The following is a 55289-nucleotide window of genomic DNA, read 5'->3' as shown; positions in this document are numbered from 1 at the left end:
ATGAACTGGGGGCTCGAGGCGCTGCTGACCGTGCTGCTGCGCGGCGGCGGCGTGGCCGATGCCTTGCCGCAGATCGGCCGGCTGGTTGTGTTCGCGGCGCTGATGTTTCTTCTGGCCGTTTTCCTGTTTCGCAGGCGCGCACCGTGAGCACCACCGTCACCCCTGAATTCATTGCCAGCCTCAAGGCGATGGTGCTCGAAGCCGTCGAGAAAGATGCGCCCCCGGGCGGCCTCGGCGACGACGAGCCGCTGTTCGGCCCCGAGGCCCGGCTCGACCTCGATTCGCTCGACGCCCTGCAGGTGTCGATGACGATCCAGCAGCGCTTTGGCGTGCGCATGCCCGACAGCAAGGAAACGCGCCGGGCGATGACTTCCATCGCCCATCTCGCGGAGCATCTGGCGCAAGCGGGCAAGGCATGAACGATGTCTACCTGGCCGGCATGGGCCTGGCCTGTGTGCTGGGTGACGACATGCCGTCCGTGCTGGCCTCATTGCGACATGGTGGCGTGCCCCCGACGCCGGTGGCCGTGGCGGACGGAATCAGCTGGCCGGTCTACGCGCTGGCGTCGAGAGAAGGCGACTGGACGCAGCGCCTGTGCAGCACCGTGCGCAGCGTGGTTGCGCAGACTGACAAGACCGGTGATTTGGGACCACGCACCGCGCCGCTGTTCGTGGCCTCGTCGTCGCTCGACATCGGCTTCATGGAATACGAGAAACAGGATCTGCGGCTAGGCGGTGATCTGCAGGACTTTGCCGGTGTCGTGGCCCGCGCGCTGGACTGGCAGGGGCCGGTGTTCACCGTCTCGACCGCCTGCACCTCGGCGCTGAACGCCGTGCTGGCCGCCGCCGACCTGATCCGAAGCGCGGAGGCCGACGAAGCGCTTGTGCTCGGCGTCGAGATGGACAACCGCTTCACCGTGGCCGGCTTCGGCGCAATGCAACTGCTGGCGCCAGACAGCGCGCAGCCCTTCGGTGCGCAGCGCAAGGGGCTGGTGCTCGGCGAAGCGGTGGCTGCATTGCGCCTGACATCGCAGCCCGCGCGATGGCAGATCACGGGCGGCGCCAATGTGGTCGATGGGCGCAACCCCTCTGGCACCGAAGCCTCGGCCGTGCTCGCGATGTGTCGCGGCGCGCTGATGCAGAGCGGCCTGCAGCCCAGCGACATTGACCTGATCAAGGTGCAGGCGGCTGGCAGCCCCGTCAACGACGCCATCGAGGTGAAAGCGCTGAAGCAGGTGTTCGATCCGCTGCCGCCGCTGGTGTCGCTCAAGTCGGCGATCGGCCACACGCTGGGCGCGGCGGGGGCTGCGGAATTGGCCCTGCTGGTTGGCTGCATCGAAGGTGGCGTCTGGCCCACCGTGGACTATCCGCTCGACGCCTCGCTCGGCATTGCGCTGAGCGAGCGGGCGCCGCAGAAGCTGCGCAACATCCTGCTCAACGTGGTCGGCTTCGGCGGCGGGCATGCCTCGCTGGTGTTGAAGGATGTCGGCTCATGAGCACCTGGCGCACCGCAGCTCATTTCGTCGCGCACCCGCCGCCCGTCGACTGGCGCGACGACCTGGCCCGCCGCATCGGCCGCCGGCCGCGCCGCGTCGGCCTGTGGACCGAACTGGCGATGTACGGCGCGCGCTGCTGCCTCGACACCGCTGGCGAGGCAGCGCTGCCGGCCGGCGCGCGCATCCGCGTTGCCAGCATGCGCGGTGCATGGGGCGCCACGCATGCGGGGCTGACCCAGCTCGATGCGGGCCTGCCGATGCCCTTCACCTTCATGCAGAGCCAGCCTGCGCTGATGCTGGCCGAAGTCGGTCGGTGCCTTGAATGGCAGGGCGATGCCAGCTTCGCGCTGTGCCGCGATGCGGCGCGCACGCTGCAGCTGGCGAAGCTGGGTGCGTCGCGTGATGGACTGCTGTTCGGCATCGTTGAAGAGGAGCGCAACGGCGAACTGCCGCGCTCCGAGTGGTGGCGGCTGATGCCCGACTGACGGGCAAGGCCAGTCAGCCGGCGATGGAGCGTTGCAGGTTGGCGCGCGCCTGTGCTTCGAGCTGCGCGTGCATCCGCGGTGTTGCGTAGATCGCCTGGCGGTCGAGAAAGCGCTGAAGGATCGCGCGGCGGCGCGGCAGGCGCACTTCATCCGGAACGAAGGCGTACTCGGCATGCACCTGGCGCTCGTACTCGTCGAAGCGTGTGCGTTCGGCGCCGAGGATCGACAGGTCGATGTCGATCAGCAGTTCGGCATCGCGGCCCTCGGGCACAGCGTCGTGGCGCGTGGCCATGACGAGCGCGTGAACCCGTTCGGCTGCTGCTTCGTCCACGCCGGCTTCAAGCAGGGCCTGGCGCGCCCAGTCGGCGCTGCGAGCTTCGTTGTCGTGGGCGTGCACGTCGTAGACCGCGTCATGGAACCACAGCGCAAGCGCCACTTCGCCAGGGCGCTCGGCCGATGTCTTCTCGCGCTCGAACCACGCGAGGCATTCGCCCAGGTGCTGCATCGTGTGGTAGTGGCGCTGCGGCTCGCCGTAGCGGCGATGCAGCTCGGTGCACAGCGCTTCGCCGGGCGATTCGACGCCCAGCGCACGCCATGCGTCGGTCCAGTTCGCGTGCAGCGCCTCGGGTGTCATGGTGCCTATTGCTCCATCGCCGCCTTGACCTCTTGCCCGAGGTCGAGCACGGACATGGCGTAGTAGCTGCTCCAGTTGTAGCGCGTGATCACGTAGAAGTTGCGCGTGCCCGCCACGTAGGTTGGCGGTGCGTCGGCACCGTTCTGCAGTTCGATCAATGCGAGCAGGCCCTTGTGCTTGATGCCTTCACCTTCGGGCACCGCACCGGCGGCCACGAAGCTGTCGGCGCTGAAGGTCGGCAGGATGTCGGGCGCCAGCAGCAGCGCCTTCTGCAGCCGCGCTTCCTCGAAATGCACGGGGTAGATGGCCGGCATGCCGGGTGTCCAGCCGAAGGACTTGAAGTAGTTGGCGACCGAGCCGATCACGTCGGCGGGGTTGTTGACGAGGTCGATGCGGCTGTCGCCGTCGAAGTCGACCGCGTACTTGGCCATGCTGCTGGGCATGAACTGCGGCATGCCCATGGCGCCGGCATAGCTGCCCAGGGGCGTGAGCGGATCGTCGGCGGTGCGGCTCTCGGTGCTCAGGAAGCTTTCGAGTTCGCCGCGGAAGAAGGCCTGGCGCTCGGCGGCGCGTGGGTGGCCGTCGGGGAAGTCGAATGAGAGCGTGGCCAGCGCGTCGATCACGCGGAAGTTGCCCATGTTGCGGCCGTAGATGGTTTCCACGCCGATGATGCCGACGATGATTTCAGGCGGCACGCCGTACACCTGCTCGGCGCGCACCAGCGTGTCGGCGTTGGCGCGCCAGAAGCGCACGCCGGCCGCGATGCGCACCGGGTCGATGAAGCGGCTGCGGTACGTTTGCCAGTTCTTCACGGTGCCGACCGGGCCCGGCAGCATCAGGCGCGGCACGTTGGGCAGGAAACGCGCGCTGCCGATGGTGGCGCGCACCCAGTCGCGGTCGAGTCCTCGGCGCTCGGCCACGTCGTCGGCGAATTGCATCGCGTCGTCGCGCGTGGCGTAGGGCGTGCTGCCGCGCACCGGGTTGGCGGCTGCATTCCGGCCATTGGAAGGGCCGTTGGAAGATTTCTGGGCCATGGCCCCCGTGGACCAGGCGCAGCATGCGGCGAGAAGAGCGGCTGCCGCAGCGGCGCGAGAAGGCGTAGGGAGAAAAAATCGCATCGGCCGATTGTGCCGTCCGCCCGCGCCGCCCCTCTTCAGGGACACATGTGGTTTCAGCCGCGTGCGTTGGCGCTGGGCCAGGCGAGGTGGCGGAACTCCGAGCGCAGGGTGGAGAGCGAGTCCGGCGTGGCCGGCGCGTAGCGCTGCGCTTCGAGCTTCAGCAGCCAGTCGCGCACGGCCTGCGCGGCAGGGCCGAAACGCGCGTCGGCTGCCTGGGCCATCTGGCGGGGCGGGGCGGTGTCGGGCAGCTGCAGGCCGGCCTTGGCGAGCCGTACGCGCGCCTGGCCCAGCAGGCGCAGCCACGGATCGTGCCGGCTGCGCTCCCACAGCGTCCAGGCGGCACCGGCCAGGCTCGCGCCCACCAGCAGGTAGAGCAGCACGTAGGCCAGGTCTTCGAGGCTCGGCGCTTCGAAGCCGATGTTCTTCAGCAGGTTGAGCTGGCGGCTCTGCGTGTAGTTGAGCACCCACTGGTTCCAGCCGTTGTTCACGGCCTCCCAGGCGGCGCGGATGTTCTGGGCGAGCGTGGGGCTCATCGAGCCGATGGCGCCCGCGAACAGACCCGGTTGCGGCACGAGCCGTTGCGTCTGGCCGATGCGCCCCGGGGCGACGGAGCCTGTCGGGTCCACGCGCGTCCAGCCGGTGCCTTCCTGCCAGATCTCGGCCCACGCGTGGGCATCGCTCTGTCGCACGATCCAGTAGTTGTCGACGCCGTTGAGTTCTCCGCCCTGATAGCCCGTCACGATGCGTGCCGGAATGCCGAGGTTGCGCATCAGCACCACGAAGGCCGAGGCGATGTGCTCGCAGAAGCCCTCCTTGCGGTCGAACCAGAACTCGTCGGCGGTGTTGTCGCCATAGACGCCCGGCTCCAGCGTGTAGGTGTAGCCACCGGTGCGAAGGCGCCGCAGGGCGGCCTGCACGAATGCCTGTGCATTGGCGTTGGCCAGTGCGGGATCGGCGCGCATCTCGGCGGCGAGGGCGGCGGTGCGCGGGTTGGTGCCAGGCGGCAGCGCCAGGTAGGCCTGGAGCTGGCCGCCCGTACGCTTCACTGGGCCGCTCTGGAACTGCGTGTAGCTCTCGGCGCGGTAGCGCACCAGATCGGTGACGGGGCGGTTAGCGAACCATTGCAGGTCGGGCGTGCCGGTGACTTCGAATCCGGGAGCCTCGGGAGGGCGCTGCGAGGCGTCGAGGGTCAGCAGCCAGGGGCGGTTGTTGGCTTCGAGCGTGATTTCGTAGCGCACGGGCTCGCCGCTCACGCGCAGGTTGGCGGACCACTGCGCGCCGCGCGCCCATGACGGGAGCGCGGTCCATTCGCGGCCGTCGAACTGCGCCAGCACCGGCCCGCGAAAGTAGAGCTGGCTTTGCGGCGGCGCGCGGTCGCCATCGAACTTGATGCGCGCGGCGATGCTGTCGTCGAGCGCCAGTTCGGCGATGGTGCCCACGCGCATGGTGTTCGACAGGCCGGTGCGGCCCGCCATGGCGTCGCTGGGGGTGCCCCACAGCGGTGCGAAGCGCGGGAACAGCAGGAACAGCGCGAGCATGATCGGTGCGCCGGCAAGCGCCATCCATCCCGCGGTGCGCGCGGCCTGCATCAGCGGAGGCCGGCCCACGGGCATGTGCGCGTTGACCAGTGCCGTCAGCAGGCCCAGCAGCGCCAGCAGCATGGTGAAGGCGGTCAGCAGCGATTGCGAATAGAAGAAGTTCGTGAGCATCGTGAAGAAGCCCAGGAAGAAGACGACGAAGGCGTCTCGCCGCGCGCGCAGTTCCAGCGTCTTGAGTGCAAGCAGGCTGACGATCAGCGTGACGCCCGCGTCCCGGCCCAGCAGCGTGCGGTGGGTGGCGTAGGTGGCGCCGATCGTCAGCATCAGCAGCGCAAGGCGCCACCACTTGCTGGGAAGGGGGCGTGCCTGCACGGCCAGCGAGGCGCGCCAGAGCAGCACCATTGCCGTGATGGCCGTGCACCACCAGGGCAGGTTCTCGACCTGCGGCAAGAGGATCAGGCCGATGACGCAGAGAAGGAAAAGGGTGTCCCTGGCATCGCGGGGAAGCGAGGCGAGTTCGCGTGCAACTCTGTTCATTCGACGGTCTCGTTCAGCACAGGGCCAATGCCTCCAGGCAGGCCCGCCGGTGGGCTTCGCCCTGGGACGGCTTCACGACCCGGCCCGCCACCCGCACGCCGTAGTCCACGCCCAGCCGGTCTGACATCAGCACCCAGGCGCACAAGCGCGAGATGCGGGCCTCGGTGTCCGCGAGGCCGGTGGCCTGCGCATCGAGCCAGAGTTCTTCGCGCTGGGTCTGCTGCGTGTCTCGGCTGACGAGGTCTTCCGACCCGGCTGCCTGCGCCCGCGCGGCCTTCTTCCAGACCACGAGCTTCAGCGGATCGCCGCGCCGGTAGGCCCGCACGCCGTCGTATTCGCCGGCGTTGTGTGCCCGCAGCGCGGCGGACACTGCCGCCGGGCCGGACAGGGGCTCGCCCGGCGGGAGCGGCGGCGGATGCGCTTCGGGCGTGGGGTACACCAGCATCTGCGCGGCCGGCCGCCAGACCGTCCACACGCGGAACGTGCCGAGCGGGAAGCGTGTTTCCGCCGTCAGCGGCGGCACCGGATGCAGCCCGCGCCGCTCGGGCTTGAATGCGATCTCGACGGTCGACGTGCCCTCGGCCGGCACGTCGGTCCAGGCCCATTGCCCGCTGCCGCGCACGGCCATGCCGATGCCGTAGCGCACGCTGCGGCGCGTGTTGTGCAGCACCACCCGGAAGACGGCGGCGGCGCCTGCGTAGTGGGCGTCGGGCGCCACCATGTGCATGGCCAGTCCGCGCAGCGTGCCGTGGCAAACGTGCATGCCCACGGCCACGCTGCCGGCGAGCAGGAAGGTCAGCAGGTAGCCCAGGTTGAGCTGGTAGTTGATCGAGGCGATCAGCAGCACCAGCAGCGTTGCCGCCAGCGTCCATCCGGCGCGCGTGGGCACGATGTAGACATTGCGCTGCGTCAGCTCCAGCGTGTCCGACGGCGGACGGCGCGACAGGAACCAGCCGTCGATGCGCGAGCGGAGGGCGCCTGCAGGGCTCACGGCAGCGGCACTGCGGCGATCATGGCGCGCACCTGCTCGACGGCGCCGCGGCCTGCGTCGCCAACCGGCGTGAGGCGGTGCGCGATCGTCTGCGGCAGCACGGCCTGCACGTCATCGGGAGCGACGTAGTTGCGGTTGGCCAGCAGCGCCTGCGCCTTGGCCGCACGCAGCACCGCGATGCCGGCGCGCGGCGACAGTCCCTGCAAAAACCAGCGGCCAGAGCGCGTGGCCGCGATAAGGTCTTGCACGTAGTTGAGCAGCGGATCGGCCGCATGCACCTGCTGCACACGCTGCTGCAGGGCGGTCAGCTCGCCGGCGGTCAGCATCGCGGGCAGGGAGGCCAGCATTTCTCGGCGGTCGACGCCCGAGAGCAGCTGGCGCTCGGCGGCGCGGTCGGGGTAGCCGAGCGAGATGCGCATCAGGAAACGGTCGAGCTGCGACTCGGGCAGCGCGAAGGTGCCGAGCTGGTCCTGCGGGTTCTGTGTGGCGATCACGAAGAAGGGCGTGGGCAGGGGGCGGGTCTCGCCTTCGACGGTGACCTGCTTTTCTTCCATCGCCTCGAGCAGCGCGCTCTGGGTCTTGGGGCTGGCGCGGTTGATTTCGTCGGCCAGCAGCACCTGCGCGAAGATCGGTCCGGGGTGGAACACGAAGGCCTGCTGGCCCCGGTCGTAGATTGCCACGCCCGACAGGTCGCCCGGCATCAGGTCGGCGGTGAACTGCACCCGGGAGAACTGCAGCCCGAAGGTGTGCGACAGCGCGTGGGCGAGGGTGGTCTTGCCGACCCCCGGCACGTCCTCGATCAGCAGGTGCCCGCCCGCCAGCAGACAGGCAACGCAGTCGCGCACTTGGGCCTCTTTGCCCACGATCACCGTGTTAAGCTGAGTTAACAAAGTGGCTAGCTTTGCAGCAACGTCCATATTTGTATCCATATGCAAACGATACCGTAAGACCTGCCGGCCCCATGCCGCGTGAGGTCTAGACGTGGCGACAGAGACACATGGGCAAGACAGGCTACTTCACACATCGCGACTTCTGGAAGCACGACATGGGCGGGGGGCATCCCGAATGTCCCGGGCGCCTGGATGCCATCGAAGACCGCCTGCTGCTTACCGGCGTGGGTGACGCACTGGAGCACTGCGAGGTGCCGCTGGCCACCCTGGAGCAGCTCACCCGGGCGCACAGCACGGAGCACGTCGAGTACCTCGAGGAACTGCATCAGCGCCTGGTGGCCGACGAGCCCGCCGGCGGCCCCGACCACGCGCAGGTCGATCCCGACACGATGCTCACCCGCTTCACTCTGCTGGCCGCGCGCCGCGCCGCCGGCGCCGCGATTGCCGCGACCGACGCGGTGATTGCCGGCGATCTGGAAAACGCCTTCTGCTCGGTGCGCCCGCCCGGCCACCATGCCTGCCGCGAGCAGGCGATGGGTTTCTGCTTCTTCAACAACATTGCCATTGCCGCGCGGCACGCCATCGACGTGCACGGCCTGGAGCGCGTGGCCATCGTCGACTTCGACGTGCACCACGGCAACGGCACCGAGAACATCCTGTCGAACGACCCGAACGTGCTGATGGTCGGCTTCTTCCAGCATCCGTTCTATCCGTACAGCGGCACGGTGCACCCGGCGTCGAACATGCTGAACCTGCCGATCCCGGCCTACACCCGGGGCATGGACGTGCGTGAGCTGATCGAGGCGATCTGGATGCCGCGGCTGGAAGAATTCAAGCCGCAGATGATCTTCATCAGCGCCGGCTTCGACGCCCACCGCGAGGACGACCTGGGCCAGCTTGGCCTCAACGAGAACGACTTCGCCTGGATCACGGGCCGCATACAGGATGTTGCCAGGCGCCATGCGAAGGGCCGTATCGTCTCGATGCTCGAAGGCGGCTACAACCTCGATGCGCTGGCGCGCAGCGTGGAAGCCCACATCCGCGTTCTCGCGGACCTGTAACGCAGCCGGCGCGAATGGCGCCCACGCTTCCGTTTTCTTTCAATAGATGAATTTCAACGATTTCACCCAACGCCTCGCCCAGGTCGATGCGCGCGGCCTCGGCATCGAGCTGGTTGCGCTGGTGGCCTGCGTGGCGCTGGCCTGGGCCGTGAGCAAATGGTTCGGCCGCGACCAGCCCAAGGACTCGATCTGGTTCGGCGAAAGCACCTTCGACGGACTGCTGTTCCCGCTGCTGGCGCTGGTGCTCACCGATCTCGCCCGGCGCGTGGTGATCGATTTCCAGACCGTGCTGGTGCTGCGCATCGCGGTGCCAGTGTTTCTGTCGCTGGCGGTCATTCGGCTGTTTGCGCGAGTGCTGCGGGCGGTGTTTCCGGCGTCCAACGTCGTGCGGCTGATCGAGCGCACAGTCTCCTGGCTGGCCTGGATCGCGGCGGTGCTCTGGATCGTCGGGCTGCTGCCGCCAGTGCTGGCCGAACTCGACCAGATCACCCTGGCCTTCGGCAAGACGCGCGTGAGCCTGCAGACGATCTTCCAGGGCGTGCTGTCGGCGGGGCTGGTGCTGGTGATCTCGCTGTGGATCTCGAGCACCATCGAAAAACGCATCCTGCGCGAGGCCGTCACTGACCTGTCGATGCGCAAGGTGGCTTCGAACGCGGTGCGAGCCTTCCTGCTGCTGGTCGGCCTGCTGTTCGCGTTGTCGGCGGTGGGGGTGGACCTGACGGCGCTGTCCGTGCTGGGTGGCGCGCTCGGCGTGGGCCTTGGCTTCGGGTTGCAGAAGCTGGCGGCCAATTACGTGAGCGGCTTCGTGATCCTGCTCGAGCGCTCGATCCGCATCGGCGACAACGTGAAGGTCGACACCTTCGAGGGCCGCATCACGGATATCAAGACCCGCTACACCCTCATTCGCGCGGGCAACGGACGCGAGGCCATCGTGCCGAACGAATCGCTCATCACCAGCCGGGTGGAAAACCTGTCGTTGGCCGACCGCAAGTTCAACATCACGACCACCATCGTGGTCGGCTACGAGAGCAACGTGGCGCAGGTGCAGACCATCCTGTGCGATGCGGCCAAGGCCCAGCCGCGCGTGATGACCGACCCGGAGCCCGTGGCCTTCCTCATGAACTTCGCGCCCGACGGCCTGGAGTTCACGCTGAACTTCTGGGTGGCCGACCCCGACAAGGGCAAGGACAACCTGCGCTCGGCCATCAACATCGCCATCCTCGACGGGCTGCGCGGCGCTGGCATCGACATTCCCTATCCGCAGCGGGTGGTGCGTGTGGAGTCTTTACCGGATGGACTCGCCCAGCCGCCCAACGCTGTTTTATAATCACGGAAAAGCACGATCGTTCTTTTTTCTTGGCGCCTGCGCCGATGAGAAGAACGGAGAGGCCGCAAAGGTCGCGTCCTAGAATGACCGGCTGCCCTCGAAGCCCCCTTTTTGCAATCCAATGGAGTCAAGTCAATGAAGGTTCTTGTACCTGTCAAACGGGTCGTCGACTACAACGTGAAAGTGCGCGTCAAGAGCGACGGCACCGGAGTGGACATTGCCAACGTCAAGATGAGCATGAACCCCTTCGACGAGATCGCCGTTGAAGAAGCAGTTCGCCTGAAGGAAAAGGGCGTGGTCACCGAAGTCATCGCCGTCTCTTGCGGTGACGCCAAGTGCCAGGAAACCCTGCGCACAGCGATGGCCATCGGCGCCGATCGCGGCATCCTGGTCGAGACCACCGAGGAACTGCAGCCCCTGGCTGTCGCCAAGCTGCTCAAGGCGCTGGTGGACAAGGAACAGCCGTCGCTCATCATCCTGGGCAAGCAAGCCATCGACGACGACGCCAACCAGACCGGCCAGATGCTGGCGGCTCTTGCTGACCTGCCCCAGGCCACCTTCGCCTCCAAGGTCGAAGTCGCTGGTGACAAAGCCACCGTCACCCGCGAAGTCGACGGCGGCCTGGAAACCATCTCCCTCACGCTGCCGGCCGTCATCACCACCGACCTGCGCCTGAACGAGCCGCGCTACGTCACGCTGCCCAACATCATGAAGGCCAAGAAGAAGACGCTCGACGTCTTCAAGCCCGAAGACCTGGGTGTGGACGTCAAGCCGCGCCTGAAGACCCTGAAGGTCTCGGAACCTCCGAAGCGCGGCGCCGGCATCAAGGTGCCCGATGTTGCAACGCTGGTGGACAAACTGAAGAACGAAGCGAAGGTGATCTGAACATGACCGCACTTGTTATTGCCGAACACGACCACGCGACCGTCAAGCCCGCGACCCTGAACACCGTGACCGCTGCGCTGGCTTGCGGTGGCGATGTCCATGTGCTGGTGGCTGGCGCCAATGCCGCTGAAGCCGGCAAGGCTGCCGCACAAATCGCCGGAGTCTCCAAAGTCATCGTGGCCGACAGCCCCAGCCTTGCGGAAAACCTGGCAGAGAACGTCGCAGCCCAGGTGCTGGCGATTGCTACCAACTACAGCCACATCCTGTTCCCCTCGACCGCCAACGGCAAGAACGTCGCTCCGCGCGTGGCTGCCAAGCTCGATGTGGCCCAGATCAGCGACATCACCAAGGTCGACAGCCCCGACACCTTCGAGCGCCCGATCTATGCCGGCAACGCCATTGCCACCGTGCAGAGCAGTGATGCGACCAAGGTGATCACTGTGCGCACGACCGGCTTCGATGCTGCAGCCGCCACGGGTGGCAGTGCAACCGTCGAAACGGCCGAAGGCGTTGCAGACAGCGGCAAGAGCAGCTTCGTGGGCCGTGAAGTCACCAAGAGCGAACGCCCCGAGTTGACCGCAGCCAAGATCATCGTCTCGGGTGGCCGTGCCTTGGGCAGCGCCGAGAAGTTCACCGAAGTGATGGCCCCTCTGGCCGACAAGCTGAACGCGGGCCTGGGCGCCAGCCGCGCAGCAGTCGATGCAGGCTACGCCCCGAACGACTGGCAAGTGGGCCAGACCGGCAAGATCGTCGCACCGCAGCTGTACATCGCAGCAGGCATCTCGGGTGCGATCCAGCACTTGGCCGGCATGAAGGACTCCAAGGTGATCGTGGCGATCAACAAGGACGAAGAAGCCCCGATCTTCTCGGTGGCCGACTACGGCCTCGTGGCCGACCTGTTCACGGCCGTGCCGGAACTGGTGAAGGCGCTCTGATCGCATTGCTGCACTGAGCCAGAGGGCATCGTTCGCGATGCCCTTTTCGTATCCGCTGTATCTGGAGACAAGACATGAGCTACACCGCCCCCATCAAGGACATGCTGTTCGGCATCGAGCACCTGGCCAACATCGGCGAGATCGCGAAGCTGCCGGGCTTCGAAGACGCCGGCCTCGAAACCGCGCAGGCCGTCCTCGAGGAATGCGCGCGCTTCAACCAGGACGTGGTCGCGCCGCTGAACGTGGCGGGCGACCGCAACCCCTCGTCGTTCAAGGACGGCGCGGTCACCACCACGCCGGGCTTCAAGGAAGCTTTCGCGCAGTACGTGTCAGGCGGTTGGCAGGGCCTGCAGCATCCGGCGGACTTCGGCGGCCAGGGCCTGCCCAAGACCATCGGCGCGGCTTGCGGCGAGATGCTCAACTCGGCCAACATGAGCTTCGCTCTGTGCCCGCTGCTGAGCGACGGCGCCATCGAGGCGCTGCTCACGGCCGGCTCCGACGAGCTCAAGGCGGTGTACCTCGAAAAGCTCGTGAGCGGCCAGTGGACCGGCACGATGAACCTCACCGAGCCGCAGGCCGGCAGCGACCTCGCCATGGTGCGCAGCCGCGCCGAGCCGCAGCCCGATGGCACCTACAAGGTGTTCGGCACCAAGATCTTCATCACCTACGGTGAGCACGACATGGCCGAGAACATCGTGCACCTCGTGCTGGCCCGCGTGACCGGTGCGCCCGAGGGCGTGAAGGGCATCAGCCTGTTCGTGGTGCCGAAGTTCCTCGTCGGCAAGGACGGCTCGCTGGGCGAACGCAACGACGTGCACTGCGTGAGCATCGAGCACAAGATGGGCATCAAGGCCTCGCCCACTGCCGTGCTGCAGTACGGCGACCACGGCGGCGCAGTGGGCTACATCGTCGGCCAGGAGAATCGCGGCCTCGAATACATGTTCATCATGATGAACTCGGCCCGCTATGCGGTGGGCATGCAGGGCATTGCGATTGCGGAGCGCGCCTACCAGCACGCCGTGGCCTACGCAAAAGACCGCGTGCAGAGCCGCCCGGTCGATGGCTCCATCAATGCCAGCGCGCCCATCATTCATCACCCCGACGTCAAGCGCATGCTGATGACGATGCGCGCCTACACCGAAGGCTGCCGCGCGATGGCCAGCGTGGCCGCTGCCGCCTACGACGCCGCGCATCATCATCCCGACGCGGATGCGCGCAAGCAGAACCAGGCCTTCTACGAATTCATGGTGCCGCTGGTCAAGGGGTACAGCACCGAGATGAGCCTCGAAGTGGCCTCGCTCGGCGTGCAGGTGCACGGCGGCATGGGCTTCATCGAGGAGACCGGCGCGGCGCAGTACTACCGCGACGCCAAGATCCTGACGATCTACGAAGGCACCACCGCCATCCAGGCCAACGACCTCGTGGGCCGCAAGACCGCACGCGACGGTGGCCAGACCGCAAAGGCGATTGCCGCGCAGATCGAGAAGACCGAAGCCGAACTCGCCAAGAGCGACAGCCCCGCGGCGGCTGCCGTGCTCAAGCGCCTGAAGGCCGCGCGCCTTGCGTTCATCGACGTGGTCGATTTCGTGGCCGGCCAGACCAAGGCGTCGCCCAATGCAGTGTTCGCCGGCAGCGTGCCCTACCTGATGCTCGCGGGCAACCTCGTGGCAGGCTGGCAGCTCGCGCGTTCGCTGATCATTGCGCAGGACCTCGCCTCGCGCAGCTTCGACACCGACTTCATGCTGGCCAAGATCGCCACCGCGCGCTTCTACGCCGAACACATCCTCAACAAGGTGCCGGGCATCCGCGACAGCATCGTCGACGGCGCCGAGAGCGTCACGGCGATGGCGCTCGACGCCTTCTGACGCACCGCCGCTGTCGCCCATCTGACGGGCGACGGCGGCTTCTCTCTCTTATAAAACCGAACCCATCTCCGGAGACGACATGTCCAAGCTGCCCCCCGTACTCGCGAACCTGCCGCTGCCGATCATCGGCTCGCCGCTGTTCATCATCAGCAACCCGAAGCTCGTGATTGCGCAATGCAAGGCGGGCGTGGTCGGCTCGATGCCGGCGCTCAACGCGCGCCCCGCGGCGCAGCTCGAAGAGTGGCTGATCGAGATCACCGAAGAGCTCGCGGCCTACAACAAGGCCAACCCCGACAAGCCTGCCGCCCCGTTCGCCATCAACCAGATCGTGCACAAGAGCAATGACCGGCTCGAGCACGACATGGAGATGGTCGTGAAGTACAAGGTGCCGATCGTCATCACCTCGCTGGGCGCGCGCACCGACGTGAACGACGCGGTGCACAGCTACGGCGGCGTGACGCTGCACGACATCATCAACAACAAGTTCGCGCAGAAGGCGATCGAGAAGGGCGCTGACGGCATCATCGCCGTGGCGGCCGGTGCCGGCGGCCACGCGGGCGTGAAGAGCCCGTTCGCGCTGGTGCAGGAGATTCGCCAGTGGTTCGACGGCCCCATCGCGCTGTCGGGCTCCATTGCCACCGGCGGTGCGGTGCTTGCCGCGCAGGCCATGGGCGCCGACTTTGCCTACATTGGCACGGCCTTCATCGCGACCGAGGAAGCGCGCGCGAGCGACGACTACAAGCAGGCCATCGTCGACGGTAGTTCGGACGACATCGTCTATTCGAGCCTCTTCACCGGCGTGCACGGCAACTACCTTGCGCCCAGCATCGTCAAGGCCGGCATGGACCCGGCCAACCTGCCCGAGGGCGACGTGAAGACCATGAACTTCGGCGGCGGCGAAGGCAGCAAGGCCAAGGCCTGGAAGGACATCTGGGGCTCGGGCCAGGGCATTGGCGCCGTGACCGAAGTGGCCAGCGCCGCGGCCTTCATCGAAAAGCTCAAGCGCGAATACCAGGAAGCAAGGCAACGGCTCGCGCTTTGACTGCCACTGCGAACGGCGCCGCGCCTGCTGCCGGCGCGCCGCCGTCATCGCTGGGGCGCATGCCGCTGCTCGACGCGGCGAAGGGCATCGCCTGTGCGGTGATCGTCGGACACCATCTCTCGCGCTATGGCCCGATGCCGGCAGGCGCGTACGCGCTCGCGCCTGACTTTTTCTCGTGGCTGGCCAACGAAGGCCGGCTGGCGGTGCAGGTGTTTCTCGTCATCGCCGGCTTTCTTGCGGCCGCCAGCCTTGCGCCCGACGGCATGCTGCGCGTGGAGCGGCCGGTGACGCGCATCCTGCAGCGCTATGGGCGGCTGGTCATGCCGTACCTCGCCGCGCTCACTGTGTGCGTGCTGGTCGCGGCGGTGGTGCGGCCGTGGCTCGATGAAGAGGTTGTGCCTGCGTCGCCGACCTTCGGGCAACTGGTCGCCCATGGATTGCTGCTGCAGGACCTGCTGGGCTACGAGTCGCTGTCGACGGGCGTCTGGTACGTGGCCATCGACTTCCAGCTGTTCGCGCTGGCGCTGGCACTGGTGGGCCTGCCCACGATGCTGCAGCGCTCCAGCGGCTCGCCGCCGCTGAGCGCACGGGCGCGCTGGATGCCCGTGGCGCTGGTGCTCGGGCTGGCCGTGGCTTCGCTGGCGCTTTTCAATCGCAATGCCGGGCTGGACGACACAGCCTTCTATTTCTTCGGCACCTACGGCCTGGGCATGCTGGTGTTCTGGATCGGGCGCGCGACACGGTCAAGCACCTGGCAGAGCGCGATCGCATTGCTTACGCTGGTGGGGGCGGGCGCGCTGGCTATCGACTGGCGCAGCCGTATCGCCACGGCGCTGTTCACGGCACTGCTGATTGCCATTGCGCAGCGCCGCAACTGGCTGTCGCCTAAGCACTGGCCTGCCGTGGCCCTGCCTTTGTTGCGGCTGGGGCGCATGTCGTACTCGCTGTTCCTGATCCACTTCCCGGTGCTGCTTGCCATGAATGCGGCGGTTGCGAATTCCGGGCCGCACGGTGCGTGGTTCGACGCGGTCGGCCTCGTGGCGACCTTCGGCCTGTCGGTGGCTGCGGCGGCGCTGCTGTACCGCTGGGTGGAAGCGCGCCCGGCCTCGTGGTGCGCGGTGTTCACGCTTTTTGCTGCGCTGCTGGTTACCGGGCTAGTCGTTTCTCATTAAGGACAGGGGCGCCCGCGCAGGCGCACTGGCCGAATCTTCCTGAACCCGGTTGCGCTCGAGCGCCGGAGCGTGCAGTCTGCGGGCTCGTCAGTCGCTCGCATCTTCGGTATGATTGTGGAGATTTCAGTAATTACTGAAAATACACGAAACCAAGGAATGACCAAGCACTCGCCATCCCGATCGCCGCTGCGGGCTTTCGCGTCGCCTGACGTCGGCGGGGTGGTGCAGGGTGCCGCGGCGCTGTTCTGGCTGCCGCAGGCGGCGCTGCTGGCGATGGCGGTGCAGGGACTGGCTTCCGGGCGCGGTTTCGCGGCCGTGATCTGGCCCGCCGGCGCGATCCTGCTGCTTGGGCTGCTGCGGGCGGGTTGCGAGGCCTGGGGCGCTCGCCGGACCTTTGCTCGTGCACGTGCACAACTCACGGCGCTGCGCGAGCAAACGGCCACGGCGCTGGCCGGCAGCTCGCCGCTGGACCGCAGCCGCGCGCCTTCCGGCCTCGCAGCCAGCGTGCTCGCCGAGCAGGCCGAGGCTCTGGTGCCGTACCTCGTGCGCTACCAGCCCGCGCGTTGGCGCGCGACGGTGGTGCCGATCTTCATCCTGTGCGCGGTGGCCGCCTTTTCATGGGTGGCCGCGCTGGTGCTGCTGCTCGCGGCGCCGCTCATTCCGGTCTTCATGGCCATCGTCGGCTGGCGCGCCAAGGCTGCGAGCGAAGCGCAGATGGTGGAGATGGGCGGCATGAACGCCTTCCTGCTCGACCGGCTTCGCGGGCTGGCGACACTGCGTGCGCTAGATGCGGTGGAGACCACGGCGCAGCGGCTGGGCGATGCAGCGCAATCCCTGCGCCGGCGGACGATGGCGGTGCTGCGCATCGCGTTTCTCTCGTCAGCCGTGCTGGAGCTTTTCTCGGCGCTGGGCGTGGCGATGGTGGCCGCGTACGTCGGCTTTCACCTGCTGGGCTCGCTCGGCTTCGGCGCTTGGGGCCGGACGCTGAGCCTGGGCGAGGGGCTGTTCGTGCTGTTGCTGGCGCCGGCGTTCTTCGAGCCCCTGCGAGAGCTGTCGGCGGTCTGGCATGACCGGGCTGCAGGTGAAGCGGCGCTGGAGGCACTCGACCGCTTGCAGCGCAACGACCTGCCGCTGCCTGGTGCGAACGCCTCGCTGACGCGCGCCGCGACGGGCGTGCCAGGCGGCGCGCCGACCATCGCCATCCACAACCTGCATTTCTCCTGGCCCGGCGAGCAGCAAGAGGTCTTCGAAGGCTACGAGCTTCGCATCGCGGCAGGTGAACACATTGCGCTGATGGGCCCCAGCGGCTCTGGCAAGACTGCATTGCTCTCAATACTCGCAGGCCTCGTGCCCGCCACGCGCGGCGAGATCTCGATCGGCGGCGTGGCGCTCACGGACCACACCGTGGCGGCGCTGCGCCAGCGCATGACGTGGATGGGCCAGGCGCCGCACGTCTTCGCTGGCTCGGTCGAAACCAACGTCGCATTGGGGCGCGTGGGCGTGGACACCCCACAGGTCGCCGAAGCCATGCGCTTCGCATCGCTCGAAGCCGTGACGCAGGCGCATCCCGGCGTGACGCTAGGCGAGGGTGGCCATGGCCTGTCTGGTGGAGAAGCCGTGCGACTTGCCCTCGCGCGCATCGCGGTGCATCCGCACGCCGATCTGCTGCTGGTAGACGAACCAACGGCGCACCTCGACACCGAAACCGCTGAGCGCGTCGCCGACGCTCTGGTGGCACTGGCGCGCGGCAAGACCCTCGTCGTCGCCACGCACGACCCGGTGCTGGCGGCTCGCATGGACCGCGCGGTGAACCTCGGCGCAGAAGCGCTGGAGAAGGCCGCATGAAGGCGACGCCAACCCACGCCACGAATTGGCGCGATCTGCGCCTGGTCCTGCGCCCCTTCCTCGCCGCGCAGCCACGTCCTCTTCTGCTCGGCTGCCTGCTCGCCGCAGTCACCGTGCTCGCAGGAATGGCGCTACTCGGCCTCTCGGGCTGGTTCATCACCGCGACCGCGTTGGCCGGCCTGCACGCGGCCACCGCCTTCACCTTCGACGTGTTCATGCCCTCCGCCGGCATTCGCCTGCTGGCACTCGGTCGTACGGCATCGCGCTATGGGGAGCGGCTTGTGACGCACGACGCGACCTTCGCCGTGCTCGCAGCGCTGCGCGTTCGCCTGTTCCGCGGCTGGGCAAAGGCCGAGGCGGCGCGCGAGTTGCTGATGCGCCCGGCCCGCCTGCTGTTTCGTTTGACGGCGGACATCGACGCGCTGGAATCGCTCTACCTTCGCCTGCTCGTGCCAGCCGCCGCAGCGCTGGGTGCGGCATTGCTGGCCGGCGTGGTGCTCGGCTTCATGCATGTCGCCATGGGCCTCGCGCTGATGCTCTGGCTCGTGACCGTCGGCTGGGGCATCGCGTTCGTCGTCGCAAGGCGAGCACGCCGGCCGGCCGTGCAGCGGGCGCATGCCATCGAGGCGCTGCGCGCACGCGCAGTCGATCTGGTGGCAGGGCAGACCGATCTGGTGATGGCCGGCCGCATCGGCGCGCAGCGCCAGGCGTTGATGAACGCCGACATGCATCTCGCAAAGGCCGACCTGGCATTGAACAAGCTCGAAGCGGCGGCCGGTTTCGCCTATGGCAGCGCGGGCACCCTGACCCTCGTCGGCGTGCTGCTTGCCGTCGGCCTGCTGGTGGGCGAGGGCGTCATCGGCGCGCCGGCGGCGGCACTGGCGCTGCTGGTGGCGCTCACTGCCACCGAGCCCTTCGCGGCCTTGCGCCGCGGTGCGCTCGATGCGGGCCGCACGTGGCTGGCGGTGCGGCGTCTTGCACCGCGCATGAGCGAGGAGTCCGCCTCAACCTCAACGGCGAACGAACCAGATGCGACGCTCGCATTGCAACTGAAGCGCGTCACCGTGGTCCACGATGGCAGCCGCACACCCGTCCTGAGCGACGTGACATTGACCCTGAACGCAGGCGAGCGCGTCGCATTGATCGGCGCGAGCGGCGCAGGCAAGTCGACGCTGCTCGCCGCCATTGCAGGCGAAATCACGCCGCAGTCCGGCAGCAAGAGCGCACAGCCCGCATGCCTTCTGACCCAACGCACCGAACTCTTCCAGGACAGCCTGCGCGACAACCTCCGCCTCGCCGCGCCCAACGCCACCGACGACAAACTGCACGCCGTACTGCACGCGGCAGGCCTCGAAGACGAAGTGCGCGCATTGGCCACAGGCCTCGACACCCGACTCGGCGAAGGCGGCCTGGGCCTCTCCGGCGGCCAGTCGCGCCGCCTCGCGCTGGCCCGCCTGCTGCTGCGCCCGGTGCCCCTCTGGCTGCTCGACGAACCCACCGAAGCGCTCGACGCCGCCACCGCACACGACGTGCTGCAACGTCTCGCCCGACACGCAGGCCCACGCACCTTGCTGATCGCCACTCACCTGCGCCGCGAAGCCGCGCTCGCCGACCGCCTCGTGTGCATGCGCCAGGGCTGCATCGTCGCCGACCTGCGGCGCGGCACTGAAGCCTTCGACGCCGCACTGCGCAGCCTGCGCCCCGACTGAACACTTACAAAGAAAAAACAGGCAACCCAAAAGGAAGAACCCCCATGGACCTCGACATCGTCGCGCTATCGCGCCTGCAGTTCGCCGTCACGGCGCTGTATCACTTCCTGTTCGTGCCGCTGACGCTCGGGCTTTCGATCATCCTCGCCATCATGGAGACGGTCTACGTGATGACCGGCCGCGTGATCTGGCGCGACATGACGAAATTCTGGGGCGTGCTGTTCGGCATCAACTTCGCGATGGGCGTTGCCACCGGCATCGTGATGGAGTTCCAGTTCGGCATGAACTGGAGTTACTACAGCCACTACGTCGGCGACATCTTCGGCGCGCCGCTGGCCATCGAGGGGCTGATGGCCTTCTTCATGGAGGCCACCTTCGTCGGCCTGTTCTTCTTCGGCTGGGACAAGCTCTCCAAGGTGGGCCACCTGATCTCGACATGGGCCGTGGCCATCGGCTCCAACTTCTCGGCGCTGTGGATCCTCATTGCCAACGGCTGGATGCAGAACCCCGTGGGCGCGGCCTTCAACCCGCAGACCATGCGCATGGAAGTGACCGACTTCTTCGCGGTGCTGACCAACCCGGTGGCGCAGGCCAAGTTCGTGCACACCGTGTCGGCGGGGTACGTGTGCGCCGCCGTGTTCGTGCTGGGCGTGTCGGCCTGGTATGTGCTCAAGGGCCGTCACCTCGAACTGGCCAAGCGCTCGATGACGGTCGCGGCCTCGTTCGGCCTGGCCGCCGCGCTGTCGGTGGCCGTGCTCGGCGACGAGAGCGGTTACCTCTCGGGCGAGCACCAGAAGATGAAGCTGGCCGCCATCGAAGCCATGTGGGAAACGCAACCCGCGCCTGCCGCCTTCACCGTCATCGGCTTCCCCGACCAGGAGGCGCGCGAGACGCACTACGCCATCCACATCCCCGCGGTGATGGGCCTGATCGGCACGCGCTCGCTCAACACAGTGATGCCCGGCATCGACGAGCTCGTGAAGCGCGCTGAAGCCCGCATCCGAGAAGGCCTCAAGGCGTACGACGCGCTGCAGAAGATCCGTGAGGCAGGCGGCACCGGCAAGGTGACGCAGGGCGTGCGCGGGGACTTCGAGGACAACGGCATCAACATGGGCTACGCGCTGCTGCTCAAGCGCTACGTGGACGATCCGCGCACAGCGACGGACGAGCAGATCACCAAGGCCGCATGGGACACCGTGCCGCAGGTGGCGCCGCTGTTCTGGCTGTTCCGCGTGATGGTGGGCATCGGCATGCTGCTGATCCTGCTGACGGGCACCTTCTTCGTGCTCTCCGCGCGCCGCAAGCTCGACAGCTACCGCTGGCTGCTGAAGCTCGCCGTGTTCGCGATCCCGCTGCCGTGGATCGCCATCGAGTCGGGCTGGCTGGTTGCTGAGTTCGGCCGCCAGCCGTGGGTGATCGAAGGCGTGCTGCCGACGGCTGTAGCTGTGTCGAACCTCGGCGTGAAGACGCTGCTGCTCACGCTCGCTGGCTTCATCGCGATCTACACCACGCTGCTCATCATCGAGATGAAGCTGATGCTCAAGGCCATCCGCAAGGGGCCTGAAGCCGAGCATGCGCCGGACGAGGGCGACACGCTCTCGCACATTCCGCCGGCCCACGCAGGCGCGGCCATTCCTTCTCCTTCCACCGGGAGCGCAGCATGATCCTCCACACACTCCTCGACTACGACACCCTGCGCATCATCTGGTGGCTGCTGATCGGCGTGCTGCTGGTGGGCTTCGCCGTGACCGACGGCTTCGACCTGGGCAGCGGCATGCTGCTGCCCTTTGCCGCGCGCAACGACATCGAACGCCGCGTCGTCATCAACAGCGTGGGCCCGGTGTGGGAAGGCAACCAGGTGTGGCTGATCCTCGGCGGCGGCGCGATCTTCGCGGCGTGGCCGCAGTTGTACGCCGTGTCTTTCTCGGGCTTCTACCTTGCGATGTTCGTGATTCTCACGGCGCTGATCCTGCGGCCCGTGGCCTTCAAGTTCCGCAGCAAGCGCGAGTCGCCGCAGTGGCGCACGCGCTGGGACTGGGTGCTGTTCTTCAGCGGCTTCGTGCCCGCGCTGATCTGCGGCGTGGCCGTGGGCAACGTGCTGCAGGGCGTGCCGTTCCGCTTCAGTGCCGACATGCACATCTTCTACGACGGCAGCTTCTTCGGCCTGCTGAATCCGTTCGCGATCCTGTGCGGTCTGGTGTCGGTGGCAATGCTCGTGATGCACGGCGCGGCATGGCTGCTGCTGAAGACGGCCGGGCCGGTGGCCGAGCGTGCACGCACCTACGGCATGGTCGCCGCCGTGCTCACCATCGCGCTGTACGCACTGGCCGGTGTGCTGCTGGCAACGAGCATCGGCGGCTACCGCATCAGCAGCGTGGTCGATGCGGTGGGGCCGTCGAACCCGATGCTGAAGACAGTCGAGCTGCACGCCGGCGCATGGACCGTCAACTACGCGGCGCACTCGTGGACGCTCGCTGCACCGGCGGCCGGCTTCGTCGGCGCGCTGGGTGCTTTGCTCGGGCTCGCGCTGCGCCGCCCGGTGCTCGCGCTGCTGACCGCGGCGCTCGGCATCGCCGGCATCATCCTCAGCGTGGGAGCGTCGATGTTCCCGTTCATCCTGCCGTCGTCGATCGATCCGCGCGCCAGCCTCACGGTGTGGGACTCGTCGTCGAGCCACCTCACGCTGTTCATCATGCTGGTGGTCACGGCCTTCTTCATTCCGCTGATCGTGGCCTACACCAGCTGGGTCTATCACGTGCTGTGGGGCAAGGTCGACGAGCAGGCCATCCGCGACGAGAGCGGCCACGCCTACTGAACGAACAGAGGAGAAAAAAGATGTGGTACTTCGCCTGGATCCTCGGCCTGCCGCTGGCAGCCGCTTTCGCCGTACTCAATGCGATGTGGTACGAACTCATGGACGACGAGGCCGTGCGCAAGGCCAAGCTCGGAACGCCCGAGCCGCCGGCGGGGCAGGAGCGGCTCTAGAGGCTCCAGGCCTATTCGGCCGCCTTCTTCTTCGACGCTGCGCCGCCGGTGATGCGGTCCTTGAGCGTCAGCACCTTCGTCACGGTCGCGCCCATGCCCATGAGCTTCATGGCGGTCTCGGGCGCGAGCCGCTGCACGTCGTCGAACCACTTCATCAGCCGGTCGATCAGATCGTGCATTTCGCGCATGCGATCCTGCGCGTGGCGCTCGGCGTCGCTCGTGGGCGATTCGAGCAGGGCGTTGCGCAGCATCGAGAGCGTGGGCTCGATCTCGCGGCGGCGGCGCTCCTCGGCCAGCACGCGAAAGATTTCCCACACGTCCGAAGGCGCCTCGAAGTATTCGCGCCGGTCGCCCGGGTGATGCCGCAGGTGCACCAGCCGCCAGGCCTGCAGCTCCTTCAGGCCCATGCTGACGTTCGAGCGCGAGAACTCGAGCAGCTCGGCGATCTCGTCGGCGTTGAGCGCGCGCTCCGACAAAAAGATCAGCGCGTAGATCTGCCCGACGGTGCGGTTGATGCCCCACTTGCTGCCCATCTCGCCGAAATGGGCGACGAACTGGCGGTTGAGGGGAGGGAGATCGGAGGAGGTTGCCATGCGCCGGATTGTCGCGCGGATGGCTGTAATTTCGGAAAGTCCTGAAAACTCAATCCGCTGGCGCGCGCCGCCGGTACGACCCCGGCGCGCCTCCCGTCCATGCCTTGAAGGCTCGCTGAAACGCCGCGCTGTCGGCAAAGCCCAGCTCCTCCGCCAGCACCGCGAGCGGCACGGTGCTGGTGTTGAGCCGCACGATGGCGAGGTCGCGCCGCAACTGGTCTTTCAGCGCCTGGAACGAGGTGCCCTCGGTCGCCAGGTGCCGCTGCAGCGTGCTGACCGACATGTGCAGCACGCTCGCCGTGGTCGCCAGGTCGGCCCATGCCGGGCGGTGCTGCTGCAGCACCGCACGCACCCGCGCACTCACGGCCTGCTCGGCCAGCCGCGGCAGGATCACGTTGGCTGGCGCGGCCGCCAGAAAAACCTGCATCTCCTGTGCGTCGCGGTGCACCGGCGTGTCGAGCGCGCTGGCGTCGAACCACACGGCCGACAGTGGCTGGCCGAACTGCAGCGGCCCCGGGAACACCTTGGCGTAGCCGTCCGCATAGGGCGGCAGCTCGAATCCGAAGTCGAAGCGGCGCGCCACCAGCCGGCCGCCGTGCAGCCATGCGAAGAGCCGCCAGTACACCCGCAGCATCAGCTCGTGCAGAAAGTTCTGGTGCGTGGCGGGCTGGATGTTCAGCCTTACGCCGAAGCCCGCGAGCGGGCCTTCGTGCAGCAGCACCAGCGACAGGTCGTCCTGCAGCAGGCTGAAGGTGTGGGCCACGCGGCGCAGTGCCACCTCGAAGGTGCGCGCGCCCAGCGTGGAGCGCGTCATCAGCGCAAAGCTGCCGCGGCGCAGGCGCCGGGTGAGAAAGCCCAGTGCCTCGTCGTCCATCCGGTCCATCAGCAGTGCGAACAGCGCCACGTACTGCTCGGCCGTGATGCGCGCGCCGGTCTCGTCGAGCAGGGCGGGGGCGATGCCCGCGTCTTCCAGTGCCATGTCGATATCGATCGGCGCTTCGCCGCCGCGCGCACGAATGCCCGACAGCATGCCGTGGACGAAGGCGATCGGAATGGTGACGGGCGGTTGCAGCATGAGTCCTGTCGATTGACGTTTTCTGCCATGCGATCGAAGCGAAGTGCAATCGCCGGGCAGCCGCCGGATTTCTACCATGCGGCTACACAAGAACGAGACGGAGACAAACCCATGTACCTCACCCAGGGCCTTCACCGGGCCGTGCAGCAGCGCCCCGATGCCATCGCCGTGCGCTTTGCCGGCCGTGCACGGAGCTTCCGCGACTTTGCCGAACGGGTCGCACGCCTGGCCGGTGCGCTGCAGCGGCTGGGCATGCAGGCGGGCGACCGCGTTGCCATGCTGTCGCTCAACTCCGACCGCTATCTCGAGTACCAGATGGCCGTACCCTGGGGCGGCGGGGTGCTCAACCCCTGCAACATCCGCTGGTCGGCTGCCGAGATTCTTTACTCGCTGGAAGACTCGGGCTCCAGCATCCTGCTGGTCGACGAGACCTTCCGGCCGGTGGTCGAGCAGATGCGCGGCCAATCGAAGAGCCTGCGCGAAGTCGTCTACTGCGGAGACGGCCCGGTGCCGCCCGGCATGCACAGCTATGAAGGCCTGATCGACGCCGCCCAGCCGGTGCCTGATGCCGTGCGCCGCGGCGAAGACCTGGCCGGCATCTTCTACACCGGCGGTACCACCGGTTTCCCCAAGGGCGTGATGCTGAGCCACACCAACATCTGCAGCTCGGCGCTCGCGGCGCAGGCAGAAGGGCTGGCCCCGGCCGGCGGCTGCTACCTGCATGCCGCGCCGATGTTCCACCTGGCCGACATGGGCCTGGCCACGCCGCACTGGTTTGCGGGCAACACGCACGCGATCATTCCGATGTTCACGCCCGAGGGCGTGCTCAACGCCATCGAGCGCGACCACGTCACCAGCCTGCTGCTGGTACCCACCATGATCCAGATGCTGGTGGACCACCCCGCCATGCGGGAGCCGCGCGACCTGAGCAGCCTGAAGAACATCACCTACGGTGCCTCGCCAATCTCCGAAGCCGTGCTGAACCGCGCGATGGAGGCCTTTCCGGGTGTCGGGTTCGTGCAGGCCTATGGCATGACCGAGCTGTCGCCCATCGCCACGCTCAACCCCGCGTACTTCCACACGGCCGAAGGCCGCAAGCACGGCAAGCTGCGCTCGGCGGGCCGCGCCGCCGTGTGCATGGAAGTGCGCGTGGTCGATGCCGACGACAAGGAGGTGCCGCGCGGCACCGTCGGCGAAGTGGCCGTGCGCGGCCCCAACGTGATGCAGGGCTACTGGAACAAGCCCGAGCAGACGGCGGCTGCGCTGCGCGACGGCTGGATGCACACCGGCGACGGCGCCTACATGGACGACGACGGCTTCATCTTCGTGGTCGACCGGCTGAAGGACATGATCATCAGCGGCGGCGAGAACGTCTATTCGGCCGAGGTAGAGAACGCCATCAACCAGCATCCCGCGGTGGCAGCCTGCGCTGTCATCGGCATTCCGAGCGAGGAGTGGGGCGAGGCGGTGCATGCCGCGCTGGTGCTCAAGCCGGGGCAGGCAATCAAGACAGAGGAGCTGATCGCGCACTGCAAGACGCTGATTGCCAACTACAAGTGCCCGCGCAGCGTGGCCATCCTCGACGCGCTGCCGCTGTCGGGCGCCGGCAAGGTGCTGAAGACGAAGCTGCGCGAACCCTTTTGGCAAGACCGCCAGCGAGGCGTAGCCTGAGCCTGTCTGTTTTCTTATTCGAACCTCCAAGGAGCCTCTCATGAGTCAAGACGTCTATGTCGTCGGGGTCGGCATGATCCCGTTCACCAAGCCGGGCGCGAACCAGCCCTATCCGCAGATGGCCGCCCATGCCACGAATGCGGCGCTGAAAGACGCCGGCATCGGCTACGAGCTGGTGCAGCAGGCCTACGTGGGCTACGTGTACGGCGACTCCACCGCCGGCCAGCGCGCGCTGTATGAAGTGGGCATGACGGGCATTCCGGTCGTCAACGTCAACAACAACTGCTCCACCGGCTCGACCGCGCTGTTCCTCGCGCGCCAGGCCGTGGCCAGCGGCGCCGCCGACTGCGTGCTGGCGCTCGGCTTCGAGCACATGAGCCCTGGCGCGCTCGGCGCGGTGTTCAACGACCGGCCCAGCCCCTTCGACCATTTCGAAAGCATCACAGATGAGCTGGTCGGCAACGAGCAGGTGCCGCTCGCGCTGCGCTACTTCGGCGGTGCAGGGCTCGCGCACATGCAGCAGTACGGCACGCAGATGTCGACCTTCGCGAAGATCCGCGCCAAGGCCAGCCGCCATGCGTCGAACAACCCGGTGGCGCTGTTCCGCACCGTCGTCACCGAAGATGAAGTGATGGCCGCGCCCGTCATGTGGCCCGGCGTGATGACGCGGCTGATGGCCTGCCCGCCCACCTGCGGCGCAGCCGCGGCCGTCGTGTGCTCGGCCCGCTTTGCCGAACGCCACGGGTTGGACCGCAGCGTGCGTATCAAGGCGCAGGCCATGACCACCGACCGGCCCATCACCTTCGAGAGCCGCGACATGCGCGAGGTGGTCGGCTTCAGCATGGCGCAGGAGGCCGCGCAGAAGGTGTACGACGCGGCCGGCGTCGGCCCGCAAGACGTGGACGTGGTCGAGCTGCACGACTGCTTCGCGCACAACGAACTCATCAGCTACGAGGCGCTGGGCCTGTGCCCGGTGGGCGGCGCCGAGAAGTTCGTGGTCGATGGCGACAACACCTATGGCGGCAAGGTGGTGACCAATCCGTCGGGCGGGCTGCTGTCGAAGGGGCATCCGCTCGGGGCCACGGGGCTGGCGCAATGCACGGAGCTGGTCCAGCAGCTTCGGGGCACAGCCGACAAACGGCAGGTCGAGGGTGCGCGGATGGCACTGCAGCACAACCTCGGGCTGGGCGGCGCCTGCGTGGTGACGCTCTACGAGCGCGTCTGAGAAAGGCCACCCGATGATCGACAAGAAATGGATCGGCCACGAGCTGCCGTCTTCGGTGCTGCCCATCGAGCGCAGCCGCCTGCAATTCTTCGCCAAGGCCATCGGCGAGACCGACCCCGTCTACACCGATGCCGCCGCCGCGCGCGATGCCGGCTACCCCGACCTGCCCGCACCGCCGACCTTCCTGTTCGCGGCCGAGCTCGACTCGGGTGCGTCCGACCGGTTGCTGGCCGACCTGCAGATTCCGCTGTCGAAGCTGCTGCACGGCGAGCAGGGCTTCAGCTACCACCGGCCGGCCTGCGTGGGCGACACGGTGACGGTGCGCTCCACCATCACCGACATCTACGACAAGAAGAACGGTGCGCTCGAATTCGTCATCAAGACATCGCGCGCCACCAACCAGCGCGACGAACTGGTGGCCGAGCTGCGCACGGTGATCGTCTGCCGCCACTGAAGGAAGGAACCCGCACCGATGAATGCCTTGAACTACGACGCCGTGAACATCGGCGACGAGCTGCCCTCGCTGCAGCTGCCGCCTGTGAACCGCACCACGCTCGCGCTGTTCGCCGGCGCCTCGGGGGACCACAACCCCATTCACATCGACACCGATTTCGCGCGCAAGGCCGGCATGCCCGACGTGTTCGCGCAGGGCATGCTGGGAATGGCCTGGCTCGGCCGGCTGATCACGCAGTGGGCGCCGCAATCGCAACTGCGCCGTTTCGACGTGCGCTTCCAGGGCATCACGCACCTGGGGCATGCGGTGCGGTGCAGCGGGCGCGTGGTCGAGAAGCTCGAGCACAACGGCGAGCGCTGCGTGCGCGTCGAGGTGCTCAGCGCCAACCAGTATGGGCAGACGCGCATTGCGGGCGAGGCGCTCGTCGCGCTGCGCTGAGATCAACCGAAGAAAGAATAGAGACATGACACTCAAGCTCGGCGGCAAGGTCGCCCTCATCACAGGTTCGGGTCGCGGCATCGGCCGGGCCATCGCGCTCAAGCTCGTATCCGAAGGTGCGCGCATCGTCGTCAACGACCTCGATGCCGGGCCGGCTGAAGAGACCGTACAGGCCATCCGTGCTGCCGGCGGAGAAGCGGTGGCCTGCGTCGGCAGCGTGGCCGCACCGGACTTTGCCGAGCGCTTCGTCGGCACGGCGGTGAACGAATTCAAGGGTCTCGACATCATCGTCAACAACGCCGGCTACACCTGGGACAGCGTGGTGCAGAAGATGACCGACGAGCAGTGGTACGCCATGATCGACGTGCACCTCACGGCACCGTTCCGCATCCTGCGCGCGGCGCAGCCGGTGATCCGCGCGCTGTCGAAGTCCGAGACCGAGGCGGGCCAGCGCGTTGTGCGCAAGGTGGTCAACATCTCGTCGGTGGCGGGGCTGTTCGGCAACGCGGGGCAGGCCAACTACTCGGCGGCCAAGGCCGGCATCGTCGGCATGACGCAGACACTGGCCAAGGAGTGGGGCCGCATGAACGTCACCGTAAACTGCGTGGCCTTCGGCTTCATCCAGACGCGGCTGACCGCGAGCACCGCCGAAGCCACCACTGCGAACATCGAGGGCCGCGAGATCAAGGTGGGCATCAACCCGGGGCTGCTGGCGATGATGGAGCAGTCCATTCCGCTGGGACGCGGCGGCACGCCTGAAGAAGCCGCAGGCGCGGTGTACCTGCTGTGCGCGCCCGAATCCGACTACGTGAGCGGGCAGACGCTGATGTGCACCGGCGGGCTCACGGGGGTCTGAGCATGAACATCAGCGAAGGTATTGCCTGGGGCGTGGAGGAGGGCATCGGCCGCATCGTGCTGAAGCGGCCCGAACGCGCGAATGCCCTTGGCTTGGCGAACGGGCGCGCGCTGGTGCGGGCCATCGACGAAGTGCTGGCGCAGAAGCCGCGCGTCATCCTGCTGACCGGCGAGGGCCGGGTGTTCTGCGCCGGCGGCGCCATCGATGAATTCGTGGCAGCCGGCGAAGCGTTGCCCGAGCTGGTGAGCGAGATGCTGGACAGCCTGCATCCGGCATTGCTGCGCCTGTCGAACAACCCGGCGCCGCTGGTCGTGGCGGTGAACGGAGCGGTGGGCGGCGCCGGCGTGGGGCTCGCGCTGTGCGGCGACTTCGTGCTCGCCGCCGAATCGATGAAGCTGCGCACGGGCTACGCGGCCATCGGGCTGTCGCCGGATGCGGGCGCCTCGTACTTCCTCGCGCGCCGCGTGGGGCCGGTGCGTGCGCAGCAATTGCTGATGCTGAGCGATGCCGTCGACAGCCAGCGCTGCCTGGCGTGGGGCGCCGTCGATGCGCTCTACGCGGATGTTGAACTCGCAGCCGCCGCCGAAGCACTCGTCACGCGGCTCGCCCATGGCGCGAGCGGATCGTTCGCGGCCATCAAGACCCTGTGCGCCGGTGTGCCGGGCCGGCCTTTCGATGAGCATCTGGCGCTGGAGCAGAAGCTGCTGCGCGAACGTGCCGGCAGCGCCGATGCGCGCGAGGGCGTGGCGGCGTTCGTAGCCAAGCGCGCGCCGCGCTTCACCGGTCGCTGAGGCACGACGTCTGCATCGCATTCGCCGCGCCATGCGGATGGGATGCGTGCAAGAATCTCCGCGGCGCTTTTGCTTTGCGCCCAGCCCACGGAGTTTCTTCTTGAGTCTTGTCTCCACGACCTCGCTTCGGTACTTCGCCGAAGTCGTTCGCACCGGTTCGATCAGGGCGGCTTCCGAGAACCTGTACGTCGCGGCATCCGCCATCAGCAGGCAACTCGCCATGCTCGAGGACTCGTTGGGCGCACCCTTGCTGGAGCGGCGCCAGGGGCGCGGCAAGGTCAAGCTCACGGCGGCCGGCGAGATCTTGATGCGCTATCACAAGAACGTCGTCAAGGAGTCCGGCCGGCTGCATTCCGAGATCGAGGCGCTGCAGGGCCTCAAGCGGGGCCACGTCAATTTCGGCATGCCCGAATCGTTGACGCGCGACTTCATGCCGCAGTTCTTCTCCGGCTTTGCCAAGCGCTATCCGGGCATCTCGTTCAGCGTGAAGGTCAGCGGCAGTCCCACGCTGGCGGAGATGCTGCTCGAAGACGACCTCGACGCCTGCTTCACCTTCGGCGACATCGCATTCCAGGATCTTTCGATGGTCTATACGCGGTTGCTGCCGCTCTATGTGCTGGTGCCCACCGGGCATCCGCTCGAGGGCTACAAGTCGCTGCGGCTTTCGGATTGCGCCGAGTACAGCCTGTCGTCGCTCGATTCGTCGCTGTGGGCCAAGCAGCAGTACGACGAGATGCTCGCGAAGGCGAAGATCCGGCCGCGCATTGCGCTGGAGACCAACTCTTACGAGCTCATGCGCAACGTGGCGGCAGAGGGCATGTGCCTCACGTTCACGACCACGCCGCTGGAAGACCCGTTCGGGCGTCCCAGGGCTGGCTCCTATGTGCCGTTGAAAGACCCGCGCGCCAGGCCGCAGCGCCTGGCGCTGTGCGTGCACAAGGGCCGCAGCCTGCCGATACCGGTGGCTGCATTTCTCTCGGAACTCACGGTTGCGCTGGAAGAGGCGGAGCAGCGTGCCGAACAGGGCCGCCCCGCCGCGAGGCCCTGAAGCCTTACCCCGCGGCCAACTCCGCAGGCGTCTTGTACTTCTGCACGGCCGCGAACCGTCGCACCAGGTAGTCGCCCGACTTGATGGGCGCATGGCTGGGCTCGCCTTCGCCGGGCGCGAACTCGGGCAGGCAAGCCACAGGCGTGTCGTAGTCGAGGTTGAAGAATGTGGGGATCGAGTAGCGCTCCTTGCCCGTGCGGTTCGCGACGCGGTGCCTGTTGGACACGTAGACGTCGTTGGTCCACACCTTCACCAGGTCGCCCAGGTTGATGACCAGCGTTCCTTCAACGTAGGGCGCGGCCACCCATTCCCCACCGCGTGTGCACAGTTCGAGGCCGCCGATAGGGTCTTGCGCCAGCACGGTCAGCATGCCGTAGTCGGTGTGCGCGGCGGCGCCGAGTTCCAGGTTGGTGAACGACTCCTGCGGCGGGTAGTGAAAGAGTCGCGACTGCACCATCGGCTTGGTGGCGTACTGCAGGAAGAAGCCTTCATCCTTGCCGACGGCCGAGGCGAAGATCTTCAGCAGGTTGCGGCCGAGCTCGATGGTGGCGTTGAAGTACGCCATGGCCGCGGGCTCGAGCCAGGGCTTGTCCGCAGGCCAGCGATTGGGGCCGTGCAGCGGCCGCCCGTTCGCAACGTCGGGGTCCGTCAGCGGCAGGTCCATGCCGAGTTCGTAGCTCTCCTTCAGGTCCGGCTTGTGGCCTGGATGCTGCGTGACGCCCATGGGCATGAAGCCGCGCCGGAAGCGCTCGTCGATGCGGTCTTTCAGTCGCTCCTCCATCGGCAGCGACATGTAGCGGCGGGTGGCGTCGAACACGGTGTCGATCATGGCCTGCGGCACCCCGTGGTTCCTGACATAGAAGAAACCGGTGTTGGTGCATGCGGCCTTGAACTGATCGACCACCGGCCCGATCGGGCCGCCGGCCAGCCACGGGCCCAGGTCGAGAATCGGCATTTCCTGCGCGGAGGCCCTGCGGGGTGCCTCGAGCTTCTGTTCGTCTTGGATCATTGCGTTGCTCCTTTGTAGGGGTTGTGTTGTTGCTTCATGTGCCGCGAGACAGGTCGGTGAACGCGTCCGCCCAGAACACCACGCGCCGCGCAATCGCCTTCATCAGGCCGTGCAGCACGATGCCGATGGCCGAGAGAACGATGAGGATCGCGAACATGCCCGCCGCGTCCATCGAGAAGTTGCGCTGCAGGATGAGATAGCCCAGCCCGGCCTGGGCGCCAACGAACTCGCCCACGATCGCGCCGATCACGGCCAGCACGATGCCGATGTCCAGCCCGGCGAACACATAAGGCAGCGCGTGCGGCAGCCGGACCATGCGGAACACATGCCAGGAAGACGCCGTGAATGCGCGCATCAGGTCGATCTGATCCCTGGGCGCCGAGCGAAGCCCCACGATCGTGTTGGCGAGCACCGGAAAGAACACGATGGTCGCGGTGATCACGACCTTCGACGTTGTGTCGAAGCCGAACCACAGCACGAACAGCGGCGCCACGGCCACCTTGGGCACGGTCTGGAACGCGACGACGTACGGGTAGAGCACCAGTTCGAGCAGCGCGCTCTGGCCGATCAGCGCGCCGAGCAGGAAACCCGCGAACGCGCCGAGCGCGAAGCCCGCAAGAATCTCGTAGAGCGTCACCCACAGGTGCGGCCACACCTCGCCCGACTGGAAGACGTCATAGATGGAGCGGGCCACGCCCGCAGGCCCCGGGAAGATCAGGTGCGAGATGCCCAGCGCGCTCACCACGAGCTGCCATGCGGCAATCACGGCCACGAAGACGGCCACGATCAGCGCCTTGCGCCGTGCGGGGGTGAGCCACGGCGCGGGCGGCTCGAAGTCGATGTTTTCGGTGTTCGCGGTGCTCATCCGTCGAGCCCTCCACTGGCGTTCAGGTTGGTCCGGATGTCGCGGACATGGCTGCCGAATCTTTCGGTGTTGATGAGCTCCAGCGTGCGGGCGGCTGGCAGGTCGACGTCGATGACCTTCGTGACGCGCCCGGGCCGCGGCGACATGACGATCACGCGGTCGCCGAGGAACACGGCTTCCGGAATGCTGTGTGTCACGAGCATGATCGTGGCGCCGGTGCGTTCGCGCAGCTTCAGCAGCTCGACGTTCATGGTCTCGCGCGTCATGGCATCGAGCGCGCCGAAGGGCTCGTCCATCAGCAGCAGCATCGGGTCGTTGACCAGCGCCCGCGCAATGCCCACGCGCTGCTGCATGCCGCCGGAGAGTTCGCCGGGGTACTTGGTCTCGAAGCCGGCCAGCCCCACCAGATGCAGGTAGTGGAGGGCGCGTTCGCGCGCGACCTTGGGGTCGCGTCCCTGGATCTGCGCGGGCACCAGCACGTTGTCAAGGATGTTGCGCCACGGCAGAAGCACGGGCGCCTGGAACACCACGCCCACATCGCGGCTCGGCCCGGTGTGGCGCCGCCCGCCGAGCTCGACCGTACCGCGGCTCGCGCGCTCGAGGCCGGCCAGGATGCGCAGCAAGGTGCTCTTGCCGCAGCCGCTCGGGCCGACCACGGTGACGAACTCGCCGCGTTCGACGCTGAAGCTCACGTCATGCAGCGCGACCACATCCGCGCCATCCTTAGATCGGAAGGTCTTGTGCAGGCCTTCGAAGCGGAACGCCGGTACGGCGCCCGATGCCTCCTGCAGCGTCGTCCGTCTCGGCGGAAATTGAACGATTGCGTTCATGCCGGTGCCTGCTCCGCGCCGTGGGCCACCCATGCATCGATGGCGCGAAGCGCGGCGCTGCGTTGCAGCGGCGTGATGAAGGCAGCCTCGAAGCTGTTGCGCGCCAGGCTCACCATGTCGTCGCGCCCGAGGCCGAGCGCCTGTTGGCACGCAAGGTAGTTGTCGTTGACGTAGCCGCCGAAGTAGGAGGGGTCGTCCGAGTTGACGGTCACGCACAGGCCTGCGTCCATGAGCCTGCGCAGCGGGTGCGCGGCCATCGAAGGCACCAGCTGCAGCTTGAGGTTGGACAGCGGGCACACCGTGAGCGGAATGCGCTGCTGCGCGAGTTGCGCGACGAGCGCAGGGTCGTCGAGACAGGCGTTGCCATGGTCCAGGCGCTGCACCTGCAGCAGTTCGACCGCTTCGCGCACATAGGCGGCCGGGCCTTCCTCGCCCGCGTGCGCCACCACCTTGAAGCCGCGTTCGCGGCAGCGGCGGAAGAACTCGGCGAACTTCGAGGGCGGGTTGCCCAGCTCCGCACCGCCAAGGCCGAAGCCCAGCAGCCGGTCGTACCAGGGGCGCAGGTCGTCAAGAAGGGCGAGCGCCTCGTCTTCGCTGCGGTGGCGCTGCACGACGACGATCAGGCCCGAGCTGATGCCGTGTTCGGCCTGCGCGGCTTCCATGGCGCCGAGCACGCCTTCCATCACCACGGCCAGCGGCACTGCGCGGCTGGTGTGGCCTTGCACGCCCAGGAACATTTCCGCATGCAGCACGCGATCGGCATGCGCGCGGCGCAGGTAGTCGCGCGTCACGTCGTGGAAGTCCTGCGGCTGGACGAGCACACGGCAGCCGTCGTAGTACAGGTTCAGAAAGTCCTGCAGGTCGGTGAAGCGGTAGGCGGCGCGCAGCTCTTCTTCCGTCTGCCAGCGGATGTCCACGCCGTTGCGCCGGGCCAGCCGCAGGAAAAGCTCGGGCTCGATCGAGCCTTCGATGTGCATGTGCAGTTCGGCCTTGGGCAGGCCCGCGACGAATTGTTCGGGCGTCATGTCACAGCCCCTTGCAGGCCTTGGCGGCCTCGATGACGGCGTTGCGGTCGAAGCGGTTGATGGCCTCGACGAAGCCGGGTTTCAGGTAGAGCATCGACTCGGGCGGCAGCGTGCGCTTGATCAGGCCGTCCTTGAGCATCGCGTCCTGCATTCGGCCGTAGGCGGCCGGGCTCATCGAGCCGATCAGCTTGCCACCGTTCATGGTCTGTGCGTCGGCCATCGTCTCGAGCTGCGTCCGTAGGAGCGCAAGGTCCCACTTGGCGAGCGTGGCCTCGTCAGCACCCGTGGGCTTGGCGCCGGGAAAGTGCTTCCAGTGGATCTGGCGGGCGCACTCGGGATCGGTCTGTGCGAACAGCGTCGCCTTGGCCGCGCCGCGCGCGATGGCCTCGACCATGGCCGGGTCGGCGTCGATGGTCTTCTGCATCGTGGCGAAGGTGAAGTCGGGCAGCGAGCGCCACGTCGGATCGAACAATATGCGCATGTTCGCGCCCGCGTTCTGGAAGCCGGTGAGCGCGGAGCCCCAGAACATCAGCGCCTGCACGCGGCCAGCGCGCATCGCCTCCAGCGCCGGCGCGCCGGCACCGGTGGCAATGATCTGCACGTCGGTGTCGGGGTTGACGCCGTTGGCGCGCAGGTAGCCCTTGAGCAGCGGCATGCCACCCGTGCCCAGGCTGAAGATGCCGATTTTCTTGCCCTTGAGGTCCGCCACCGTCTTCACGGGGCTGTCCTGCGGCACGCCCACGCCCCAGTCGATCACGCCCGTGCCCATGAGCCCGCGCACGGCGACGTTGTTCTCGGTGTTGGCCTGGATCAGCCCGGTGGAGTTGATCTGCGCGAAATCGACGCCGCCGGCCACCATCTGCTGGATGCCCTGCAGCGAGCCTCCGGTGGTGACGATCTTCACGTCGTAGCCCTCGTCCTTCCAGTAGCCCAGCGCGATGGGCAGCGTCAGCCAGGGGTAGGTGACGTTGACGACCTGCGTGCCCAGCGCGATGGTCACGGGCTTCAGCGGCTTGTTCTGGGCCTGCGCCACGGTGGCAGACAGCAGGAGGACCAGGGCGGCGAGCGCGGCCGCGGCCCGTGCGGCAAAGCGGGCAGGGCGGGCGAAGGCGAGTTTCAGGTGGGGGGACATGAACGATCCTGTGTTGGTCGGATCGTTGCGAGATTAGCCCTGGGAACCAATCGCTGTGGATCAATATTCCGTCAGCATTGTTCTGATTTTTCGCACATTGAATCGCCCGGTTCGCGTGCTGTTCCGGTGCGGCGTGCAGCGCCTCGTGCGGAGGCTCGTCCGCACGGGGCTGCTGCTTGCTAGTTGCTGTTGCGCTTGAACAGCTTCGCGATGCCCCAGAGCGCCGCGCCGCCCGCCACCACGGCCAGCTTGGCGAATTTGGCCAGGAAGGCCAGGGCGATGGCGAAGAGGCCCAGCTTCTTCACTGCCACGCCTGCCACCAGTGCGGCCAGGCCATAGGCGGCGACCTTGTCGGTCGAGGAGTTGAAGTCTGCGTACTTCTTGCCGTCGTCGTACTGGATCGCGCCGAGCAGCTTGCTCGCGTCGGGCTTGTACTTGTCGAGGTCCTTCGCGTTGGTGATGAGGTTCAGGCTCAGGTAGCCCTCGCGGCCCAGCGCGTAGGTGTTGTAGTTGACGCCCTGGTTGCCGTCGGTGCTGCCCTTGCGCTGGGACAGGGCCGACCACACGAGGCGGTGCGACGCAGCCTCGTACTGCGGCTTCTGCGCCCAGCCCGTGACCTCGATGGCGGGAATGCCGCGCTTGGCGCGCTCCTCGTTGGCGGCCTCGGTGCCCTCCTTCAGGCTCTTGAGCAGGTCGTCGGCGTTCCAGTCCTTCGCGTCGTCGTCCTTGATGTAGCCCTCCTTGACGAACTTCACGACGGCCATCCAGTCGGCGTCGTCGGCGGGGAAGACTACGCCGACAAAGGTGTCGTCGGTGCGGTTGCCCATGCTGCGCATCAACTGCGCGGCCGCGGGCGTCGGCACCCACACGTAGCCGGCAGGCAGCTGCAGGTGGGCCTGGTCGCGCAGCACGATGTCGGCGGGGCCGGCTTTCTGCACGGCCTTGGCGGCCTTGAATGCGGCGTCCTGTTCGGCTTCCAGTGAACTGGCGGTCGAAGCGGGGGCAGTGGTGGACGGGGTGGTTGGCGATGCGGCGTGAGCGGTGTTGTGCGCCACGAAAGCGGCGCACGCGAGCAGCACGCCGGCCGTCAGGCGGGCGGTTTGAATACGCAAGTTCTCTCTCCTCGGTTGTTGTCTGTTTGGCGAGCCGGGAGAGTTTAAGAGTTCAGGTATCGCTCCATTCATACGTCTGCTCGAGATGCCGGCGCTGGGTGGTGCTGTGCTCGATCAAGTGCATGGCCATACAAGCAGGGCCATACGAGACGTATATAATTCATATACGTTTCATATAGGGGTCGCCGATGGGCATCGTAAAAATTTCGGACTTGATGCACGAGAACCTGCGAGTGGCGGGGAACGCTCTCAGCAGGTCCATCAATGCACAGGCAGAGCACTGGATGCGGGTCGGCATGCTGACCGAGATGCACCCGGAGCTGGACTACCGGGAAGTCTGCCAACTGTTGATACAGGCTGAACTCGCGGGGGGGCTGGACATCGCCGCGGCTGTCACGACTCAACCCGGCAAGCCCCGCGCGTCCTCGAGCGGAAAACACTGATGGCTCACGGTGTTCCCATCAAGTCCGCCGAGGAGCTCGAAATGTCGCGGCGTGCCGGCAGGCTCGCCGCAGAGGTTCTAGCCATGATCGAGCCCTACGTCGTGCCGGGGGTGAGCACGGAGACGCTCGACCGGATCTGCCACGACCACATCGTGAATGTCCAGGGCGCCATTCCAGCGAACGTGGGGTATCAGGGGTATCCGAAGACCGTTCTCACTTCCGTCAACCAGGTGGTTTGCCACGGCATCCCCTCGGCCGACAAGATTCTGAAGAAGGGCGACATCGTCAACATCGATGTCGCCGTCATCAAGGACGGCTGGTTTGGCGACACAAGTCGCATGTACTTCGTCGGAGCTCCCAGTGTGTTGGCTCGGCGCCTTGTGGAGACGACGTACGAAGCAATGCTGGCCGGAATCCGGCAGGTCAAGCCCGGAGCGACTCTGGGCGATGTTGGACATGCCATCCAGTCGGTTGCCCACCGGGAGCAATTCAGCGTGGTGCGCGAATACTGCGGGCACGGCATCGGCCAGATCTACCACGATGAGCCGCAGGTGCTGCACTATGGGCAGCGCGGGGGAGGGCTCAGGCTGGAGCCGGGGATGGTTTTCACCATCGAACCGATGCTCAACGCGGGCAAGCGCGAAACCAGACAGTTGCCCGACGGATGGACAGTCGTGACAAAGGACCGGTCTCTGTCCGCCCAGTGGGAACACATGGTGGCTGTAACTTCCGAAGGCTATGAGGTGCTTACGCCCTGGCCTGGAGGCACAGGCGCCTACGCGCCGGTTTGATGCTGAGCCTGCTGCGCAGATCTTGAAGACCCGGTTCTCGTCAGCCAGCGGCCGAAGTGGAAACAGCCCAGCTACTCTCTCGGCGCACGCCTCTCGAAGTATTGATGCCGGTTGATCGGGCCCTCGTCAATCACGAGATGCTCATCTCCAGCGGCGTCGTCTGAAACGCCAACTGCCGCCAGCGATCACCCTCCTGGGCCCAGACCTGCATCACGCGCGAGTCGATGCGCACGGTGCCGCTGCCGTCCTTGCGCACGGCCACAAGCAACTGCCGACCCGTCATGAGGGCTGTGCTGCCCAGTACCTGGACCTTCAGTTCCGAGCGGTCGATCTGCCTGTAGTCGACATGTGTGCCGCCCGAGCGGAAGTAGCTCTCGTAGCTGTCGGTCTGGCCCTTGGCGTGAACGTGAACAAGGTCTGGATGAAGAATCTCGCGCAGGCGCGCGAAGTCTGCGCGCTTCATGGCGTTGCATCGCTGTGCTTCGAGATCGAGCAACAGGTGTTCAGTGTCGCGGGACGGGGAAGAGGTGGCTTCGCTCATGTTGCGCTCCGGGCAGTGGGAGTTTTCGGATTCGCTCGAATTGGAGGCTGGATGCCGATGTCCCGGGAAGCTCGTTGCATAAGGACCCCGGCGTCCTCGACGCTGCATGCCACGCCATAGACCAGGTGATCCGGCCTCACCAGTGCGGCCTCGCATCCATGGCGTTCGAACCATGCGGCCAGAATTCCGTCGGCTTCGGCCAGCTTCACCACGCCGGGCGCCGTCGTCGCGGCATCGATGCACAGCAGCTGCGCGCCGAGGCTCGCCGCCGATGTCTTCAACTCCCGAAGCTCCGCCGGATCGGGCGCACGGCGCAGCACCAGCAGAAAGCCGGGCTGCAGCAGGTCGTCCATCATTTGCGGCGCAACGCCGGGCTCGATGCATCCCATGGCCTGAGGAAAGGGCGTGCCCGCGGGCAACTCGTCGCGTTCGATCAGTCCGTGGTGCACACCGGGCAGCAGGCTCTGGCGCAGCTGCATCCGCACCTGTCCGCCTTGCTGTGCGCGCAGGCGGAGGTCGCGTTCGGCGGCGCGCACCGGGTCGCGTTCGCAGATGATCTGGCCCAGCCGCTTGACGGTCGCCGTCACGTCCTCCACCTGGGGTCCACGCTCGTCGCCATAGCTGTCCAGCAGGCTTTCGGGGGCGCGCTCCTCGAGCACCCATTGAAGCTTCCAGGCGAGATTGACGGCATCGCGCAAGCCCTGGCACATGCCCTGGGCCAGGAAGGGAGGCATCTGGTGCGCGCTGTCGCCCGCCAGCAGCACACGGCCGTTGCGCCATCGCTCGAGCACCACCGCATGAAAGCGGTAGGCCGCCGCGCGCCAGATGCGTGCGTCAGCGGGCGTGAGCCAGGGGGCGAGCAGCTGCCAGATTGCCTCGTGCGGCATCTCGCGCTGCTCGGCCTCGTCGGCAAGCAGCAGGAACTCCCAGCGCCGGTGGGTGCCCGGACCCACGACGTAGGTGCAAGGCCGTGACGGGTGGCAGTACTGGACGTTGGTGGCGGGCAGCCGGTCGAGCTTGTCTTCGTCGACATGCATGTCGACCACGATCCAGGGCTCGTCGAAGTCGAGGCTCTTGAGCGCGAGGCCCATCTGCTTGCGCGTGGGGCTGGTGCCGCCGTCGCAGCCCACGACATAGCGCGCGCTCAGTTGCGCCTGCGTGCCGTCGGGCCTGCGAACGCCGAGCTGCGCGTGGGTTTGCGACTGGCTCAGCTGCAGCACCTCGTGCCCGAGATGGATCGACACGCCGGGGAGCTTGCCGACCGCCTGGCGCAGCGAGGCTTCCAGCGCCGGCTGGTTGAAGGTGTACGACGGCGCCCACGCGAGCGGGTAGGGCGACGGCCCCATGTCGAAGTGCTGGATGGGTTCGCCGTCGCTGCCCTGGTAGACCGTCGGGCGGTAGGGCGTCATGTGCGGCGCCAGCGTGCCGGCGATGCCGATTTCCTGGAACACGCGCAGTGCTTCGTGGTCGAGCGCGAAGGCGCGCGGCAGCGGGTAGATCTGCTGCGACTTGTCGAAGACCGCGACGCGCAAGCCGCGTTGGCCGAGCAGCGCGGCGAGCGTTGCGCCGACGGGGCCGAAGCCGATGATCGCCACGTCGACGGGTTGCGGATTCTGGTGGAGCATGGCTTTGTTTGAATGCATGAATCAAGGATTGTGCATAAAACATGATTTCACGCACAAAGGGTTATCACTGATGACGTTATGCCGCGTGGTCGAAAAGAATGCACAAAACACGATTTGTGCATCTAGACATCAATCAGCCAGGAGACACCATGACGACGATGAAAGCTGCCCGACTGCACCAGGTCGGCGCCCCGATGGAGGTCGAGCAACTTCCGATTCCCCAGCCCGCCGCCAACGATGTGCAGGTGCGGGTGCGCGCATGCGGCATCGTGCCCAACCTCGGCAACATCCTGGCCAACTGGACGACCTGGTTTCCGGAGCTGCCGCTGCCGCCGCTGCCCGCGGTCTTCGGGCTCGACCCGGCCGGCGAGGTAACGGCGGTCGGCTCCCACGTGCACACGTGGAAGCCGGGCGATCGCGTCTACGTGAACCCGAGCCTCTACTGCGGCGGCTGTCGCGCCTGCCGCAACGGCGACCTCATCAACTGCACGCACTACGCGTTCAGCGGCTACTTCGGCTTTTCGCAGAACTCGCTCAAGCTCTACAAGAACTATCCGTTCGGCGGCCTGTGCGAATACATGATCGCCCCGCAGTACGCGCTGGTGAAGCTGCCGGACAACGTGAGCTTCAACCAGGCGGCACGCTTCGGCTACCTCGGCACCATGTACTCCGCGATGCGCAAGGCGCAGGTCGGCCCCGGCAGGAGCGTGCTGATCAACGGCATCAGCGGCACGCTCGGCATCGGCGGCGCGCTCTTCGGCCTGGCCATGGGCGCCACGCGCATTCTGGGTACCGGGCGCAACCGGGAACTGCTGGAGCGCGTGAAGGCGCTGGCACCCGATCGCATCGAGGTCTTTTCCAGCGCCGACGGCGAGGCGATCGATGCGTGGGCCAAGGCGCGCACGGACGGACTGGGCGTGGACACCTTCATCGACGCGCTGGGCCCCGGCGCGCCGCACGGCACTTTCCAGCAGGGCGTGCGCGCCCTCAAGCGCGGTGGCCGGGCCTACAACATCGGCGCCATCGCAGGCATGGTGGGCATGGACCTGCACACCATGATGGACGAGCAGCAGAGCATCGAGGGCTCGGCCTGGTTCACTGCCGGTGAAGGGCAGGACATGGCCGACATGGCGCAGGCCGGCACGCTCGATCTCTCGGTGTTCGAGCACGTGTGCTATCCGCTGGATCGCATCAACGAAGCGATCTCGGGCATTGCGAGCCGCAACGGCGGCTTCAGCAACTTCGTCATCAATCCCTGAAAGCGCGCCATGAAGATCAGACGGGTAGTGGCGGGCACGGGTGCCGATGGCAAGGCGAAGTTTCTTTCGGATGGCGCGGCGCCGCGCAGCGCCCTGTTCACGACCGTGCCCGGCTTTGCCGCGGCGCTGCTGTGGGCCACCGATGCTTCAGACAGCGTGGGCACCGGTGCCGTGGGCGACCGCACGGGCGAGGCGGGCTTCGTGCCTGAGAGCGGCGGCACCCGGCTCATGATGGTCACGTTCCCGCCCGACGCGGTGATGATGCGCGCCGACTTCGACGGTGCCGCCTTCGGCGCTGAGTTCGGCCGCCTGGTTCCCGGCCTGGCCGAGACCTTCGAGCCCGACCACCCCGGCATGCACACCACCGACAGCATCGACTACGACATCGTGCTCGAAGGCGAGATCACGCTCGAGCTGGACGACGGCGCGCAGGTGCTGCTGCGCCGGCACGAGGTTGCCGTGCAGCACGGCAACCGGCATGCATGGCGCAACCTCGGCGACAAGCCCGCGACCATGCTGTTCGTGCTCGTGGGCGCGAAGCGGGCGGGAGGCCGGGGATGAAAGACCATGCATAAAATTAATTCCATGCACAAACAAGAAACCTCCCCCGCCTACGAGCCGCCGCTGGTCGAACAGGCCTTCACCCGCTTGCGGCAAGACGTTCTGGCCGGCACGTTCGAAGCCGGCGCCAAGCTCAAGCTCGACGAACTCCAGTCCGCCTACGGCTATTCGAGCAGCCCGCTGCGCGAGGCGCTCAGCCGGCTGGCGCAGGAAGGACTGATTCGCGCCGACGAGCGCCGCGGCTTCCGCGTGGCGCCGATCTCCGAAGACGATCTGGCCGACATCACGCGCATGCGCGTCATGCTCGACGTGCCTGCGCTGCGGGAAGCCATTGCCCATGGCGACGACGCCTGGGAGGCAGACATCCTTGCTGCGTACCACCGCCTGGAGAAGGTCGAGTCCCGCCTGAGCGACGGACCCGTCATTCTCGACAACGACTGGTCGCAGCTGCACCGTGCCTTTCATCTTGCGCTGGTGGCCGCGTGCCCATCCGTGCGCCAGCGCGTATGGGGTGCGAGCCTGTTCGACCAGGCGGAGCGCTACCGGCGTTTTTCCGCCCGCCACCGGAAGACCGCGCGCCGCAAGTCGAACGAGCACAAGAAGATCATGGACGCCACCTTGCGCCGCGACGCCGATACGGCCTGCGTCCTGCTCGAAGAGCACATCCTGAGCACGCAACGCAACGTGCTGGCCGCGCTCAAGGCAGCGCAGGCCGCGCAATCGTAGGGGCACGGCCCCTTCAACAGGAGACAGCAAGCATGCTCAAGGTCGCCCGACCCACGCCTTCGCATTTCGGAATCTTCGTCACGGACCTGGACCGGATGGTGGCCTTCTACACCGAGACCTTCGACCTCACGATCACCGATCGCGGCGAAGGCCGCACCTTCAGGAACCAGCTGGTGTTCACCAGCGCCAGCCCCGATCAGCATCACCAGCTGGTGCTGGCCTCGGGCCGGCCGGCCGAGGCGAAGTTCAGCACCGTGATGCAGATCTCCTTCGTGGTGCCGAGCATCCAGTACCTGCGCGATATTTCCGCACGCGCCGAGGCCCGAGGCGCCACCAGCATCCGTGGCCTCAATCACGGCAATGCGCTCTCGGTCTACATGCTCGACCCGGAGGGCAACACGGTGGAGATCTACGTCGACACGCCGTTCTACGTGGCGCAGCCGCACGGCGATCCGCTCGATCTTTCGAAGGACGACGAGACGCTCATGCGCGAGACCGAGGAGGCGTGCCGCAAGGACCCCACCTTCATGCCGCTTGCGCAATGGCAGGCGCAGTTCGAGTCGTGTTCGCCCGCTGCGCCTGCCGCCTGACGCATTCCGTCTTTTCCGCACACCCCTTTCAACCGGAGTTCCCATGAAGCTTTTGTCATTTGTCCATCAAGGCCGCGAAACCTGGGGCGCCGTCGTCGGCGACGGCGTCGTCGACCTCGGAAAGGCGCGGCCCCAGCATGCAGGCCTGGTCGACTACATCGCCTCGGGCGAGTACCTGCAGGCGGCGCAGCACGTCGAGGGCCTGCCGGTGGCGGCCAAGCTCGCCGACATCACCTTCCTGCCGGTGATCCCGCGCTCCGAGAAGATCGTGTGCGCCGTGCGCAACTACATGGACCATCACCAGGAGGTGCTGGCCGCCGGCATGCATCGCGAGCTGTCGGAGCAGCCGCCGATCTTCCTGCGCGTGTGGCGTTCGCAGTGCGCGCACAACCAGCCGATCGTGCGGCCCCATGTGTCGGAATCGCTGGACTGGGAAGGCGAGCTCGCCGTCATCATCGGCAAGGGCGGGCGCAACATTACGGAGGCCGACGCCTTCGCCCATGTGGCGGGCTACTCTTGCTACAACGACGGCAGCATTCGCGAGTGGCAGTTCCATGCCAAGCAGATCGCCTCGGGCAAGAACTTCGAGTCGACCGGCGGCTTCGGTCCCTGGATGGTGACGGCCGACGAGATCGCGCCCGGCCGCGAGCTCAAGCTCGAGACCCGGCTCAACGGCGAAGTCGTGCAGAGCAGCCACACGGGCCACATGATCTTCAGCATTCCGAAGCTCATCAGCTATGCCTCGACGATCTTCACGCTCACACCCGGCGACGTGATCGCCACCGGCACGCCGGCAGGCGTGGGCTGGAGCAAGAAGCCGCCGCGCTTCATGAAGCCGGGTGACGTGTGCGAGGTCGAGATCGAAGGCATCGGTGTGCTGCGCAACCCGATCGTGCAGCAGGACTGAAGCCCTTCGCCCGGGCCTCGGCACGATAAGCCGCAGCCTTCCTACAAGAACCATCGGAGACAAATTCATGCGGCGCAGACGATTGCTCGTCGCCGCAGGCCTTGCCATGGCCTGCGCGGCACCCCTTGACGGCATGGCCCAGGGCTATCCGGACAAGCCGATCAAGGTCTACCAGGGCTTTGCGGCCGGCGGCAACGCCGACACCATTGCGCGCGTGGTCGGCGCGGAGATGACCAAGGGGCTGGCGCAGCCCTTCGTGATCGAGGCACAGGCCGGGGCAGGGGGCACCATCGCCGCGGCAACGGTGGCGCGTGCCAAGCCCGACGGGTACACACTGCTGCTGGCCACGGGCGGCCATGCCGTGGCCGGCGCCCTCTACAACAAGCTCGGCTACCAGACGGTGTCGGACTTCCAGATGGTCTCGACGATCACCTACTTCCCGTTCCTGCTGGTGGTGCGGGCCGACTCCCCATACCGCGGACTCTCCGAGGTGCTGGCTGCGGCACGTGCAGACGCGCGCAGCGTGTCGTACGGATCGGCGGGCATCGGCTCCACGCATCACCTTGCCGGCGAGCTGCTGGTAAAGACCGCCAAGGCCGAGATGCTGCACATCCCCTATCGCGGAGATGCGGCCGCGGTCACGGCGCTGCTCGGCGGCGAGGTGCCGATGATCATCGCGCCGCCCACGGCCGTCATGGCCAACATCAAGGCCGGCAAGCTCCGGGCGCTGGCCACCACCGGCGCGCAGCGATGGAACCAGATGCCAGAGCTGCCGACCGTGGCCGAGCAAGGCGTGCCCGGCTACGACGTGCGCTCCTGGGCCGGCTTCATGGCGCCAGCCGGTACTCCGCGCCCGATCGTCGATCGCCTGCAGGCCGAGACGCTCAAGGCCCTGCAGGCGCTGGGCGTGCGTGCGCGGCTGGAAGAGATGGGCGGCGAAGCGCGCGGCAGCACACCGGAAGAAATGACCACGATGGTGGCCGCCGAGCTGAAGCGGTGGACTGCCGTCGTGAACGACGCACACATTCCCAAGCAATGAGGTCAATTCCATGTCACTGATCGAGATCCGCAAGCGCAGTCTTTCCATCGAAACGATCTACCACGAGGGCGGTCCGCCGGCCGCGACGCCGCTCAGGCTGGCGGCTGCCTGCGCGGTCATCCACAACCCCTACGCGGGACGGTACGAGCCGGACCTGATGCCCTTCATGGCCGAGTTGCGCTCGCTCGGCACGTTGCTTGCCACTGAGTTGGTCGAGGTGCTCGGGCAGGACAAGATCGAGGTCTACAGCAAGGCCGCGATCGTCGGCGTAAACGGAGAGCTGGAGCACGGCGCGGTCTGGCACGAGGCCGGGGGATGGGCCATGCGCAGCATCCTGGGCGAGCCGAAGGCGATCGTCCCCTCGGCCAAGGCGGTGGCCGCCACCGGCTACCGGCTCATGGTGCCGCTGCACTACATCCATGCCGCGTACGTGCGCAGCCACTACAACTCGATGGAGGTGGGCATCCAGGACGCACCGCGCCCGAACGAGATCCTGTTCGCGCTGGTGATGGGCACGGGAGGGCGGGTGCATGCACGCCTGGGCGGGCTCACCAAGGAGCAGGTGGCCGTGCACGACGGGCAGCGGTGATGTACACCATGAAGGCGATCCAGCTCGAGGCCCCCGGCGGCCCGGAGGTTCTGCAACTGGTGGAGCTTCCTCTGCCGCAGCCGCAGGCGGGCGAAGTGCGCGTCAAGGCGATGGCCATCGGCGCCGGCGGCCCCGACGTGCTGATCCGCAACGGCACCTACAAGTGGATGCCGCCCATGCCGGCGATTCCCGGCAACGAGATGGCCGGCGTGGTCGATGCGGTCGGATCCGGTGTCACGGCCCTACGGGTCGGCCAGCGCGTGTTCGTGAGCGCGCGGGAACTGAAGCAGCGCGGCGGCTGCTACGCCGAAGCCATCTGCGTGCCCGAGGCCGCGCCGTTCGTTCTGCCCGATGCGATCCGCTTCGAGGATGCTGTCAGTCTTGGAAACTTCCAGCTCGCACTGGCCATGCTGTCGAGCAATGGCAACTCGCCTGCGACCTCCATCCTGATTCCCGGCGCGGCGGGTGGCGTGGCCACGGCACTGGTGCAGGTGGCGCGCGATCGCGGCCTGCATGTGATCGGGACGGCCTCGACACCGCAGAAGAAGGATTTCGCACTGGCCAATGGCGCGCACGAAGTCGTCGAGAGCGATCCTCAGGGACTGACCGAGAAGGTCATGCAGCTTACCGGCGGGCGCGGCGTCGACCTGGCCTTCGACCATCTCGGAGGCGCGCACTTCATCGCCTGCCTGCGCGCCCTGGCGCCGTTCGGAATGGCGGTTTCCTACAACATCGTCACCGGCCCGCCGGCGGGTGATGTGTTCGAGGAGCTTCGCAAGTTGCTGGGCAAGAGCCTGGCGGTACGCACTTTTTCGATTCACTCCATCGACGCCGATGCCGCTCAACGGCGCGGGCTGATGGAGTCGGCCATTGCCCTCATGGCCGCGGGCCGCGTGCGTGCGCCGAAGGCTGCGCTTTTTGCGCTTGAAGACGCGCGCCGCGTGCACGAGTTGCTCGACAGCGGAGGCATGCTGGGCAAGAGCGTGTTGCTCCCTGCGGCAATACGGGGGCGCTGATTCTGGGCAGACTGTTCCTGCGATGGAAGAGCACGACCGAGGTTCATCAATCGCTGGAAGGCGCGCATGAGCACGCCGTCGCGGTGTGTGTGGCGCAGCGAGTTTCGGCGCCCCTGTGCGGTGTGCGGCCCGCCTCGATCTGCGTCAGATCCAGCAGGCCCGACAACAGCCGATCGGCGTCGAGATCGGCGCGATTAGCCGGGAGGGTTCAAGGAACTCAGGTATCGCTCCATTTGCGAAGCAGGTTGTGATACGTGCCCACCAGCGTGCGGCGCGCCGATTCGTCGGCGCCGCTCTGGTTGAGGCGCTGGATCGCGTTGTCCATGTCGAACAGCAATGCGCGGTCGCCTGCGTCGCGCACGAGGCTCTGCACCCAGAAGAAGCACGCGAGCCGCACGCCGCGCGTGATGGGCGTCACCTGGTGCAGGCTGGTGGCGGGGTAGAGCACCATGTCGCCGGCCGCGAGCTTCACGGTCTGCATGCCGTGCGTGTCTTCCATCTGAAGCTCGCCGCCGTCGTAGCTGTCGGCATCCGACAGGAAGAGCGTGGCCGACAGGTCGGTGCGCAGCTTGCGGCCGGTGCGCGGGTCGATGCGCACGCCGCCGTCCACGTGCAGGCCGAAGCGCATGCCTTCGCTGTAGCGGTTGAACATCGGCGGGTACAGCAGGTTGGGCAGCGCCGCGCTGATGAAGGTCGGATGGCGTTCGAGCGCGCTCGCCACGATGGCCTGGCATTCGTGCGCCACCGCCGAGCCTTCGTCGATCTGCTGGTTGAACTTGACCGGCGCGCCCTGGTGGCCCGCGGTGACGCGGCCGTCGACCCAGGCGTCGCCGGCCGCATCGAGGCGCGCGCGAACTGCCGCGAGCGCTTCGCGGTCGAGGACGCCGGGAATGCAGACCAGCATGTTGTGTCGAATGCTCCTGGGGAAACTCAGAGCCGGTAGGTGAGCGACAGCGTGGCGGCGCGGCCCGAGCCCGGCACCGCACGGCCGCCGTCCGATGGGATCAGCGCGTCGTAGTAATGGCGGTTGGCCAGGTTGAACAGGTTCAGCCGGATGTCGTACTTGGGCTGATGGTAAGCCACCATCGCGTCCAGCCGCGCATAGCCGCCGACCTGTACGAGGTCGGTGTTGTTGGCGAAGCGCCTGGCGCTGTAGGTGGTGCCGCCGCCGATCTCCCACTCGGGCGTGATCGCGTAGGTGGCCCAGAGGCTGGCTGCGTCCTTCGGCGTGTTGGCGGGCACCTTGCCGAGCGTGCCGGGCGCGATGCCGTCGATGATGGTCGCGTCCAGGTGCGTGTAGGCGCCGAACAGCTGCAGCTTGTCGGTCACGCGGCCCGCGACGCCGGCACGTGCGCCGTTCACGCGTATCGTGCCGGTCGCGCTGTAGGTGCCGTCGCTGTTCTGCGAGCGCGCATTGGTCTGCGTGATCTGGAACGCGGCGGCGGTCAGCGAGAGGTTGCCGTCGTTCAGGTCCCACTTGCCGCCGACTTCATAGGCCTTGTTCTTCTGCGGCGGCAGCGGCTGCGTGCTGCCCGTGGTGGCCACCAGCTGTTCGAGCGAGGGGTTGAACGAGGTGCTGTACGACACGTAGTACGACTGCTCGGGCGTCGGCTGCCAGATGGCGCCGGCGCGCACGCTGGTGAAGTCGACGGTCTGGCTTTCGGAGGCGAGCGTGGTCGCGGTCGGAATGCTGTTGTAGATGCTCGCGCGGTAGTGATCTTGCCGCACGCCGGCCACCAGCTTCCACTGCGGGCTCAGCTCGATGGTGTCGTTCACGTAGCCCGCGACGGTCGTCGCGCTGGCGGTGGCCAGGTTGCCGGGCAGCGAGGGCGCGGTGCTCGGCGTGTTGCCCTGGTACGGCGCGAGCAGCGGCGAGCAGGTGGCATAGCCACTGGTGCCGCCAGCCGGGTTCAGCGCCACGCCCGCGCAGGTGCCGTTGCGGTAGTAGGCCTGGTTGTCGTAGGTGTCGTGGCCCAGCTCCAGGCCGGCGAGCAGCGTGTGCTTGATCGAGCCGGTGGTGAACTTGGTGTTGAGCTCGGTGAGGTTGAACAGCGACTTGTCGTGGATCGTGCGGTCATGGCTTTGCTGGCGCACCCACAGGCTGCTCAGCGGCAGCGACGAGAACGCGGCGGCCGGCACGGCCGTGGTGCCGGTGGAGAAGGGCGTGAACACGCCCTTGGCCGACAGCGTGCCGATGCTCTGCGGCGCGGTCTCGCGCGCATCGGTGGTCACGTCGTTGTACTGCGTCTGGTTGCGGATCGAGGTGTCGGGCGTGAGCTTGTGCTGCACCACCGCGCTGAAGGCCTGGATGTCGGAGATCGTGCGGTCGTCGCTGAAGCCGTAGGCCGTGTCGCGGTCGACCTTCACGGGGTGGCCGTTGAGCGGCGGCACGCCGTAGTCGGGCTGGTCGCGGTTGTGCTGCACCAGCGCAGAGAGCGTGACCTGCGTCGGCGTGTTGATGCCGAACTTCAGCGAGGCGTCGAGGCCGAAGTCTTTCAGCTTGGTCTGCTCGCGCGTGCTGGCGTCGCCCTGCTGGCCCATGGCCGCGATGCGGAAGGCCGACGTGTCGGACAGCGGGCGGTTGATGTCGATGGTCGAGCGCACGAGCCCCGTGGTGCTCGCCGACACCGAGACCTCGCCCGCTGGCGTGAGCGACGGCTTCTTCGTGACCTGGTTGATCACGCCGCCGGTGGAGCCGCGGCCGAACAGCATCGACGACGGGCCCATCAGCACCTCGACCGATTCGAGCGCGAAGGTGTCGCGGTAGTACTGGGCGCGGTCACGCGCGCCGTCCAGGTAGATGTCGGTGCGCGCCGAGAAGCCGTTGAGGTTGATGTTGGTGCCGATCTGCCCGCCCTCGGCACCGCCGATGGTCAGGCCCGGCACGTTGCGCAGCGCGCTTGCGAGCGAGGTCGCGCCCTGGGACTGCATCACGGCCTGGTTGATGACGGTGACGGATTGCGGCGCGTCGCGCAGGTCGGCCGGCAGGCGGTTCAGCGAAGACGGGTTGGCGCCGAAGCCGGTCTTGTCCTGTGCGCCCTGAACCTGCACTTCGCGCAGCGTGGCGGGGACGGAGGTGCCGGGGGCGGGCGCAGGCGCGGGCGCAGCGGAGGGCGAGGAAGCCGCGGGCTGCGCGGCTTGCTGGGCGAATGCGGTGGGGAGGGACGAAGCGCACAGGCCGATCAGGGCGAGTGCGATGGGCGTGCGGCGACGCATCGGGCGGGTGGAGCGGGTCATCGTGAGTGCCTTGGGGACGATGCAAACGAAAGCAGCATCGGCCGGCATTCTGGCTGCGAATGACTCTTGTTTGAAGCATTCCTCGCCGGGTGTTTGGCTGAGGAGACAGCCTCCTGTCTTTACGTGTGAGGTCAGGTGGAAGGCAGGTTTCTTCAGTAGGCCTGCCGCCTGCGCTGACCTACTTCCAGGGCGTAGGCGCCGGAATCTCGCACACCGGCTCCACGTCGATGCTCTTGAAGTCCGCCGGCGAGACGATTTCCAGGTACTCCATGTCGGGCGAATAGTCGAACAGGAAGTGCCGGATGCCCGGCCGCTGGTGCACCACGTCGCCGGCCTCGACCAGCGTTTCCTTGTCCTCGTACATGAAGCGGGCCCAGCCCTTGACCATGATCACGATCTGGAAGTCCGCCTCGTGGCGGTGCCAGCCGGTGCCCGTTTCCGGTGCCATGTTGGCCTTGACCAGATGCGCGATCACCTTGCCGTTGGTGGCCTCGGCGATGCCCAGGTCGCGATAGAGAAAAAAGTCACGCAAACCACCCGATACGAACTCTGTGTCGCCGGGCTTCACGTGGGAGAACTGGGTGGCGGTACGGTCCAGCATGGGGCGCTCCTTCGCAGGTGGTTGTGTGGTGCGGTGCAGCACGCATAAAGCGTTCCCGGGCCGTAGCGGCTGCGCGCGATTCAGCGGCTGGCAAAACCGTCGGTCGCGCGCAGCAGCCGGTCGAGGATGCCGGGCTCCGAGTAGGCATGCCCCGCGCCCTCGATCAGATGGAACTCCGCCTCGGGCCAGGCCTTGTGCAGCGCCCATGCGTAGCGCGCGGGGCAGGGCATGTCGTAGCGGCCGTGCACGATCACCCCGGGAATGCCGTGCAGCCGGTGCGCGTCGCGCAGCAACTGGTCTTCTTCGAGCCACGCGTCGTGCACGAAGTAGTGGTTTTCCAGCCGTGCGAAGGCCAGCGCGAAATGATCGTCGGCATGCGCCTCGGCAATCGCCGGGCTCGGCAGCAGGGTGATGGTCTCGGCCTCCCACACGCTCCAGGCGCGCGCCGCCTCGATGCGTGCCACCGGGTCGTCGCCGGTGAGCCGCTTGCGGTAGGCCGCGATCATGTCGCCGCGCTCGGCCTCGGGAATGGGAGCCTGGAACTTCTCCCACTTGTCGGGGAACATCTCCGACACGCCGAACTGGTAGTACCACCGGAGCTCCGCCCGGGTCACGGTATAGATGCCGCGCAGCACCAGTTCGCTTACGCGTTCGGGATGCTTCTGGGCGTAGGCGAGGGCGAGCGTCGAACCCCACGAGCCGCCGAATACCAGCCACTTGTCGACACCGGCGCGCTCGCGCAGGCGCTCGATGTCGGCGACCAGATGCCATGTGGTGTTGGCCTCCAGGCCTGCGTGCGGCAGCGAGCGGCCGCAGCCGCGCTGGTCGAACAGCATCAGGTCGTAGCGTGCCGGGTCGAACAGCCGCCGGTGTTCGGGCGAGATGCCGCCGCCAGGGCCGCCATGCAGGAACACTGCGGGCTTGGCGCCGGGCGTGCCCGCGCGCTCGTAGTAGATCTGGTGGCCGTCGCCCACGTCGAGCATGCCGCTTTCGTACGGTTCGATCGGGGGATATGGTTGGCGCAGTTCGGTCATTGGAGGGGCCTTTGCCTGTCGATGATTCAGGATGAATGGTCGCACGAAGGGGCTTTTGGGAAGCGCCGCTTGACGGGCCTGCAAGCCTTCCAGATACTCAACCGCATGGTTCACTCAGCCGCGCATCCAGACGCCGACGCCCTCGACGCAGTCTTCGCCGCGCTCTCCGATTCCACGCGGCGCGCCGTGCTCGAAGCCCTGGGCGAGCGCAGCCTCAGCGTGACCGAGCTGGCCGGGCCGCACGACATGTCCCTTACCGGCTTCATGAAGCACCTGCGCGTGCTCGAAGACGCGGGCCTGATCTCTCGCACGAAAGAGGGCCGCATCGTGCGTTGCGAGCTGTCGCCCCGGCCCATGCAGGAGGCCGCCGTGTGGTTGTCCCGCTACGAGAAGTTCTGGACCGGGCGCCTCGATGCACTGGCGCGCTTTCTCTATCACCAGGAGGAGACCGAATGGCGAACCCTTCCACCGGCGACGCAGAGCGCCCCTCGCTCACCCTCAGGCGGCACTACCGCGTCTCGCCCGACAAAGTCTGGCGCGCGTGGACCGACCCGCAAGCGCTGAAGCTCTGGTTCGGGCCCGAGGAGATCGTTTCGGTACCCATCGCCGAGGTCGACCTGCGCGTGGGCGGCCGCTTCCGCGTGGCCATGCTGGCCAACGACGGCGAAACGCACGACGTGAGCGGCACGTATCTCGAAGTGGTTCCGAACCGAAAACTGGTCTTCAGCTGGGCCTGGCGCAGCACGCCCGAGCGCGAGTCGCGCGTTACCGTGCGCATCGAGCCCGATGCCGAGGGCTGCGAGCTGGTGCTGCTGCACGAGCAGTTCTTCGACGAAGCCGCGCGCGATGCCCACAACCACGGCTGGAGCGGAGCGCTCGTCAAGCTGGAGGGCTGGCTAAGCCTCGCTGCCTGAAAGAATGAAGAACACACCAGCCCCGGCCCGCGCCACGATGCGCGAATGGATCGGCCTGGCGGTCATCGCGCTGCCATGCATGCTCTATTCGATGGACCTCACGGTGCTGAACCTCGCGATCCCGTCGATCAGCGAAGACCTCAAGCCCACGGCCTCGCAGTTGCTGTGGATCGTCGACATCTACGGCTTCTTCGTGGCCGGCCTGTTGGTCACCATGGGCACGCTGGGCGACCGCATTGGCCGGCGGCGGCTGCTGCTGATCGGCGCGGCGGCGTTCGGCGTCGCCTCGGTGCTCGCGGCGTTCTCGACCAGTGCCAACATGCTCATCGCCACCCGGGCGCTGCTCGGCGTGGCGGGCGCGACGCTGGCGCCATCCACGCTCTCGCTGATCCGCAACATGTTTCTCGACCCAGGGCAGCGCACCGTGGCCATCGGCGTGTGGATCTCGAGCTACTCGGCGGGCGCCGTCATTGGCCCGGTGCTGGGCGGCGTGCTGCTGCAGTTCTTTCCGTGGGGCTCGGTGTTTCTGATCGGCGTGCCGGTGATGGTGCTGCTGCTGGTGCTCGGGCCCTTGCTGCTGCCCGAGTACCGCGACCCCGACGCGGCCCGGCTCGACCTGGCCAGCGTGGCGCTGTCGCTGGGCGCGGTGCTGCCGGTGATCTACGGTGTCAAGCAGATCGCGGAGCACGGCATGCATGCGATGCCGGTGCTGTCGATCGTGCTCGGGCTGGTGCTCGGAGCGCTGTTCGTGCGCCGGCAGAAGCGGCTGGCCGACCCGATGATCGACCTGCGCCTGTTCAGCCTGCCGGCCTTCAGCGTTTCGCTCGGCTCCTACATGCTGGCCTGCTTCGTGATGTTCGGCATCTTTCTGTACAACGCCCAGTACCTGCAGTTGGTGCTCGGCTTGTCGCCGTTGCATGCGGGCCTGTGGAGCATGCCGGGCGCGGGCGCCTTCATCGTCGGCTCGATGGTCGTGCCGGCACTGGCGCGGCGCATGCGACCGGCCTTCGTGATGGGCGGCGGGCTGGCGGTGGCGGCGCTGGGTTTCGGCATGCTGGCCGTGCTGCCCGCGCAGGACGGGCTGGCCTGGATGGTGAGCAGCGCGGTCATCTCCTCGCTCGGGTTGGCGCCGGTGTTCACGCTGGCGACCGACCTGGTGGTGGGCAGCGCACCGCCGGAGCGCGCGGGCGTGGCCTCGGCGATCTCCGAAACCAGCTCGGAATTCGGCGGCGCGCTGGGCATCGCGATCCTCGGCAGCATCGGCGCGGCCATCTACCGCAACACCATGGCCGATGCCGTGCCGATGGGCCTTGCGGGCCCGGCCGAGGTGGAAGCCGCCCGCAGCACGCTGGGTGGCGCGGTCGTGCTGGCCGGGCAGCTTGGCGGGAGCGCGGGCGCCGAACTGCTCGACGCGGGCCGCGAGGCCTTGCTGCATGGCCTGCGCCTCACGGCCGGCATCTGCGCGGCGGTATTGCTGTTCGTGGGCGGGTTGGTGGCCGTGCGGCTGCGTGGGGCGGCGGTAGCACTCGAAACCCCGGGTGCCGCCGCATTGCCGGAGCGTTGACGAAACCCCATACTGGGGCTTCCACGACGCGATCACCGGAGCCTTCCATGAGCAACGAACTGCGCAAGAAGCTGCATGACCTGGCCGAACTCTGCGAAAACGCCCCCGACCCGCAGACCAAGGCCATCATCGAGGCGATCCGGCTCCAGACTGCGGTGCTGAACGAACGGCTGTTCTCCATCGAGCTGCAGGTGGGCGCGCTGACCAAGCGCCTGGAAAACACGACCGACTGAGGGGCGGCCGCTTTGTAGGGATAATCCCCGCCATGAGCGGCAACACCTTCGGAACACTCTTCGCGGTCACCAATTTCGGCGAGTCGCATGGCCCGGCCATCGGTTGCGTCATCGACGGCTGCCCCCCGGGCATGGAACTCAGCGAGGCCGACATCCAGGGCGACCTCGACCGCCGGCGCCCAGGCACCAGCCGCCACGTCACCCAGCGCAACGAACCCGACGCGGTGCAGATCCTGTCGGGCGTGTACGAAGGCAAGACCACCGGCACCCCCATCGCACTGCTGATCCAGAACACCGACCAGCGCAGCAAGGACTACGGGCAGATCGCCCAGCAGTTCCGCCCCGGCCACGCCGACTTCACCTACTGGAAGAAATACGGCATTCGCGACCCGCGCGGCGGCGGGCGCTCCTCGGCACGGCTGACCGCACCCATGGTCGCGGCCGGCGCGGTCGCCAAGAAGTGGCTGGCCGAGAAGCACGGCATGGTGTTTCGCGGCTGCATGACGCAGATCGGCGAAATCGCCATTCCGTTCGAGAGCTGGGAGCACGTGCCCAACAACCCCTTCTTCGCCCCCATCGCCGACGTGAGCGCGCTGGAAAACTACATGGACCGCCTGCGCAAGGCCGGCGATTCGTGCGGCGCGCGCATCCGCGTGACTGCCACCAACGTGCCGATCGGCCTCGGCGAGCCGCTGTTCGACAAGCTCGACGCCGAGATCGCCTACGCGATGATGGGCATCAACGCGGTGAAGGCGGTCGAGATCGGCGCCGGCTGGGACAGCGTCACCCAGCGCGGCACCACGCACGGCGACTCGATCACGCCCACCGGCTTCGTCACCAACAACGCCGGCGGCATCCTCGGCGGCATCAGCTCGGGGCAAGACCTCGAGGTGAGCATCGCGATCAAGCCCACCAGCTCGATCATCAGCCCGCGCCAGTCCATCGACATCAACAACAACCCCGTCGAAGTCGTCACCAAGG

General features: G+C 67.2%; 57 protein-coding genes (2 of these 57 cut by a window edge). 38 read left to right on the top strand and 19 right to left on the bottom strand.

All coding sequences use genetic code 11. The features are described 5' to 3' along the window. The 4 genes in view from AC07O3_RS17475 to AC07O3_RS17460 are tightly spaced (each overlapping or abutting the next) and all read left to right on the top strand, a layout consistent with a single transcriptional unit that may run on beyond the window. Positions 1-147: the 3' portion of an ABC transporter permease gene (locus AC07O3_RS17475; protein ID WP_495339935.1), read on the top strand. Its footprint begins 1011 nt before the window's first position; 147 of the gene's 1158 nt are visible here — the last part of the coding sequence; the start codon falls outside the window, past its left edge; the stop codon is at positions 145-147. Continuing rightward, a complete protein-coding gene (locus AC07O3_RS17470) occupies positions 144-419 on the top strand; it encodes an acyl carrier protein (protein WP_256328860.1) in 276 nt (91 codons plus the stop codon). The genes AC07O3_RS17475 and AC07O3_RS17470 overlap by 4 nt, the downstream gene beginning before the upstream one ends. Then, on the top strand, positions 416-1495 hold the full coding sequence (locus AC07O3_RS17465; RefSeq protein WP_495339934.1) for a beta-ketoacyl synthase N-terminal-like domain-containing protein: 1080 nt from the start codon (positions 416-418) through the stop codon (positions 1493-1495). Before AC07O3_RS17470 ends, AC07O3_RS17465 begins: the two co-directional genes overlap by 4 nt. After that, positions 1492-1980: a hypothetical protein gene (locus AC07O3_RS17460; RefSeq protein WP_495339933.1), complete on the top strand. Its 489-nt coding sequence runs from the start codon at positions 1492-1494 to the stop codon at positions 1978-1980. The genes AC07O3_RS17465 and AC07O3_RS17460 overlap by 4 nt, the downstream gene beginning before the upstream one ends. Before the next feature lie 13 nt (positions 1981-1993). On the opposite strand, the gene AC07O3_RS17455 is transcribed toward AC07O3_RS17460, so the two are convergent. From AC07O3_RS17455 to AC07O3_RS17435, 5 genes are read right to left on the bottom strand one after another with little or no spacing between them, the layout of a single operon-like run. Continuing rightward, positions 1994-2614, bottom strand: a complete 621-nt coding sequence (locus AC07O3_RS17455; protein ID WP_495339932.1) for an HD domain-containing protein — start codon at positions 2612-2614, stop codon at positions 1994-1996. Between the two features lie 5 nt (positions 2615-2619). Next, positions 2620-3732: a lytic murein transglycosylase B gene (gene mltB / locus AC07O3_RS17450; RefSeq protein WP_495339931.1), complete on the bottom strand. Its 1113-nt coding sequence runs from the start codon at positions 3730-3732 to the stop codon at positions 2620-2622. A 53-nt stretch (positions 3733-3785) separates the two neighbouring features. Then, positions 3786-5807 carry a transglutaminase TgpA family protein gene (locus tag AC07O3_RS17445; protein ID WP_495339930.1) on the bottom strand — a complete coding sequence of 674 codons (2022 nt, stop codon included), beginning with the start codon at positions 5805-5807 and terminating at the stop codon, positions 3786-3788. Between the two features lie 13 nt (positions 5808-5820). After that, positions 5821-6798: a DUF58 domain-containing protein gene (locus AC07O3_RS17440; RefSeq protein ID WP_093050743.1), complete on the bottom strand. Its 978-nt coding sequence runs from the start codon at positions 6796-6798 to the stop codon at positions 5821-5823. Then, positions 6795-7715: an AAA family ATPase gene (locus AC07O3_RS17435; protein WP_093050740.1), complete on the bottom strand. Its 921-nt coding sequence runs from the start codon at positions 7713-7715 to the stop codon at positions 6795-6797. The genes AC07O3_RS17440 and AC07O3_RS17435 overlap by 4 nt, the downstream gene beginning before the upstream one ends. An 80-nt stretch (positions 7716-7795) precedes the next feature. Between AC07O3_RS17435 and AC07O3_RS17430 the strand changes: the two genes are divergently transcribed. The 12 genes from AC07O3_RS17430 (at position 7796) to cydX (ending at position 22514) form a co-directional block, all read left to right on the top strand. After that, complete coding sequence (locus AC07O3_RS17430) at positions 7796-8749, top strand: histone deacetylase family protein (protein ID WP_093080179.1); 954 nt, start codon at positions 7796-7798, stop codon at positions 8747-8749. A 46-nt stretch (positions 8750-8795) separates the two neighbouring features. Beyond that, positions 8796-10076: a mechanosensitive ion channel family protein gene (locus AC07O3_RS17425; RefSeq protein ID WP_093050734.1), complete on the top strand. Its 1281-nt coding sequence runs from the start codon at positions 8796-8798 to the stop codon at positions 10074-10076. Between the two features lie 135 nt (positions 10077-10211). Next, on the top strand, positions 10212-10961 hold the full coding sequence (locus AC07O3_RS17420) for an electron transfer flavoprotein subunit beta/FixA family protein (protein ID WP_097200196.1): 750 nt from the start codon (positions 10212-10214) through the stop codon (positions 10959-10961). 2 nt (positions 10962-10963) lie between these two features. After that, positions 10964-11896, top strand: coding sequence for an electron transfer flavoprotein subunit alpha/FixB family protein (locus AC07O3_RS17415; protein WP_495339929.1), 933 nt, complete (start codon positions 10964-10966; stop codon positions 11894-11896). A 74-nt stretch (positions 11897-11970) separates the two neighbouring features. Continuing rightward, positions 11971-13761: an acyl-CoA dehydrogenase gene (locus AC07O3_RS17410; RefSeq protein WP_495339928.1), complete on the top strand. Its 1791-nt coding sequence runs from the start codon at positions 11971-11973 to the stop codon at positions 13759-13761. Positions 13762-13840: 79 nt separating this feature from the next. Continuing rightward, on the top strand, positions 13841-14803 hold the full coding sequence (locus AC07O3_RS17405; RefSeq protein ID WP_093050722.1) for an NAD(P)H-dependent flavin oxidoreductase: 963 nt from the start codon (positions 13841-13843) through the stop codon (positions 14801-14803). A gap of 59 nt (positions 14804-14862) precedes the next feature. Then, positions 14863-15975, top strand: a complete 1113-nt coding sequence (locus AC07O3_RS17400; protein WP_495340066.1) for an acyltransferase family protein — start codon at positions 14863-14865, stop codon at positions 15973-15975. A 156-nt stretch (positions 15976-16131) separates the two neighbouring features. Continuing rightward, positions 16132-17820, top strand: coding sequence for a thiol reductant ABC exporter subunit CydD (gene cydD, locus AC07O3_RS17395; RefSeq protein ID WP_495339927.1), 1689 nt, complete (start codon positions 16132-16134; stop codon positions 17818-17820). Next, positions 17817-19529: a thiol reductant ABC exporter subunit CydC gene (gene cydC, locus AC07O3_RS17390; protein WP_495339926.1), complete on the top strand. Its 1713-nt coding sequence runs from the start codon at positions 17817-17819 to the stop codon at positions 19527-19529. Before cydD ends, cydC begins: the two co-directional genes overlap by 4 nt. Before the next feature lie 44 nt (positions 19530-19573). Beyond that, entirely contained in the window at positions 19574-21193 is a 1620-nt protein-coding gene (locus tag AC07O3_RS17385) for a cytochrome ubiquinol oxidase subunit I (protein WP_093050710.1), read from the top strand. Further along, a complete protein-coding gene (cydB, locus tag AC07O3_RS17380; RefSeq protein WP_495339925.1) occupies positions 21190-22344 on the top strand; it encodes a cytochrome d ubiquinol oxidase subunit II in 1155 nt (384 codons plus the stop codon). Before AC07O3_RS17385 ends, cydB begins: the two co-directional genes overlap by 4 nt. A 20-nt stretch (positions 22345-22364) precedes the next feature. Continuing rightward, complete coding sequence (gene cydX / locus AC07O3_RS17375) at positions 22365-22514, top strand: cytochrome bd-I oxidase subunit CydX (protein WP_093050704.1); 150 nt, start codon at positions 22365-22367, stop codon at positions 22512-22514. 11 nt (positions 22515-22525) lie between these two features. Here the strand turns inward: cydX and AC07O3_RS17370 are convergent, their stop codons facing one another. After that, complete coding sequence (locus AC07O3_RS17370; RefSeq protein ID WP_495339924.1) at positions 22526-23107, bottom strand: GbsR/MarR family transcriptional regulator; 582 nt, start codon at positions 23105-23107, stop codon at positions 22526-22528. Positions 23108-23156: 49 nt separating this feature from the next. Beyond that, the gene (locus AC07O3_RS17365; RefSeq protein WP_495339923.1) at positions 23157-24182 is read right to left on the bottom strand and encodes an AraC family transcriptional regulator; all 1026 of its coding nucleotides are present in this window, start codon (positions 24180-24182) and stop codon (positions 23157-23159) included. A 111-nt stretch (positions 24183-24293) separates the two neighbouring features. Between AC07O3_RS17365 and AC07O3_RS17360 the strand changes: the two genes are divergently transcribed. From AC07O3_RS17360 to AC07O3_RS17330, 7 genes are all read left to right on the top strand, one after another. Beyond that, entirely contained in the window at positions 24294-25853 is a 1560-nt protein-coding gene (locus tag AC07O3_RS17360) for a long-chain-fatty-acid--CoA ligase (RefSeq protein ID WP_495339922.1), read from the top strand. A 40-nt stretch (positions 25854-25893) separates the two neighbouring features. After that, positions 25894-27078 carry a lipid-transfer protein gene (locus AC07O3_RS17355; protein ID WP_495339921.1) on the top strand — a complete coding sequence of 395 codons (1185 nt, stop codon included), beginning with the start codon at positions 25894-25896 and terminating at the stop codon, positions 27076-27078. 13 nt (positions 27079-27091) lie between these two features. Then, entirely contained in the window at positions 27092-27532 is a 441-nt protein-coding gene (locus AC07O3_RS17350) for a MaoC family dehydratase N-terminal domain-containing protein (RefSeq protein ID WP_495339920.1), read from the top strand. Positions 27533-27550: 18 nt separating this feature from the next. Next, positions 27551-27970 carry a MaoC family dehydratase gene (locus tag AC07O3_RS17345; RefSeq protein WP_440531942.1) on the top strand — a complete coding sequence of 140 codons (420 nt, stop codon included), beginning with the start codon at positions 27551-27553 and terminating at the stop codon, positions 27968-27970. A gap of 25 nt (positions 27971-27995) precedes the next feature. Then, positions 27996-28826, top strand: coding sequence for an SDR family NAD(P)-dependent oxidoreductase (locus AC07O3_RS17340; protein ID WP_440531941.1), 831 nt, complete (start codon positions 27996-27998; stop codon positions 28824-28826). Between the two features lie 2 nt (positions 28827-28828). Next, complete coding sequence (locus AC07O3_RS17335; RefSeq protein ID WP_495339919.1) at positions 28829-29617, top strand: enoyl-CoA hydratase-related protein; 789 nt, start codon at positions 28829-28831, stop codon at positions 29615-29617. Positions 29618-29717: 100 nt separating this feature from the next. Next, positions 29718-30665: a LysR family transcriptional regulator gene (locus AC07O3_RS17330; RefSeq protein ID WP_495339918.1), complete on the top strand. Its 948-nt coding sequence runs from the start codon at positions 29718-29720 to the stop codon at positions 30663-30665. Positions 30666-30669: 4 nt separating this feature from the next. Here the strand turns inward: AC07O3_RS17330 and AC07O3_RS17325 are convergent, their stop codons facing one another. From AC07O3_RS17325 to AC07O3_RS17300, 6 genes are all read right to left on the bottom strand, one after another. Beyond that, entirely contained in the window at positions 30670-31674 is a 1005-nt protein-coding gene (locus AC07O3_RS17325; RefSeq protein ID WP_495339917.1) for an isopenicillin N synthase family dioxygenase, read from the bottom strand. 34 nt (positions 31675-31708) lie between these two features. Continuing rightward, positions 31709-32539, bottom strand: a complete 831-nt coding sequence (locus tag AC07O3_RS17320) for an ABC transporter permease (RefSeq protein WP_093050673.1) — start codon at positions 32537-32539, stop codon at positions 31709-31711. Further along, a complete protein-coding gene (locus AC07O3_RS17315) occupies positions 32536-33369 on the bottom strand; it encodes an ABC transporter ATP-binding protein (RefSeq protein WP_093051796.1) in 834 nt (277 codons plus the stop codon). Before AC07O3_RS17315 ends, AC07O3_RS17320 begins: the two co-directional genes overlap by 4 nt. Then, positions 33366-34394, bottom strand: coding sequence for an adenosine deaminase (locus AC07O3_RS17310; RefSeq protein WP_495339916.1), 1029 nt, complete (start codon positions 34392-34394; stop codon positions 33366-33368). Before AC07O3_RS17310 ends, AC07O3_RS17315 begins: the two co-directional genes overlap by 4 nt. Before the next feature lies 1 nt (position 34395). Next, entirely contained in the window at positions 34396-35526 is a 1131-nt protein-coding gene (locus AC07O3_RS17305) for an ABC transporter substrate-binding protein (RefSeq protein WP_495339915.1), read from the bottom strand. 179 nt (positions 35527-35705) lie between these two features. Further along, entirely contained in the window at positions 35706-36638 is a 933-nt protein-coding gene (locus tag AC07O3_RS17300) for a DUF2167 domain-containing protein (RefSeq protein WP_093050667.1), read from the bottom strand. A 188-nt stretch (positions 36639-36826) separates the two neighbouring features. Here AC07O3_RS17300 and AC07O3_RS17295 point away from each other — a divergent pair, with 188 nt between their 5' ends. Continuing rightward, positions 36827-37081: a ParD-like family protein gene (locus tag AC07O3_RS17295; protein WP_093080223.1), complete on the top strand. Its 255-nt coding sequence runs from the start codon at positions 36827-36829 to the stop codon at positions 37079-37081. Further along, entirely contained in the window at positions 37081-37872 is a 792-nt protein-coding gene (map, locus tag AC07O3_RS17290) for a type I methionyl aminopeptidase (RefSeq protein WP_093050658.1), read from the top strand. Before AC07O3_RS17295 ends, map begins: the two co-directional genes overlap by 1 nt. 130 nt (positions 37873-38002) lie before the next feature. Here the strand turns inward: map and AC07O3_RS17285 are convergent, their stop codons facing one another. After that, positions 38003-38413: a nuclear transport factor 2 family protein gene (locus AC07O3_RS17285; RefSeq protein ID WP_495339914.1), complete on the bottom strand. Its 411-nt coding sequence runs from the start codon at positions 38411-38413 to the stop codon at positions 38003-38005. Continuing rightward, on the bottom strand, positions 38410-40038 hold the full coding sequence (locus tag AC07O3_RS17280; protein ID WP_495339913.1) for a bifunctional 3-(3-hydroxy-phenyl)propionate/3-hydroxycinnamic acid hydroxylase: 1629 nt from the start codon (positions 40036-40038) through the stop codon (positions 38410-38412). Before AC07O3_RS17280 ends, AC07O3_RS17285 begins: the two co-directional genes overlap by 4 nt. Before the next feature lie 149 nt (positions 40039-40187). On the opposite strand from AC07O3_RS17280, the gene AC07O3_RS17275 reads away from it, so the two are divergent. From AC07O3_RS17275 to AC07O3_RS17240, 8 genes are all read left to right on the top strand, one after another. After that, positions 40188-41297: an alcohol dehydrogenase catalytic domain-containing protein gene (locus AC07O3_RS17275; RefSeq protein WP_495339912.1), complete on the top strand. Its 1110-nt coding sequence runs from the start codon at positions 40188-40190 to the stop codon at positions 41295-41297. A gap of 9 nt (positions 41298-41306) precedes the next feature. Beyond that, a complete protein-coding gene (locus AC07O3_RS17270) occupies positions 41307-41858 on the top strand; it encodes a cupin domain-containing protein (RefSeq protein WP_093081572.1) in 552 nt (183 codons plus the stop codon). Between the two features lie 6 nt (positions 41859-41864). Further along, positions 41865-42584, top strand: a complete 720-nt coding sequence (locus AC07O3_RS17265) for an FCD domain-containing protein (RefSeq protein WP_093179530.1) — start codon at positions 41865-41867, stop codon at positions 42582-42584. Between the two features lie 32 nt (positions 42585-42616). Then, complete coding sequence (locus AC07O3_RS17260; protein WP_495339911.1) at positions 42617-43174, top strand: VOC family protein; 558 nt, start codon at positions 42617-42619, stop codon at positions 43172-43174. Between the two features lie 43 nt (positions 43175-43217). Further along, a complete protein-coding gene (locus AC07O3_RS17255; RefSeq protein ID WP_495339910.1) occupies positions 43218-44081 on the top strand; it encodes a fumarylacetoacetate hydrolase family protein in 864 nt (287 codons plus the stop codon). A 67-nt stretch (positions 44082-44148) separates the two neighbouring features. Beyond that, positions 44149-45120, top strand: coding sequence for a tripartite tricarboxylate transporter substrate binding protein (locus AC07O3_RS17250; protein WP_495339909.1), 972 nt, complete (start codon positions 44149-44151; stop codon positions 45118-45120). Positions 45121-45130: 10 nt separating this feature from the next. Next, complete coding sequence (locus AC07O3_RS17245; protein ID WP_093050634.1) at positions 45131-45709, top strand: amino acid synthesis family protein; 579 nt, start codon at positions 45131-45133, stop codon at positions 45707-45709. Further along, positions 45709-46725 carry a zinc-dependent alcohol dehydrogenase family protein gene (locus tag AC07O3_RS17240; protein WP_495339908.1) on the top strand — a complete coding sequence of 339 codons (1017 nt, stop codon included), beginning with the start codon at positions 45709-45711 and terminating at the stop codon, positions 46723-46725. Before AC07O3_RS17245 ends, AC07O3_RS17240 begins: the two co-directional genes overlap by 1 nt. 217 nt (positions 46726-46942) lie before the next feature. Here AC07O3_RS17240 and AC07O3_RS17235 read toward each other — a convergent pair whose 3' ends face one another. From AC07O3_RS17235 to pip, 4 genes are all read right to left on the bottom strand, one after another. Continuing rightward, a complete protein-coding gene (locus tag AC07O3_RS17235) occupies positions 46943-47629 on the bottom strand; it encodes a Fe2+-dependent dioxygenase (RefSeq protein WP_093050628.1) in 687 nt (228 codons plus the stop codon). Positions 47630-47655: 26 nt separating this feature from the next. Then, complete coding sequence (locus tag AC07O3_RS17230; protein WP_495339907.1) at positions 47656-49962, bottom strand: TonB-dependent receptor; 2307 nt, start codon at positions 49960-49962, stop codon at positions 47656-47658. Between the two features lie 178 nt (positions 49963-50140). Further along, positions 50141-50563 carry a cupin domain-containing protein gene (locus tag AC07O3_RS17225; RefSeq protein WP_093081559.1) on the bottom strand — a complete coding sequence of 141 codons (423 nt, stop codon included), beginning with the start codon at positions 50561-50563 and terminating at the stop codon, positions 50141-50143. Positions 50564-50643: 80 nt separating this feature from the next. Continuing rightward, positions 50644-51597, bottom strand: a complete 954-nt coding sequence (gene pip / locus AC07O3_RS17220; protein WP_495339906.1) for a prolyl aminopeptidase — start codon at positions 51595-51597, stop codon at positions 50644-50646. Positions 51598-51702: 105 nt separating this feature from the next. On the opposite strand from pip, the gene AC07O3_RS17215 reads away from it, so the two are divergent. The 5 genes in view from AC07O3_RS17215 to aroC are tightly spaced (at most 47 nt apart) and all read left to right on the top strand, a layout consistent with a single transcriptional unit that may run on beyond the window. Further along, a complete protein-coding gene (locus tag AC07O3_RS17215; RefSeq protein WP_495339905.1) occupies positions 51703-52161 on the top strand; it encodes an ArsR/SmtB family transcription factor in 459 nt (152 codons plus the stop codon). Continuing rightward, positions 52050-52511, top strand: a complete 462-nt coding sequence (locus AC07O3_RS17210) for an SRPBCC family protein (RefSeq protein WP_097198836.1) — start codon at positions 52050-52052, stop codon at positions 52509-52511. Before AC07O3_RS17215 ends, AC07O3_RS17210 begins: the two co-directional genes overlap by 112 nt. After that, positions 52504-54075 (top strand): MFS transporter, encoded by a 1572-nt coding sequence (locus tag AC07O3_RS17205; RefSeq protein ID WP_495340065.1) that lies wholly within the window; start codon positions 52504-52506, stop codon positions 54073-54075. Before AC07O3_RS17210 ends, AC07O3_RS17205 begins: the two co-directional genes overlap by 8 nt. 47 nt (positions 54076-54122) lie before the next feature. Then, positions 54123-54308 (top strand): hypothetical protein, encoded by a 186-nt coding sequence (locus tag AC07O3_RS17200; RefSeq protein ID WP_093050601.1) that lies wholly within the window; start codon positions 54123-54125, stop codon positions 54306-54308. 32 nt (positions 54309-54340) lie between these two features. Beyond that, positions 54341-55289 carry the 5' portion of a chorismate synthase gene (gene aroC, locus AC07O3_RS17195; protein ID WP_307616726.1) on the top strand. It continues 164 nt past the right edge of the window, so only the first 949 of its 1113 coding nucleotides appear in the window; it begins with the start codon at positions 54341-54343; its stop codon lies off the right edge, out of view.

It is taken from the genome of Variovorax sp. GW821-FHT09D05 (assembly GCF_059416325.1).
Note: the sequence above shows the minus strand (reverse complement) of the source record. Positions and strands in the feature narration are given on the sequence as shown.

Bases quoted from the DNA above. Each gene is read 5' to 3' on its own strand.
- AC07O3_RS17465 (WP_495339934.1), top strand. From the start codon at position 416: ATGAACGATGTCTACCTGGCCGGCATGGGCCTGGCCTGTGTGCTGGGT.
- AC07O3_RS17460 (WP_495339933.1), top strand. From the start codon at position 1,492: ATGAGCACCTGGCGCACCGCAGCTCATTTCGTCGCGCACCCGCCGCCC.
- AC07O3_RS17455 (WP_495339932.1), bottom strand. From the start codon at position 2,614: ATGACACCCGAGGCGCTGCACGCGAACTGGACCGACGCATGGCGTGCG.
- mltB (WP_495339931.1), bottom strand. From the start codon at position 3,732: ATGCGATTTTTTCTCCCTACGCCTTCTCGCGCCGCTGCGGCAGCCGCT.
- AC07O3_RS17445 (WP_495339930.1), bottom strand. From the start codon at position 5,807: ATGAACAGAGTTGCACGCGAACTCGCCTCGCTTCCCCGCGATGCCAGG.
- AC07O3_RS17435 (WP_093050740.1), bottom strand. From the start codon at position 7,715: ATGGACGTTGCTGCAAAGCTAGCCACTTTGTTAACTCAGCTTAACACG.
- AC07O3_RS17430 (WP_093080179.1), top strand. From the start codon at position 7,796: ATGGGCAAGACAGGCTACTTCACACATCGCGACTTCTGGAAGCACGAC.
- AC07O3_RS17425 (WP_093050734.1), top strand. From the start codon at position 8,796: ATGAATTTCAACGATTTCACCCAACGCCTCGCCCAGGTCGATGCGCGC.
- AC07O3_RS17420 (WP_097200196.1), top strand. From the start codon at position 10,212: ATGAAGGTTCTTGTACCTGTCAAACGGGTCGTCGACTACAACGTGAAA.
- AC07O3_RS17415 (WP_495339929.1), top strand. From the start codon at position 10,964: ATGACCGCACTTGTTATTGCCGAACACGACCACGCGACCGTCAAGCCC.
- AC07O3_RS17410 (WP_495339928.1), top strand. From the start codon at position 11,971: ATGAGCTACACCGCCCCCATCAAGGACATGCTGTTCGGCATCGAGCAC.
- AC07O3_RS17405 (WP_093050722.1), top strand. From the start codon at position 13,841: ATGTCCAAGCTGCCCCCCGTACTCGCGAACCTGCCGCTGCCGATCATC.
- AC07O3_RS17400 (WP_495340066.1), top strand. From the start codon at position 14,863: ATGCCGCTGCTCGACGCGGCGAAGGGCATCGCCTGTGCGGTGATCGTC.
- cydD (WP_495339927.1), top strand. From the start codon at position 16,132: ATGACCAAGCACTCGCCATCCCGATCGCCGCTGCGGGCTTTCGCGTCG.
- cydC (WP_495339926.1), top strand. From the start codon at position 17,817: ATGAAGGCGACGCCAACCCACGCCACGAATTGGCGCGATCTGCGCCTG.
- AC07O3_RS17385 (WP_093050710.1), top strand. From the start codon at position 19,574: ATGGACCTCGACATCGTCGCGCTATCGCGCCTGCAGTTCGCCGTCACG.
- cydB (WP_495339925.1), top strand. From the start codon at position 21,190: ATGATCCTCCACACACTCCTCGACTACGACACCCTGCGCATCATCTGG.
- cydX (WP_093050704.1), top strand. From the start codon at position 22,365: ATGTGGTACTTCGCCTGGATCCTCGGCCTGCCGCTGGCAGCCGCTTTC.
- AC07O3_RS17370 (WP_495339924.1), bottom strand. From the start codon at position 23,107: ATGGCAACCTCCTCCGATCTCCCTCCCCTCAACCGCCAGTTCGTCGCC.
- AC07O3_RS17365 (WP_495339923.1), bottom strand. From the start codon at position 24,182: ATGCTGCAACCGCCCGTCACCATTCCGATCGCCTTCGTCCACGGCATG.
- AC07O3_RS17360 (WP_495339922.1), top strand. From the start codon at position 24,294: ATGTACCTCACCCAGGGCCTTCACCGGGCCGTGCAGCAGCGCCCCGAT.
- AC07O3_RS17355 (WP_495339921.1), top strand. From the start codon at position 25,894: ATGAGTCAAGACGTCTATGTCGTCGGGGTCGGCATGATCCCGTTCACC.
- AC07O3_RS17350 (WP_495339920.1), top strand. From the start codon at position 27,092: ATGATCGACAAGAAATGGATCGGCCACGAGCTGCCGTCTTCGGTGCTG.
- AC07O3_RS17345 (WP_440531942.1), top strand. From the start codon at position 27,551: ATGAATGCCTTGAACTACGACGCCGTGAACATCGGCGACGAGCTGCCC.
- AC07O3_RS17340 (WP_440531941.1), top strand. From the start codon at position 27,996: ATGACACTCAAGCTCGGCGGCAAGGTCGCCCTCATCACAGGTTCGGGT.
- AC07O3_RS17335 (WP_495339919.1), top strand. From the start codon at position 28,829: ATGAACATCAGCGAAGGTATTGCCTGGGGCGTGGAGGAGGGCATCGGC.
- AC07O3_RS17325 (WP_495339917.1), bottom strand. From the start codon at position 31,674: ATGATCCAAGACGAACAGAAGCTCGAGGCACCCCGCAGGGCCTCCGCG.
- AC07O3_RS17320 (WP_093050673.1), bottom strand. From the start codon at position 32,539: ATGAGCACCGCGAACACCGAAAACATCGACTTCGAGCCGCCCGCGCCG.
- AC07O3_RS17315 (WP_093051796.1), bottom strand. From the start codon at position 33,369: ATGAACGCAATCGTTCAATTTCCGCCGAGACGGACGACGCTGCAGGAG.
- AC07O3_RS17310 (WP_495339916.1), bottom strand. From the start codon at position 34,394: ATGACGCCCGAACAATTCGTCGCGGGCCTGCCCAAGGCCGAACTGCAC.
- AC07O3_RS17305 (WP_495339915.1), bottom strand. From the start codon at position 35,526: ATGTCCCCCCACCTGAAACTCGCCTTCGCCCGCCCTGCCCGCTTTGCC.
- AC07O3_RS17295 (WP_093080223.1), top strand. From the start codon at position 36,827: ATGGGCATCGTAAAAATTTCGGACTTGATGCACGAGAACCTGCGAGTG.
- map (WP_093050658.1), top strand. From the start codon at position 37,081: ATGGCTCACGGTGTTCCCATCAAGTCCGCCGAGGAGCTCGAAATGTCG.
- AC07O3_RS17285 (WP_495339914.1), bottom strand. From the start codon at position 38,413: ATGAGCGAAGCCACCTCTTCCCCGTCCCGCGACACTGAACACCTGTTG.
- AC07O3_RS17280 (WP_495339913.1), bottom strand. From the start codon at position 40,038: ATGCTCCACCAGAATCCGCAACCCGTCGACGTGGCGATCATCGGCTTC.
- AC07O3_RS17275 (WP_495339912.1), top strand. From the start codon at position 40,188: ATGACGACGATGAAAGCTGCCCGACTGCACCAGGTCGGCGCCCCGATG.
- AC07O3_RS17270 (WP_093081572.1), top strand. From the start codon at position 41,307: ATGAAGATCAGACGGGTAGTGGCGGGCACGGGTGCCGATGGCAAGGCG.
- AC07O3_RS17265 (WP_093179530.1), top strand. From the start codon at position 41,865: ATGCATAAAATTAATTCCATGCACAAACAAGAAACCTCCCCCGCCTAC.
- AC07O3_RS17260 (WP_495339911.1), top strand. From the start codon at position 42,617: ATGCTCAAGGTCGCCCGACCCACGCCTTCGCATTTCGGAATCTTCGTC.
- AC07O3_RS17255 (WP_495339910.1), top strand. From the start codon at position 43,218: ATGAAGCTTTTGTCATTTGTCCATCAAGGCCGCGAAACCTGGGGCGCC.
- AC07O3_RS17250 (WP_495339909.1), top strand. From the start codon at position 44,149: ATGCGGCGCAGACGATTGCTCGTCGCCGCAGGCCTTGCCATGGCCTGC.
- AC07O3_RS17245 (WP_093050634.1), top strand. From the start codon at position 45,131: ATGTCACTGATCGAGATCCGCAAGCGCAGTCTTTCCATCGAAACGATC.
- AC07O3_RS17240 (WP_495339908.1), top strand. From the start codon at position 45,709: ATGTACACCATGAAGGCGATCCAGCTCGAGGCCCCCGGCGGCCCGGAG.
- AC07O3_RS17235 (WP_093050628.1), bottom strand. From the start codon at position 47,629: ATGCTGGTCTGCATTCCCGGCGTCCTCGACCGCGAAGCGCTCGCGGCA.
- AC07O3_RS17230 (WP_495339907.1), bottom strand. From the start codon at position 49,962: ATGACCCGCTCCACCCGCCCGATGCGTCGCCGCACGCCCATCGCACTC.
- AC07O3_RS17225 (WP_093081559.1), bottom strand. From the start codon at position 50,563: ATGCTGGACCGTACCGCCACCCAGTTCTCCCACGTGAAGCCCGGCGAC.
- pip (WP_495339906.1), bottom strand. From the start codon at position 51,597: ATGACCGAACTGCGCCAACCATATCCCCCGATCGAACCGTACGAAAGC.
- AC07O3_RS17215 (WP_495339905.1), top strand. From the start codon at position 51,703: ATGGTTCACTCAGCCGCGCATCCAGACGCCGACGCCCTCGACGCAGTC.
- AC07O3_RS17210 (WP_097198836.1), top strand. From the start codon at position 52,050: ATGGCGAACCCTTCCACCGGCGACGCAGAGCGCCCCTCGCTCACCCTC.
- AC07O3_RS17200 (WP_093050601.1), top strand. From the start codon at position 54,123: ATGAGCAACGAACTGCGCAAGAAGCTGCATGACCTGGCCGAACTCTGC.